Raw genomic sequence first — 57,671 nt, forward strand, 5'->3', positions numbered from 1 at the left:
CGATGATGCGCGAGGTCGGCCTGGCCACCATCACCTTCGCCGGCATCCTGATTGCCGTCCTGACCGCTTCACAAGTCATCACCAGCGAGATAGAAAACCTGACCGCCATCATGCTCCTGGCCAAGCCGGTCCGCAGGAGCGAATTCATCATCGGCAAATTCGCCGGCATCCTATTCACCATCCTGATTGCCTTCCTGTTTCTGGGCGCGGTCTTTATCCTGACCTACTGGTATACGGAATTCCTGCCGGTGCTCGAAGCCAATGTCAAGGCCGGCAAGTATCTGACCGGTTCGGCGTCAAAGCTCCAGGACACCTATACGTTCTTCCGGACCGATGTCTGGCTGCTGGCCAAAGGCATCTACGGCTGTTTCCTCCAGGTGTCTATCATGACCTCATTTGCCGTGATTCTGTCCACCTATTTCTCGCTGGTCATTTCCGGCATCGGCTGTTTTGCCGTGCTTATCCTGGGCAATATCTCTGATTACCTTTATCATTCGCTCAGCCAGGGTTCCTCCATAATCGTTACCGGCCTGGCCCGGATCTTCTCCGCGCTCCTGCCCCATTTCAGCCTGCTCAACACCAGTTCACTGGTTACCGCCCAGTCACCTGTTTCCCTCTACTATCTCTTATTGACCTCTTTTTATACGCTGATTTATGTTGCTTTTGTCTTATATATAACCATACTGATATTCTCGAAGAGGGAAATCAAATAATTCTTTATGTACACGGATTAAGCGGATACGACTGATTAAACGGAAATATAAACCGCCCTCAGGCGGGTCAGTTAAATCAGCAAAATCAGTTTAATCCGCTTACGAAATTTTCTATGCGTTATGTAGTATTCGGCGATATCCACGGCAATCTGGAGGCGCTCGAGGCCGTGACGGAAAAAATGGCCAATGAAAAGCCGGATAAATACATCTGCATCGGCGATTTGGTCGGCTACGGCGCCAATCCCAATGAATGCATTGACAAGGTCAAGTCATTAAATCCCATCCTGATCGCCGGCAACCACGACTACGCCGCGGCCGGACTGCTCAACGTGGATTTCTTCAATACCTACGCCTTCCGGGCCATCGAATGGACCAAGCACCAGTTGACCCCGGAGCACAAGGAATTCCTCCGGAATATGAAACTCATCCAGCGGATTAACAATCTCACCGTGGTCCACGCCACGCCCTACAGCCCGGAGATGTTCGAGTATATGGAGAACAATTACGACGTCCAACTGGCCCTGACCTCGCTCAATACCCCGGTCTGTTTCATCGGCCATTCCCATATCCCCATCTCGTTCACGATTAACCGGGGCAGTATCTCATTCTCCACCGAGCCCTATACCACCATAAAAGGCAATAACAAGGTCATTATCAATGTCGGCAGCGTCGGCCAGCCCCGGGATGAAAACCCGGAAGCGTCCTATGCGGTCTATGATACCGAGGAGGCCGTGGTCTGGATTAAACGGGTGGAATACGACATCAAAAAGACGGCGGACAAGATACTCAAGGCCAAACTGCCGGAAATCCTAGCTGAACGAATTAAATACGGACGGTAGAAGATGCAACCACAGCCCTTCCCGATGGATATCGGGATGGTCGGTAGCATTTAGCCAGTGGCTAAAGCGCACCGGGTACTTGCACAGATGTACAATTCCCCCTTAATAAAGGGGGTAAGGGGGTTGTTGAAATCCTCCACAAAAACCTCACCTATAAAATAATCGGGATAGCCAGTGGAATACACAGCAAATTAAACGATAGGATTAAAAGTCGGATTACTCATTAATTTTGGCACCAAAAGTCTGGATTGGAAACGAATAGTTTATTAGAATTATATTCCACTGATTATACTCTTCTTAATCTGCGAACTCCGCAGAGACCGCGAAGCGAAATCTGTGGCTAAGTATTTATGAAATTATCTACCAAAGTCGGCCCGTTCAGATTCAAGAACCCCATCCTGCTGGCCTCCGGCACCTATGGCTACGGTAAATCATCTAAGACCCTGAATGTTGATTCCCGGGTCAGCCAGTTAGGCGGATTCATCACCAAGACCATCACCATCAAGGAGCGATTAGGCAATAATCCGCCCCGCATCGTGGAAACCGCATCCGGCATCATCAACTCAGTCGGCCTGGAAAATCCGGGTATGGCCAGATTCTGCGCGGAATACCTGCCGGAGATGGGACGGCTCAAGACGGTTCGGATTATCAGTATCGGCGGCGCATCCACCGACGAGATTATCCAGGCCATTAAATTATTCCAGCAACACAAATACCGGACCTTTGACGGCATCGAACTCAACATCTCCTGCCCAAACGTAAAGATGAGTGGCAGGTTTATCCAGCCCCTGCGTGCGCAGTCGCAACGGAGTCCCGATTATTTCGGGGCAGGGGCTGGATGCATTGCTCAATCGCCTGTGGAAGTCCGCAAGACCGTGCAAAAGGTCTTGAAGGTAGCCCGTCTGCCCATCATTGTTAAACTCTCACCCAATGTCACGGATATAGTGGAGATTGCCAATTCCGCCCTGAAAGCCGGGGCAAAGGTCCTGTCGCTGATTAATACCGTCTCGGCTTTGGCAGTTGATTACCGTACCGGCAAACCCATGCTGGGCGGCGTGACCGGCGGACTATCCGGCCCGGCCATCAAACCCATTGCCCTGAAGATGGTTGCAGATGTGGCCAGCAAGACCAAGGCCGAGGTGATTGGCATCGGCGGGATAATGAATGCCAAGGATGTCCTGGAATTCCTGTCTGTCGGGGCTAAGGCAGTCCAGGTCGGCACGCTGAATTTAGTCGACCCCTTCGCGGTCTTTGACCTACCGGCTGCTCTGAAGAAATATATAACAAAATAAATTCCCCCTCTCCCCTTCGTGCGAAGGGGGTTAAGGGGGATTTTTACTCCCCTCTATTAAGAGGGGTCGGGGTGTGTCGGTTACACCACATATCCAAGAATATAGATTACCAACTCAGTAGAATTCGTTCCGCCGACATAGGCCTGCCAGAGCAATGTTCGGTCGGTTGCCACCGGCATCAGAACCGAGCCGCCATTACTAATCCCCGGGGCATTAACCGCCGGAGCCATGACCTGCAGGGCATATTCCGCGCCTAACTGCCGAAAGATGTATGCCATCATCCCGCCATCGGTATAGCTTTGGGTGATACAGGCGATTGAGACAATCACGCCCTTGGTGCCGACCGGGATGATTGTAGACAGGTCAACGCTGGCCGGCTGGGTTGTTGCGGTAATCCCGCCTTGGTCAAGGGCCGTGGCCGGAACAGGAAGCATAGTCAAAACATCGCCGCCGCCCACGCCCGGCGCTAATTTGGCCTGGGTCACTTGCCCATCGCCGATTTCCGCAGTAGCAATTGGCGGTGTCAGCGGTCTGGACGGAACACTAAAGGATAATTTTTCAGGCGTAATCTCGCCGTTGATAATCTTCTCGCGGTTGATGCTGTTGGATGCGATTTGCGTATAGCCGACCGTATAATCAGCTATTTTAGCGCCGGTTACGGACTTGTCTTTTATCTTGACCGTCTCTACTGCATTGGTGGCAAGTTTAGAAACCGTTACTGACGCATCGGTAATCTTCGGCCCAGTTACTGCCAAAGCCCCAATCTCATCTGTAGTCACTGCCGGAGTAATCGGCCTTGCTACCGAGGGCGGAGTAAATGACAACTTGGCTTGAGTGATTGCTCCGTTGACTATCTTCTCAGTAGTCACGGCGTTGGGGCTCAGTTTCTCTGCAGTGACTGCGCCAGGGCCGATTTTGGGCCCGGTGACTGCGCCGAAGATAATCTTTTCCGTGGTCACGCTATCTGTTGCCAACTTACTGCCGATTACTGCCCCGGGCGCAATCTTGTCCGTAGTCACTGACGCATTGGCAATCTTTTCCGTAATGACGCTATTCACTGCCAGCTTACTGCTCTCTACGGCCGCAGATGCAATCTTCGGCGTGGTAACAGCCGCATCTTTCAAGCGGGATGTGGTCACCTGTTGCTCGCCGATTTTGTAGGCGGTCACTGCGGCATTGGCGATTTTCTCGGTGGTCACAACCTTAGTCCCGAGTTTAACCGTGCTGACTGCGCCGTCTGCTATCTTGGGCGTGGTTACTGCGCCATTAGAAATATGTTCAGTTTTTACTTCGTTGGGTTGTAGCGCCATATAAAACTCACAATCTTTCACCACGGAGACACGAAGGACACACCCCGAAAGCATTCGGGGCGTGCCTCTGTGCCTCCTGTGGTTGCATTTTACGGACTGACCGTGCACTTGGCCGTTTCGCCGAAAGGACCAAAACGAATCCTCTTATCAAACCACTGAGCCCGGTATTCCACATTGGTCGGTTCGGTTATGCCCAGATTGTGCAGATAGGGACTGTTGGTATCGTCGGCCACATAGACCCACGGCCCGCTTTCTATGCGATAGAAAATTCTGGCTCCGGCAATGTCTTTGGGTTTGGCGTTACGTTTTTCATTGGATGGATTGACGCCGAAATGAATCGTAACCTGTCCGCGTTGCTTCCAATCCAGCAACAAAATGGGCGGCGTCAGATTCAGCACATAGTCCGGCGAAATCGGGGTCGGATTCGTGTCCCACACGGTAATCCGCAGTGTGGCCCGTTGTCCGTCGGTCAGTTCCGGGTGTTTCTGGGCCATCCCAGCCACTGGCCTGACCGTATCCTTGGCCGTATCACGTCCGGCATCCTTGTCCTCGGCCGCAGAACGGGCGGCATCCTGGGCGCTCTGGTGCGCTACATAGAGAACCTGCCAGGCCGGATAGGCGTTGACGGCCGCGGTAATCTGGGCCGCCGGCAGCCCGAGGGCCGTGCCAATCGGGCCGATATTAGCGCTGAAATTACGCAGCCACTCGTCAAACTCGGCATCCGTTTTCGGGATATAATCCATATTATACTCCTCTCTTTTTCATTAACCCATTAAAGTTAATAGGGTTATGATAATAATCAGCCCTTGGGTCTGAAACTTTCATCCCCTGGGCGGAAACTTTCATCCCTGGGGCGGAAACTTTCATCCCTCGGACTGAAACCTTCATCCCTCAGTCCAAACGTTCATCCTTGGGGATGAATCCTTCATCCCTAGGACTGAATCTTTCATCCCTGGGGCGGAAACTTTCATCCCTCGGCCTGAATCTTTCATCCCTGGGGCTGAAACCTTCATCCCTCAGTCCGAGCATTCATCCGTGGGGATGAACCTTTCATCCCTGGGACTGAATCTTTCATCCCGTAGTCCAAAACGTCTGTTGTCCCCTACAAAACACCTCCTTTCGTTAATATAAAATATTTACCATAGTCGCATTGGTGGAAATTGTCGTTGGAGTTCCGCCGCCTATTGCTACTGACTTTAGATTTCCGATGCCTAAAGAATCGGCTCCGTCTATATAAAATACTTTCGTGGAATCAGAACTGATTTCATAACAACTGTAAGAATACGCGCTAACTCCTGAAGCCAAAGTAATCGGGGTGCCGCCATTTATGGGCACGACTTTTAAAGTACCGATACCGGACGACCAAATCACATCACATAAATAAACCACTTTTGCGCCATCCGGAGTAATTTTCCGATACCGATTATCAGTAACATTATCAAGCGTAATAGGTGTGCCGCTGATTATCGGCGCCGATTTTAATACGCCGCTATAATCACTGCCTGTTATATTAGCGGTAGGGTTATCAATGTAAACGACGTAATTGGAAGGCGCGGGTGAGCCTGCTGAAGCACTGCTTCCACTATCGCCCTTAGAGCCCCCGCATGCCCCCATATAAAACGCGGCAATCGCCATGCCTAACACCAGTACTGTAAAAGCCCTCCCAATTACTTTTGTGCTATTCATAATAGCACCTCCTTTCTTACGGACCGTTAAAGTTTAGACGTTACAGTCCAATTAGGTTGTTATTCCATCAGAAAAGGAAAATCCCGAACTCGAAAATAAGTCAAATTTCCAATCGGGATATTGTCCTTTTCATAGCGACCGATAAATGCCCATGCATCAGGTCGCTCCATATAGACCACCCAAAGAATCAATCCAAGCATACGCCCGGCCAATTTATCATCTCCTCCGGCCGCTTTTTCATAAATTACCTGACGAGAAGTATCGTTGGGCGTTTTTTCTCGTCATTCATGCTGTCTTTAACCGCTTCAACCTCTTCTTTAGTAAGACGAGAGCACATTAAATTATATATCTCTGGATACGGTATGTAATCAATGACCTTACGATCAGTGGTAATCAGCATTTAAATTTAAATTTTCTTTTTGTTGTTTTTATTACGTCCAAAAAGATTAGCGCCATTTTGGTGCGCTTCCAATAATCCCATTTCGCGGTCGGAATCATCTCTTCCAATAGTTCTTTGGCAAACGGCTTTATGTCATCTATGGCTTGCTGGGGTATTTCAACCCTAAGTTCAAAGAGCGAGGCAATAGTCAATAAACAGACCATCCGGTCAGCATCATATAAATGCGCTTTCAATACCGGAATCGCCTCTTTGGCCCTGAGCAACCCCAGACCGGCTATGGCATCACGCCGAATTCTGACATTGGGATTGTCCAGCATCTTTATCAAGACCGGAACCTCCGTCTTTTTCGCACCCAGTTTTTTCAGGGCGACGACGCACTCCTCCCGGGGTGAACGCCAGTCAGGACTGGCCAGCAGTTTTATTATTCCGGGAACGGCCTCTTGGGCGTCTAGTTCAGCCAGGGCATTAACTGCATCAACCGCCACATATTCATCATCTAACAGTTTAATCATGGCCGGGATTGATTCTCTGGCGCCCAATTTAGCCAGGGCATCCAAGGCCGCGGTTTTGGTTATCCGGTCTTCATTAACAGCTAGAAATTTTATCAGCCGGGGGATTATTTCTTTGACGCCGAAGTCGGTCAGGGCCATTATGGCCACCCAGCGCACCCATTTGTCGCTGTCTTCCAGTGCCTTAATCAGGTTTGGGATATACAACCTGGCGCCGGTTTTCGTAATAGCCGTTATGGCATCGCAGCGCACCTCATCATCCTTATTACTTAAGAGTGGTTTTATCAGGGGCGTCACCTGCTTGACGCCGAATCTGCCCAAGGTTATTACGGCGTAAGCGCGGACAAATTCATCCGGGTCGTTCAATAATTTCATCAGACCGGGTCGGGCTTTTTTGTCGTCCAGTTTTTTGATGACCTTCACGGCGCTGAGGCGAATTAGGCTTTTCTCGTTATTCAGAAGTTTTAGCATGGCCGGAAGGACCATCCGGGATTTAAGGCGTACTCCCAGAAAATGAACGGCGAATTGCCGAGTTTCCTTGTCGTCACTGGCCAGCATTTTTATTAGTTCGGAGATTAGGGTTTTGGAGCTGATTTTGGACAGGGCGTCCGCGGCAAAATAATCTTTTTTGCTCAACAATCTGATTAATTCCGGGACAGATTTTTGTGCAGATGCCAGCATAACCACCCTCCTTCTGTAGTTTGTTTTAGTAACGGATATTTAGCCGTTTCTAACTACTATGAATGATACAGAAGGGAAGTGACAGGGTAGGACACGGGCGAAGAAATTTCTTATATATAATTCGAATAAAGATTGGGCATTACTTATGCCTTTTACAACGTTTGCGTCTATGATTCACTGCGTTGACCAGAATCCGGCTAACGCGTGATTCGGATATATTCAGCACCCTTCCTATTTCTTTCATAGTTAAATTACCGTAAAAATAAAGCCGTGGCGCGAGTTTATCTGGTTTGTTCAATGCCTTGTTCGGAGACACACGAAAATATGTCAGTTTTTGTATTGGCATTTTGTCTTTTTCATAACGCCCAAAGGACCATGTATCGCCACGTTCCATAAAGACCACCCAGACAATTAATCCGAACATTAACGAGACATCATCATTATTTCGCCGGGCGGCTTTTTTATAAATCACCCGGAATGGATTATGTAGCGGCCTCACCCCGGCTGTGAGTATTTCGTTATCGTCAATCATTTGATTTAATGCCTTTTTGACGGCATTAAACTCATCATCAGAAAGTCGTTTGCGCATTAAATTATATATTGCCCGGTGCGGAATTCTCCGAATTACTTTTCCGGTATTAATGGAAACCAGCATACTTACCTCCTTATATAATGTTTTAAAGGTATTAGGCCCAAGCCCTAATAAACAACTATATACTACACCAGAAGCAAGTGACAGGGTGGGACACGGGGAATGAAATTTATATGCAAAAACAAGATAATTACTAAACCGGGTGCAACCTGTAATCTTTCAGTTCATATATACCGGATCGATCTAAAACATATTTTTTAAAATTTCCTTTTGGGTACGGGATCCCAACCATAAGATAACGAAATTTATGTCTACTCGGGAAAGCGTTGGGACACATAGCACATTCTTTAACTACTTGTAACAACCAATCTTCCCCCCTGTTTCTGCTTTTGTTATTATACCAGACTACCATTAAACGATGATCAGCAATACCAACAGTCAATTTTTGAAAATCATATAAAATGTCATCTTTCTTTCCCCATTCTATTTCTGCAATCAGAGCAAGCCCCCTAAATTTCTTCCACCCCTCTTTTTTATTTCCCCCTTCTTTACTCCAACATAAATCATATAACCATTCACCCCAGTGGGCGTTTAGTTTTTTACAAGGAGCCGCACATATACATATTTTGTATTGGTTTTTGTGTTGCCTCATTAAATTAAGGCGCCGGCTTTTCCCTAATATCGTTAAGCATTTTTTGACTGTTTTTGTCCATTTCTTATCCTTATCTTTGGTTGGTCTCAAATTGGTTGTTGTATATTTCTCTATATGTTTAAAAATTTCGGATTCGACTTTAGATAGCTTCATATTAACCTCCTTTATACTGTTTCACTATACCCTGGCTTATTTTTACTATCTGGTCAGCTAATTGTTTCGGCTTAATCACCTTTACCTCATCGCCCATTTAAAACTACGGGCTGTCCCTCACGGGATGCGTTGCTACTGTCCCGCCTGTCCAAACTCATGGCAAAGGTTGCGGTCAATGTGGACCATAGCCAGGCAGTCATCTTCGTTATATTTAAGAACCTTGTTTATTTTATTTTTATCTCCGTCCTTGAGGTATTCCCAATACAAGACCATAGATTCAAATGCCCCTACTTCTTTCTGTCGCCAGTTAAACCCTAATGCCGGTGCCACATGCTTAATGGAATATGTCGGAGCAGGCATATAGACCTGCTTTTTAAGAACATCCATTAAATCAACGCATCGCTTCATTAGGTTATTTAAGTCCGTCGTGAGTTCCGGATGCCGTGTAATTACTTTTTTCATAGTACCTGTTTCAAAACTATACCAGTGGTAGAGGCAATCGTTTTCATAATTACCAAGGTAATCTATAAATTGCCTGAAAATCTTGGTTTCATCCCTTACCCCTTTGCCAAGGAAATAGACGAACTTATCTCTTGACTCGTCCCAGACGCCAATCAAATAAACATGAGGTGGTTCAGTGGGATGAACCGCATCAGAGGTCTCAAAATCAAAATAGAAATTCCGTTTCCCACGAGGAATAGATAGTTTTACTCCCGGCTCTATAATCGGTTTATTATGTTTATACGCCTGAGCGTTGTAATAAATTCTTGTTCCCTGATTCTGACCCAATTCCTTTACGAGTTTTTCTAATTTGAAGGAATACAGGTCTTTTATAGAGGAGATATTAATTTTTTTCTGTAATTTAGGTCTTGTTCCGGCGCCGACATTATATAATAAAGTCAGGTCCATAGAATCCTTGAGTATTTTATTGGCGTAAACACGCCAAGGTGATTCTGTAGAATCCATCTTCCCGGGTATGGGCTTGTTTTTGCCGTCCCTAATTTGCTTCCATAGGTTAACATAATGATTAAATTTATCTATAATTTTTTTATTATAAGCCACGTTTTCCCGGCCTTCCTTTAAAACAACCGTAACCTCTTTTGAAGCATAACCCTGTATTGCCTCAAGCATTTTATTGTAGCATACGGCTTGAAAGGAATGATAATCCTGCAGGTTCTTTGACCTTTTGATTTCTATGACACGGTAATGATATTTGCCCAAATCAGACGGGGCGTCGTCGCTACGCACCAGCAAATCCCCCTTGCCATACATCTCTTCGGACAGCAACCAGAGATTGGGCTGGTAGATAACCTGTGTGCCTTTAAGCATTAATTCCATGGTTTGCTTAAGCGCCTTAAGTCCCCATTTTTCCTCTATTTTAATTGCATCGGGATAATTCTTTTCAACCCATTGCTTTTCATATTCCGCGCCACGTTGCATCTTAATCTCTGAATACCTATCAACTTCTTCCACCATTTCAGATTCAGGGGCGTGGAAGCTGCACCAGACAAAGAAAGGGTCATTAATAAGTTGGTAGAGGATGGAGGGCGAGAAGGTTTGACCGCTGACCGGGCTTTTATTATTTGTCGCCCTTCGTAAAAGTGTTGCTAACGTTATATCCTGACTCATTTAAAATAAGAGAATTTCCTTTAACATTGTCACCGTTTTTCTTTAAGTTAGGTGCAATTCCGACGCCAAAATACCTAACTACTTCGTCCCCTTGTTCGTTCCCATCATTCCCCATCCTATTTTGTTTATCTGCGTTTCCATCCTTCAAGAGATGTTGACAGGATAAAACGATTTTTACCCATTTTAAACAACTTTGTCAGAACATACGATATTTTAATATTTCTATGCTTGTTTTGCAAATCGGTAAACCCCTGAAATACTCTTTGTGCAATCCTCGGCGCGATGATGATAAACTTAACTCCTCTAATGCTATTGTGTTTTCCAATAATTTTGTCCAAAAGCCATAAACCGTCTTGTTCGTGTTTAATCATCATTGATACGCCTGGCATAAACCGGTGCTTACTCTTATTGCTTTCTATACAACTTTTCTTGTACTTATCTATTTCCTTTCCATGTTCTCTCTTGCTTAGTTTTTTTATTTTTTCCCATTGCTTGCGTACTTGGTCCACTATCTTGACTGGAACAGATTTGACTTTCGCCTCGCAAATAACCAGGTGTCCTGTTTTATCAACCCCAAATAAATCAACGTTCTTAAACTCACGTCCGATCCATGTAACATCTTTTGTATTGGGGATTAGCCTCTCGATGTTTTCCCGAATGATTCTTTTTAAATATTCTTCATTGGCACTCTTGTCTTTTTCTTCTTTTACACTGTTGCCTTCTTTTAAAGAAAACAACCTGCTCTCAAGTAATTTTGCTTTTATTTTCGCCATAAATATCTCCTTTAAATAAAATTTCAGCAAGCCACGCCTTTTCGGAGATTGTCCCGAGTTTAGTTTAAATTAGGTTAGCCAATATTAAGCCCCAATATTCATCGGGACTCCGTTCACACTACGCAATCTTCTTTGCCCTGTCAATATTTTTAAGGTTGGTAACACCCGTTATCCTCTTATCCGAATTTCTTATACTGTTTCACTATACCCTGGCTTATTTTTACCATATTATCAACTAACTGTTTCGGCTTTAGCACCTTCACTCCATCGCCCATTGGCAGAAGCCAGCATATCAGGTCTCCTAATCCGGCTACGGTCAGGGTCATTTCTATTTCACCCTTGGGTAGTTTCTTTATTTTCTGAGACGGGTGCCATTGGCGCTCGGTTATCCATTGCGCATATTCCTTGCTAAACCTCAACACCACATCCTGCAACTTGCCTTCGTGCGAGATGCCGAAGCTTTCATCTAGGAATCTAGTCACCTCAAATTCCTCGCCATCTTTGTCTTTGAGTAGGGTAAATTTGTCGTCCGACACCTCAACTAATTTGATGCGTTGGATTGCAAAATTTCGCAGCGCCCGGCGCAGTTCGCTATATCCCACGCAGTATAATCCGCCTTCATAAAAAGACAGGGCATAGGGATGGAATAAGTGCTTGTCGGTTTTATCCCGGCCGTATGCCAAATAGGTGATATGGCATTTCCTCTTTTCCCGCGATGCCCGGTTCAATTTCTCTATGATAGAGTTAAAATTCCGGTAATCAGTCAAAGCCCCCAGTTTAGGAACGACAGTTTCCTGCGAATAGAGGATGAAATCTATGGCATTAACCGGCAGGGTCTTATGGATTTTATCCAGGGCGGAATCTATGCCCTCTTTGAAAGGCGTGCCTTGAAGCGCGCTTAATAGACCCTTGCTGAAATAAAGGGACATCAGTTCGGTCAGGGTGAACGGGACACTGGGCGTGCGGGCTCCCTTTGTCAGAAGCCATTTTATTTTCTCGCCTATCTTCTCCTTTTCCAAGGGGAAGCCGGCGTTCTGCAAGACATTCAGGTCGCGATAAATAGTCCTTTTGCTGTAGCCGATTTCGTGCGCCAGTTCTTCAGCCGTGATGCCATAATGAAGCATATCCAGCCGCTTTAATATCTTCCACTGCCGGACGAATTGCCTGCCTCGTTCTTCTGTTTTCATATTTTATTGATATAGTGACCCACTACTCTCACCCTACCATTTACGCCTTTGCCAAACAAGGTTTATAACCTATGACCTACTTCCCCGTTTTCAATCTCTCCAACAGTTCTTTGATAGCCGGCTTGACGGCCTCATCCGCCAGGGGCAATGCCTTGGCCAGCATCTCGATGGCCGGTGCCCGTTTGCCCTTGCCGGCATAGTAACGTCCCAGATTATAATAGGCCCGGTAGTCCTGCGGATAATTCTTTAGCACCATTGAGTTGGTCCGTTCAAACATCACCTCCTGATTCTGCTCCCGCAGGTCCGGCATGACCTGGGCCTGTATCTTGACCGCCTGGTAATAATTCTTGATGGCGTTATCCCTGTCCACACCGGTGCCGCTGGGTTTGGTGGATTTCTCCAGCCAGGCATCTCCGATGTGCGAATAGGTCTCTGATAATTCCGGCGCGATGACCAGCGACCTTTCGTATTGCTTAATCGCCTCGTCATACCGGCCCATCTCGTGATAGACCTCGCCGACCTCGTTCCGCAATGCCGGATGCTGGGGCGAGAGTTCGCAGGCCTGCTCGTAATATTTGATGGCCAGATTGAATTGCTCAGCCCGCCGGGCCGGGTCTTTGGATTCCCGGCCCTGAACCCGGTAGAACCGGCCCATATTGGCCTGGCGGGTTGGGTCTATCGGATTATATTTAACCGACTTGTCCAGATAATCCAGGCACCGGTCATACCAGGCCTTTTTCTTCGCCGGGTCCGGCTCGGCATAGTATTTTTCCAGGCACATCCGGGCTGATTCCCCGAAATAGGTATTCTTTTTCGGCGAGAGCGCCAGCGCCTCTTCGTAAAGTTTCAGCGCGCCGGACCAGTTCTTGGCCCCCTCCTGGCCCGAGCCGACCTTGTAAATCAGGTCGCCCTTAATCAGATTGAGGTTGGTATACGTGATAATGAACAGGGTGATGACCGCTATCAGGATAGACGAGAATACCCGGAGCGGGGAGACGGCCAAAAGAGATTTTGGATTTCTGATTTCGGATTTCGGACTTGTGGCAATACCAGGTTTATTCCCGGCCTCTTGGCGGGTCAGCGCCCAGGCCAGGGCCAGGATATTGATAAACAGCCCGCTATAGAAAATCGTGATGGCCGCGGTCGGGCTATAAAACGGCGGCAGGAAGGAAACCAGGATAATATAATAGATGACGGTGATGACGGCGGAAATCAGGGATGAGAGGATGAACCCAGCCCCTGCGGGCGCAGTCGCAACTGAGCCACGATTATTTTTGGGCTGGGGCTGGGTAAACTTCCGGTTTAATAAATAGAACAAGACGGTTGAGGACAGCCAGGCGGCAATTATCAGCACCGCGATGCGCATGGCCTTTTCGGCGTTATCGTGCGGAGACGGGGCGGAGACGAAATTAAAGACCAGGGTAGTCAGGATGAGGGTGACTATCAGCATAGAGCTCAGAGCATAGGGCATAGAGGTTGCGGGGATAGGGTCAGAGCCCTTTTTCTTGGGTTCCTCCGGCTGCTCATTGGTCAATCCCTTAAACATAATCACGATAAGTATGGCCAGATAGATATAGAAATAGGTGCGCGAGGCGGTCAGGTCGATCCCGAACTGGGTCTCGATAAAGTGGCCGATGAGCGCGGAGAAGAGGGTGATGAGAAGAAGCGTAGGGCGTAGAGCGTAGAGCGTAGAGCATGAAGCGTCGAGTGCTTTAAGTTCGGCTATTGTGCGATAGAACAAATAAACGACCGCGCCGGCGACTATGCCTAATGGCACGCCGACGGCTATAAATATGGTCTTATCCAGTAATATCGGAACAACCAGTCCGGCCAGGCCGAAGAGCAATAAGAGGCAAATAAAGACGACAAGTTCAATCGAGGTTTTGTGTGTTCTGTTTTTACCAAGCGCCTTTTCTTTTACTATGTCATTCCCGCGCAGGCGGGAATCCATATGTTCCGGTGTATTCTGGATTCCTGCTTTCGCAGGAATGACAGCACCGGGGTCCTTATTACCAATCAATCCTAATGACTTAAATGCGTAGAAGATAATGGCGCCGAATAATAACAGATATATCAATGCGCCGATTAGGCCGTTGGTGATGACCGTATCAAAGAATTCGTTGTGCGAGCGGTCCGGCAGGGTAATCCTGTTCTTTTCGCTGGTGACCAGCTCGGCCGGGCAGTATTTATAGTAAGGCACGAACATGGTCTCGGGCCCGTAGCCGACCACGGCCCGGTAGGAATCCGATTGGACCATCTTAACCACGCCCTGCCAGATGAGTAGCCGGACTGTCGCCGCGCCTTCCCGGGCTTCGAGCAGCTGTCCCAGGCGCCCCATCTTGGATTTCAGGGCTTGAAAGGGTGTATTGGGCAGTGCCAGCGCCAGGAAGAATCCCAGCACCAGGGCCGCCGCGATGTAACTGCCTAATGACAAATAGCGCCGGCGGAATACCAGGCCGGATAATACAATAAAGAAAAACCCCGCGGTAATCAGGCCCAGGAGCGGGCCCCGGCTCTCGGTCAGAAATAGACAAACCACCTGGGCCAGTAATATGATGATATAGAATACGGATTTAGCCGGAGCGGATTCCTTTAGCGCGCGTATCAGCAGATAAACCGTGAGCGGGATGACCATGAGCAGATACGAGCCCAGGAATATGGGATTGCCCAGGGTGGAGGCAATCCGAATGGAGAAATCAGCGCCCCAGTCCAGGGCCTCCAGCTTGCCTTTCTGGGCAAAGCCGTAGAGCATCACCGGAATCGATGTCAGGATGATGGCCACGAAGATGCGTTCCAGTTGCTTCCAATTATTCAAGGTCAGGGTGGTAATGGCGAAGATGATAAAATAACCCATCAGGGTATAGGCGCCCTGGCCCCGGACATCGTTGCCCCACCAGCTGCCGGACGGCAGGACCGACAGGAAGGTGGAGGCGAGATAACTCAGGCCCAGCAGGAGCGTCAGGATAACCAGGGGCTGTCTGAGCAGGGATTTTAGTTCTGGGAGTGAAACCCGCTTAATGATGAATGCGGCCAGCATGACCAGGGCAATGGAGCGCACCGCCGTGCTCTTATTCAGCTCAAAGGGAACCGTGGAATTGAGGTTAATGAACAGCGGCGCAATTACCAGCCCGGCCAGCCAGCACGCCTCGATGACCCTATCGCAGAATGAAGTGAGTTTGTTCATACAATCATGCAGTAGTCAGTAGACAGTGGTCAGTAGTCAGTTTCACGGAAATTTACTGTCTACTGTTTACTGCCTACTGTATACTTCTTTCTATATAATAAATCTCTTTAAACAATTTGACAACTAATAAAGGGTTTGTTATGAATAAGCCCGATGTTACAGGTAACGTTGCAAAACCGGAAGGAGATTATCTTCGAAGGCATGGCCGAATCGGTGTTTCTGCCGGGCGAATACGGGGAGTTTGAGGTCCTGCCGTTCCACGCCCCGATTATCAGCACGCTCCGGAAGGGAAAGTTAAGAATTGATGACCTTTTCCTTGAGATAAACGGCGGAATTGCTAAAATGGACCAGACCAACAAGCTGTTATTGTTGGTGGAGTAAGGAATACCCCGCAATTCTGCGGGGTCTAAGTGCCAGTAAGTCGCTTTGCTTCAACTGGCACTAAGAAAGGGAATTAAAATGTCAGTAGTAATCAGAATGGTCCGCCAGGGCCGGAAGAATGAACCACACTTCCGCATCGTAGTGTCCGACAAGCGGCAGAAGATAGACGGCGCCTATATCGAAAATCTGGGTAATTACGAGCCCAAGGCGGAAAAGGATAAGAAAATCAACATCAAGGACGAACGCCTGAAATACTGGGTCAGCCAGGGCGCGCAGGTGAGCGATGCCTTATCGGCTATCCTAAAGAACCTCGGCAAACTGCCCAAGTCCGAGAAGCCCAAGAAGGCGGTCAAGGCAAAGGCCAAGGCCGCGAAATAGACTCGGGGTTATTATAGCTTAGCCTACGAATTACACACCCCTACCCCTCTCAAGAGGGGATTTGCCCGCATTATTCATGAGGTGAATGAATAATTCTAATCTGTTAAATCCTGCGGAGTCGCAACGGAGTCCCGATAATTTCGGGGTTGTCTGATTTGCTCTAATTACCATTTCAGAACTGTGACGCCCCAGGTCAGCCCGCCGCCAAAGGCCACCAGGACCACATAATCGCCTTTTTTCAGCCGGCCGGAGCGAGCCGCCTCGTCAAAGGCAATCGCCGCCGAGGCGGCGGCGGTGTTGCCGTACTTGTGGATGTTGACGAAGATTTTGTCCATGGAAATGTTGAGCCGCTCAGCCGCGGCCTCCAGGATGCGCTGATTGACCTGATGCGGGACAATCAGGGCGATATCGGCCACCGTAATATTGCACTGCTTGGCCGCGTCCGCCACCAGGTCGGCCATTTTCATCACGGCAAATTTATATATCTCCCGGCCGCGTAATCTCATATAATGCAGCCGCTCATCAACGGTCTTGTGCGAGGCCGGATTCCGGCTTCCGCCGGCCGGCTGAACCATGACATCGGCCCCGGTTCCGTCCGCGCCCATATAGGTGTAAATCACTTCATGGCCCTGATTATTAGGCTGGAGAACAACCGCGCCGGCCCCGTCTCCGAACAGCACGCAACTGGCCCGGTCCGTATAATCGGTAATCTTGGTCAGGATATCGGCGCCGATAATCAGAACGTTTTTATAACTGCCGGTCGAGACCATCCTATAGCCGACGGTTAAGCTGTACATAAACCCGCTGCAGGCCGCCGAGATATCAAAGGCCGGTGCGTTTATCGCGCCGATATTCTTCTGGACATAACAGGCCGTAGATGGAAAAGGATGGTCCGGGGTCACGGTTCCGACAATTATCAAATCCAATTCTTCCGCCTGAATCTTGGCAGATTCCAGCGCCTTAAGCGCGGATTTGGTCGCCAAATCAGACGTGACCACATCGGGCTCAACTGCCCGGCGCTCCTTGATGCCGGTCCGGGTGGTAATCCATTCATCCGAGGTGTCGACTATCTTCTCGAAATACGCATTGTCCAGCACCTTGTCCGGCACGCAGGAACCGTTGCCCACGATTGATACCTTATTCAATTCTGGCATTATTTATTCTCCTTTAGATGCGTATAATAAATTCGCGTCAACCCCGCACATAACGGCTCTTGAATGCACACCGGTATTAACGCTGATTTGACCTTTTTTATATCAAGGTTGGGATTATTAACATTTTTATGTGCGGGGTCAACATTATTTTTACTTTATTTTATCTTTACCCCGTTAGAGGTGTTTGGTATAAAACATTACCATTCATAAGTCCCCTCTATCAAGAGGGGATTTAGGGGTGTGTCGTCTATAGAATTACACACCCCCGGCCCCTCTTATTAGAGGGGATACACTAACTATGACAGATTTTTTATTAGAACTCGGTACCGAGGAAATCCCGGCCGGGTATATCCAGCCGGCCTTAGCACAAGGTGTGGCCTTCCTCAAGGAATACCTGGCCGAACATCGCCTGGCTTACCAGGATATCAAGACCTGTTCCACGCCCAGGCGGATGGTGTTCTCAATTACCGGACTGCCGGATAAGCAGGCGGATATAGACAAGGAACTGTCCGGTCCGCCCTGTTCCGTGGCCTTTGATAAAGATAACAAACCGACCCCAGCGTATTTTGGGTTTATCAAGAAATATAATCTCAAGGAATCCGATGTTAAAACCAAGGATACGCCCAAAGGCAGGGCCTGTTTCGCCTCAGTGCTGGTAAAAGGCGAGAAGTCCGAGAAAATACTGGCTGAATCCGTGCTCGGGCTGGTCAATTCGCTGCCATTCCCCAAGTCCATGTGGTGGCTTGATAAGGCCCTGACCTTTGCCCGGCCGCTGAGATATATCCTGGCTGTCTTCGGCGCTAAGCCTCTCAAGATTACCCTGGCCGGCGTAACCTGCGGGAATAAAACCTATGGACATCCGTTCCTGTCAGCCAAGGCCATCGTCATCAAATCAGCTGATTTTGCCAGATACCAATCCGCCCTGCGCCAGGCAAAGGTTATTGTTGACTCGGCCGAACGCCGGGCTTTTATAGCCAAAGAGATACAGCAAATCCTGGATAAATATAATGCGGTTTGCCAGGAACCGGAATTGCTGGACGAGGTGACCAACCTGGTAGAATTCCCGGTGACTGTAGAATGTGAGTTTGACGAATCATACTTAAAATTACCGTCAGCGGTGATAGAATCGGCCATGAAGTCGCACCAGCGCTATTTCCCGCTCAAAGACAAAGACGGTAATTTACTCAACCGCTTTATCACCATCTCGAATATCACGGCTAATAAGGAAATCAAGGAAGGCAACGAACGGGTCATCAAGGCCCGCCTCTCGGACGCCCTGTTCTTCTGGGAACAGGGTAAGAAAATACCGCTGGAAAAATATGCCCTATGCCTTGATTCCATCGCCTTCCTGGGGAAATTAGGCACTATGAAGGAGAAGTCAACCCGACTTAATGATTTGGCTTTATCCATAACTGAAATCTCTGATTATAACAGGACCACTATTAATCGGGCGGCAGAATTATGCAAGGCGGACCTGTTGACCGGCATGGTCGGCGAATTCCCGGACCTGCAGGGCATCATGGGCTATGAATATCTCAAGGATAAAGAACCGGAAGTGGCCTTAGCCATTAAAGAACACTACTTACCAAGATTCGCCGGTGATAAATTACCTCAAAGCCAAGCCGGGATTTGCCTGGCCCTGGCTGAGAAGTTTGACAATCTGGTTTCGGCTTTCTCGCTGGCTCAAAAACCCACCGGCTCTTCCGACCCCTATGGGTTAAGGCGGCAAGCGCTGGGTATTATCAAGATAATCATAGAACAGAAACTTAATATTTCCCTTAATGCCGTGTGGAGCCACACCTTTGAAATGCTTGCGCCGTCTGTTCAACCATACGCATTAGAAATCTCTAAAACGCACCAACGTTTTCCGGGGGTTAAAGAACTATACGAAAAGATAGCCCAAACCGGGAAAATACCGGACGACCATAGGAAATCTCTCAAAGGAGAATTAGATAGATTTATTGATGCCCGCCTTCATCAAATGCTTGTAGAAGAAACTGGCATTAATTCCAATATTTACAATGCCGTAATATGGCCCACTGGAACTCAAGAACCCCAGATTGATAAATTATATGGTTCTTATGCCCGAGTAATTACTCTTCAAAAACTATCCAAGGAATCATTCTGGAGCGAATTAGTTGAGGTGGTGGAACGAACCTACAACATTAGTAAAGCAATACATACCATTATACCTGAAGTTGACAATGCCCTTCTTAAAGAAGAATCGGAAATAGAGTTACACCGCCTTTACGAGACTAATAAGGACGCCATCCAGAAACTGATAGCTACCGCGCAATACGAGGATGCCTCACGATTATATCACAAGGTCTTTGCCAGGCCGGCGCACACCTTCTTCGAAAATGTTTTTGTCAATGTAAAAGAAGAGGACGTTAAAACTAACCGCCTAACACTACTCAAGAAGATAAACCAGCTCTATTCATCCGGCATTGCCGACCTGTCCCGTATCCCGCGGAAATAACAAAGGGCAATGAATAAGTCGGCACCTCCTATTATGACTTTATCATTATCAACAACATCTTGAATTTCTTAACCGCCTTTAAGGCGTGCGGTTTATCAGCCGGCATAATGATGGTTTCACCGGCCTTGAGATTGAACGGCTTGCCCGAGATGCGGATATCCGCCTCGCCGTCTATGACATTTACCATGGCGTCAAAGGGCGCCACGTGCTCGCTTAAACCCTGGCCCTGGTCAAAGGCAAAGAGCGTCACCGTGCCGGTTTTCTTGTTAATCAGGGTCTTGCTTACAATGGAACCATTTTGATAGTCCACTAAACCATTTAGGTCTAATATCTCCGGTCCGGTCTTTTCTGTCATAATTACTCCTTTTTACCTAATTCTTAATCTCTCCCTGGATGCTGACGTTAACTTCTTTGAGCGGAATATCAGCGCCTGAATTAGCCAATGCCTGTTTGACCAGATGGACCAGGCCAAAACAGCAAGGCACCTCCATGTGCAACAGGGTGATTGACTTGATATCCGCTGTCTTGAACATCTGGGTCAGCTTATCAAGGTAAATCTCGGTGTCATCCAGCTTGGGGCAGGCGATCAGCAACGACTTGCCTTTTAGGAAATCCTGATGAAAATTGGCATAGGCGTAGGAAACACAGTCCGCCGCGATGACCAGGTCGCTGTTTTTAAGGAACGGCGCGCCGGGCGGCACCAGCATCAGTTGCACCGGCCACTGGGTCAGCTGCGATTCGGCCCGGGCCGATGGCGCTGATTTTGGCACGGCCTCTTTCCTGGGCGCGAATGAACGGACTGATGAACCCGGACACCCGCAGGGTAATGGGGCTGCCTTGTGGCCGGCTTGTTCTAACGGAACATTGATATGTTTCTCATTGAGGAAATCTATTGCCTGCTGCAGGTATTCATCCTGCCTGTGGTCTTCCAGATGCCTCAGGTGGGCCTTAATCGTATTGGCGCCCTGCTTGACAATATTGGCCATGACCTTTCTTTCATCATACGGCTCGGCCACGCGCTCCTCGGTGGCAATCGCGCCTTCCGGGCAATGGCCGATGCAGGCGCCCAGTCCGTCGCAGAACAGGTCGCTGATCAGCCGGGCCTTGTTGTCGATTATCTGCAAGGCGCCTTCCGGGCAATTGGGGATGCACTCGCCGCAGCCGGTGCATTTATCCGCATCTATCCTGATTATCTGCCTCTTGGCCTTTTTTCCTGTCAGTGTTTTCATCTTCATCTCCTATCTAATTGTACGGGGTTCATCCCGCACATAATTTATGCGTTTGTTATGTGCGGGGTAAAACAGCAATACCCTATTTCATCGCACTTCTTCTTTACCTCTACCCAATCCTCGGGCTTAAAGGTCTTAAGAGCCGCCTGATAAAGGATGTTGTCTTCCTTGAAGATGTGTTTGGCAAGCTCACGCACGATGTATTCACCTGCATCCTCAAGACCCCGAAGAAGCTTCTCATAATTATCAGGCGGATTCTGGGTTAATTCGTGTAATGACTTCTTACGCTTCCTGAGTTCCACGTGCTCCAAGCGCATAATCTCCGGCGGCTCGGTAATTCCATATTTCTCCAGCATCGGAAAAATCACCTCTTCCTCGCGCTGGTGGTGCTTTTCCGCCTCTACCAGATGATGGGCGATGTACTCCAAATCTGAGATTCTCCTCCTCACCCCTTCGATGGTCCCGTTGTTTCTGACCATTGCGATTAGATTCTTCAACTTATCCAGGTATTCCATAATCACCTTGTGCTCTTCCATCATCGTATGAATCGGATGGCCCGGCTCTGGTGTAATCTGGTCGGCCTTTAGGTTTTCGGCCATCACCTCGAGATGCACATCGCACAGGCCCATAATTTCATCGCGGGTAATGCCTTCCTTAATAAGTTCCTGCTCTAGCACGGCCAGTTCGGTCGGCCCGACCGAGCGCAGTAACTGCTTAGCCTGTTCCTTTATGACAGCTGAACCGCCGGCAGTCTGCAGTTTCTTGAGAATCTCTTTTATTTCCCCCTTTGGGTTACTGGCGGCTAAATCCTTCGTCTTCTTAATCTGGACAATCCAGTCCCTGGGCCCCTGTTGCCTGTATTCCCACTCAAAGATATTTGGATACTCGGCCTGAAACTGGTACCTAAGTGGCTTGGGGTCGTGGTCATTGGTAATCTCCAGGGTTTGGCCGGCCTTGAGGCCATTCCAAACCTCAAATATCTTTTCGTGCCGTTCAAAAGGATGCATCGGCCTTAAATCCAGTTTTTCTACGGTTGTTTCTATCATTCTTTTACCCTCTGGCGCCGAAGCGCCATGGCGCCCTTATGGCGCCACTTTATTCCCCGATACAATATCGGGGTAGACCCGCCCCCCGATGTCCATCGGGACAGGTTTGACGGTGTTATTCTTACTGTTTCTTCTCTTTCTCATTTTGTTCTTTAGTAATCCCTCTGTTCATGGTTTGTTTTGTAGTATCACCGGTTTCCGTGGCGCAGGGCGCGGTCTTTTCTATTTCCTTTAGGTCCCGGCCGATGCAGTATTTGGCATACTGGCACCATTCGGCGCAACCCAGGTCGAGCTTGGGATTCCGGAACCGGTGCCCGCACTTCTTACAACGCCGGTAGACATCGTCCTTCCAGAATTCCACCTTGGCCTGGCATTTGGGGCAATCTACATCGTAGATATCCTCCGGCTTCCAAAACTGCATATCCTGTCCGGGACATCTGGCCATATATCACTTTCCTTTCTCCGCTTATATTATAACATAGATCGAGAATTTAACCTTGACCTAAGTCAAGAACGGTTAAAATTTTTATCAGCCTCCGTTTAATAAGAATCTCACTAAAATATGAGAATGGGATTGACATTTTTATGTCAGCATGCTATCATACCGGCAGGGAAAAAGGTTATGTCTAATTCTAATATTATCATTAATAAAGCCCAGCAAGATCCCGTTTCGTCTCAACATGATTTGGAACACATTACTTTAGATAACCTATTAGAGAAATCTCTTATCGGAGCATATCTCTTCCAGGATGGAATTATCAGATATATCAATCCTCAGATGGCGCAGATGCTCGGCTATACGATTGATGAATTAATCGGAAAGGAAGCCAAAAGCCTCATTCTACCTGAAGATTTACCAGTAGTACAGGAAAATATTCGGGCACGCTTGTCCGAAAGTGTTTCGGGTATTCGTTATTCCTTCAGGGCGGTAAAAAAGAACAAGGAGATTATCTGTTTTGAGGTCCATGGCTACCGGACCACATATGAAGGCCGTCCGGCTATTATCGGGACCGCCCAGGATGTCACCGCCCATAAACTGGCAGACGATAAACTCAGGGAAAGCGAAGAGTATTACCGCACAATGGTTGACCACTCTAACGATATGATATGGACACTGGATACCGCCGGCAACTTTACCTATTTCAATAAGCGCTCCGAAGAAATAAGCGGTTATAAATTGGAGGACTGGCGTGGTAAATCATTTGCCCCCTTAATCGTCAAAGACGACCTGCCCGCCATTTCCGATGCCTTTCAGAAAACACTGCAAGGAACACCCCAACATTATGAGGCGCGGGTATTTAATAAAGAAGGCAATATTTTTGTCCTTTCGGTGAATTCGGCGCCTATCATTAAAAATGGTAAAGTAACCGGCACGGTCAGTTTTGGGCATGACATCACCGAGCGCAAGAAGATACAGGAAATGCTTATCGAATCAGAGGAAAAATATCGGATTATGGTGGAGAATTCCAACGATTTAATCTGGACGCTTGATATTGAGGGACGCCTGACTTTCGTTAATAATCGTGCGCTGGAAATCGGCGGCTATTCAAGGTCGGAGTTGGATAAAAAACATTTCAGTTTGGGAGTTCATCCGGATGACCTGAACAAGGTTAAAATACACGTTGCCAAAACGTTTCAAGGGGAATCTCAAACCTACGAGGTGCGGGTGGCCGACCGCCACGGAAAAACACTGGTTCTGCTGGTTAACGCTGCGCCTCTTTACCGGAATAAACAGGTTATCGGAGTGGTCAGTTTCGGGCACGATATCACCCAACTCAAACAACAGGCCGAAGACCTGAAACTGCTTTATGAAGCCGGTAAAATATTCTGCTCATTCCTGGACGAAAAAGAAGCGCTGGAAGAAATCAGCCGGCGCTGCGCGGAGGTTATGAATGTTGATCTAGCGCTGGTGCGATTAATCAAAGATAATCATCTCGTGGTAAAGGGCGGCTTCTACCGCCACCTCCAGGATAAGGAAGAAGTGGAGCGCCTACTCAAAGACAACCCGATTAAGATTGGCCAGGGTATTGCCGGCCGGGTGGCCCAAACCGGCGAACCGCTTGTTTCCGATGTTGCTCCCGCAGAATCTTTAACTCTGCCCGGTTATGCCAATTACCTGCGCGACCGTAAATGGCTGGTTATCCCCATGAAGATAAAAGAACGGGTCATCGGCGTCCTGACTTTTATCACGGCTGACTTATCCCGTGTATTCTCCGAACATGATATATCCCTGGCCCAGGGCATTGCCAACCAGGCCGCGATTGCCGCTGAAAATGCCCGGCTCTTTGAAGATATAGAACGCTCCGAGCGACGTTATCGCACTATCCTTGATAACTCCGCAGATGCTATTATCAACATAGATTCCGGCTTTAAAGTTGTCACCTGGAGTAATGGAGCCGAACGGATCTTCGGCTATTGCCGCGAAGAAATTATCGGGCAATCATTAAATATAATCGTACCCGAAAGCGAGTGGCCGGTAACGCTTGATAAACTAAATGAAGCCAAGAAAACCGGTTTTATCAGTAACTGGGAAACGATGCGCAAAACCAAAAGCGGGCGATTAGTGGACGTGGAAATTACGCTTACCTACCTGGGGCCGGAATTGGGATTTATCGGCATACTGCGGGATATTACCGAACGGAAGCGGGCCGAGACGGAAATCCAGCAAAGTTATAACAAGCTGCATGAATTATTAAAAAGCATCGTTTATGCCATGGCGAAGATGGTGGAAAAGAAAGATCCTTATACCGCGGGCCATCACGAACAGACCTCAAACCTCGCCTGCGCCATTGCCGAAGAAATACAACTTAACCCGGAGAGTATCGAAGGACTCCGGGTGGCCGGAATACTTCATGATATCAGCAAGATATATATCCCAACCAAGATTCTCAATAAACCCAAACGGCTGACCGGGTCTGAATTCAAAGTAATCGAAACCCATCCGCAACTTGCCTATGACATATTAAAACTCATAGAATTCCCCTGGTCGGTTGCCCAGATTGTCTTTCAGCACCACGAACGAATGAATGGTTCCGGATACCCGATGAAATTATCAGGCAACAATATCCTTTTGGAAGCCCGAATCCTGGCTGTGGCTGATGTGGTTGACGCTATGATTTCAGACCGGCCCTACCGCAAATCACTCGGCATCAGAAAGGCATTAAAAGAAATCTCCGATTATAAAGGAATCCTTTATGACCCGAAGGTGGTTGAGGCCTGCGTAAATCTCTTTGTCCAGAAAGGATTCAAACTAAGAAGCAAGGGTACCCGCAAACACCCTTCGGCTAAATAACTGTATCACCCATGGTATCGTTAGGGCTTCAGCCCGGCCGCGATTTCCTCCAGGCGCGCCTTGTTGAGAATGGCGATTCGGTTGCCCGATACCTTGATGACCCTTTTGGACTTGAATTTATTCAGGGTGCGCGAGAACGTCTCGCTGATGGTGCCCAGCCGGGAGGCCAGTTCCTTTTTGGTAATGACCAGTTTTATTTCTGTTACCTGTCCGGGCGCCGAATCCAGCAGGTATTTGGCCAGCCGGGCCGGGACGTCCTTAAGCGCCAGCTCTTCTATCACCGTTACCATATGACGCAGGTACTGGGACATTGAGGCCAGCATATTGAGCGAAATTTGGGGATTGTCCCGGATGAGTTTAACCAGGTCGTTCTTGAACAGGAAAAACACCTCGCTGTCAATAGTCGCCGAGGCATTGGCCGGTGAAAACCCCTTGGTAAATGCGGCCGCCTCGGCAAAGGTCCCGCCCGGACCGACCAGATGAATAATCTGCTGTTTACCGTCCGGGGAAAGCTTATAGACCTTAACCTGGCCGGAGATGACGATGTAAAAGCCCTCCAGCTCCTGGCCTTCTGAGATAATCAATTGCCCCTTGCGGAACTTACGCCTGACAACCAAACGGCTGACCCGCTCCAAATCCAGAGGGCTCAAGCCGGAAAACAGCGGCACCTGCTTAAGGATACGCTCATATTCCCCGGAACAGTTGGCGCAATAATCAGGATTCTTCATATAAATAAATCACTCACACGGATACCTCATTCGCGCCTATCTGCGTTCGCTATCGCGGTCTCTGCTGAGTTCATCTGTGGTTGCAGTTTTTCCCGTTGATTTTACTATACAAAATATTTTAGGTATGTTAAGAAATAAATGAATTGTTCGTGTTGTTGTTCACAAGGAGATGTTGATATGAACCCGATGAAGGATTGCTTCCTGTTCCTGTCCAAACGAACCCTGTTACAAAAACTGCTTTCCACCTCCGGCCCCTGCAAGATAATCTCCCGGAGATTCGTCTCCGGCGAGACCCTGGATGAATCAATCCATGCCGCCAAAGACCTGAACAAACACGGTATCCTGGTCACCATGGACCATCTGGGCGAAAGCGTCTGCGACGAGTCATCGGCCCTGGAGGCCGCGGATGAATATCTCAATATCCTGGAGAAAATCAAGCCGGAATCCGGCAATAATATCACCGTCTCGCTCAAACTCACCCAGATGGGCCTGGATATCGGTGATAATTTCTGCCTGGACAATATGCGCCGCATTATGAATAAGGTCAGGGACTACCGCAAGCTGCTTACTATTGATATGGAAGACACACCCTATACCGACCGAACCCTGAATATTTACACTACTTTACTCAAGGAAGGATTTGCCGGCACCGGAATCGTCATCCAGGCGTACTTAAGGCGGAGCGAGGCGGATATCAGGAATCTCTTGGCGCTCGGGCCGCGTATCCGGCTCTGCAAGGGCGCCTACAAGGAACCGGCAAAAGTCGCCTTCCCGGATAAAAAGGATGTGGACAGCAATTATACCAACCTGCTGGCTATTATGTTCAGTAAAGACGCCCTGGCCAAGGGCACCTATCCGGAAGTAGCATCGCACGACGAGAATATCATCAACTGGACCATTAACCACGTCAGGCAGAATCATATTCCGGCCGACAAGTTTGAATTCCAGATGCTCTACGGCATCAGGCGCGACCTGCAGGAAAAACTGGTCAGCCAGGGCTATCGGATGCGGGTCTATCTGCCTTACGGCACGCACTGGTATCCGTATTTTATGCGGCGCCTGGCCGAACGACCGGCTAATGTCTGGTTTATGGTCAAGAATATGTGCTACCGGTAATCCGTGCGGCGTATCTGTGTCTATTTGCGTGTATCTGCGGAGTCGCAACGGAGTCCCGATTATTTCGGGGTGGTTGCAACTGTTTTGGCATAATGCCTCTTCAACCAGAAGAACAGAATTGCGCTGACCACAAAAAGCCCGATGCTGACCCATTGCGAATAGGATATGCTGGTGATAAAGCTCTTGTTATCGCCCCTCATTAATTCCACGCTGAATCGTCCGATGGCGTATAGCATCCCGGCATAGGCAATGATAAATCCGTGCCTCGGCTCAACCTGATTGCCCTTGCCATCAAACCGCTTCTTCCGGGTCCATATCATAGAAAGGATAACAAAAAACGCTATGCCTAAAAGAGACTCGTAGATCTGGGCCGGATGCACCGGCAAGCTTGACAGAGCGCTATCGGAAATCAGGCCCTGATGAACATGGTCAATAAAGGCCGGGCTGCCAATAATCTCGCCCTTGGCGTTGCTTATCATCGGGAAAGAGACCGACCAGGGCAGGTACTGGACTATTTTGCCGTAACAACAGCCGTTCAGGAAACAGCCGATTCGGCCGAAGGCCAGTCCTAATAATATACCGGGCATCAAGAGGTCGCCGATCTTCAGGACCGATATTTGATTCTTCTTGAGATAGTAAATAATGGAAAACACGGCCAGAATCACCCCTCCGTAAAAGACCAGCCCGCCGTGCCAGACATAGAACACACCCCAATCATACTCGCCCCGGTGCAGGAGCAGATAAACCAGCCGGGCCAGGACAATCGCCGTGACAAATGACAGAATGAGGAGTTTAAAGAATGTGCCGAATACGAAAGGCGAGACCGATTTTTCCCGCTTCCGGTTTGCCCGGTAGTGCAGGGCAAAGGGAATAAAGAACCCGACCATCCCGGCCCAGATATTCATTCCGCCGTCTGACAGGTCAAACAGCTTGAAATCAAAGTTCTCGGTGAAGTAAATGATGTGCAGAATCCGGGCGCCGACAATGCCGCTGATCATCGCTATTAATCCGATATCAAAAATCAGTTCGCCGGAGACGTTGTCCCGGTCGGCCCGGCGCGCCGTGATGTATATGGCCGTCAGGAATCCCAGCATGACCATAAACCCGTAGGAGTATATGGGCAGATGCAGGAACGGCAACTCAATTAATTTCGGATGCATTTTGCAGATAAAACAATCTCTACGAATAAATGTCAAGAAAAATGTCTCACCACAAAGAGCACCAAGGTCACGAAGGAAATCTTATGTTCTATTCTTTGTGGTCTTTGTGGTTGCCTCTTAAGTATTTTCTTGAGTATCTGTCTTTCTTTTAGTATATCCTTACTTTATGAGTATTAACTTTCTTGGTGTTAAGCAGACGCCGTTGAACCAGGCGCGGTTCGTGGTTTTACCCCTGCCTTATGACGTCACCACCAGTTACATCAAAGGCACGGCCCGCGGACCAAAGGCCATCATTGACGCCTCCACCCAATTGGAATTCTTTGACGAGGAGTTACATCAGGAATCCTGTATCCGGAATCCAATTCACACCCTGCCGGTCCCGCCCCTGGATTTCCAATCCAAGGCGGACAAACTCATCCCGGCGCTGGGTGGTTATATGAAGACCTTGGTCGGGAAACTATCTCGCGGACAGACGCTTATCTCTCTGGGCGGCGAGCATTCGCTCTCCTATCCCATCGTCAACGCCTATCAGTCAATCTATAAGGATTTGTCGGTCTTGCACCTGGATGCCCATTCAGACCTGCGCGACTCGTATGGCGGAACCAAATACAGCCATGCCTGCGTGATGAAACGCATTTATGACAGCAATGTCAAGAGTATAGTCCAGGTCGGTATCCGCAACCTCACTGCGGACTGTATGAAATTAATTAACGCTCAGAGTTTATCCCGCCAAAGGCGGGACTCCACGCCCGGAGTTTACACTGAGCGTAGCGAATGTGCTCTACGCCCTAAGCTTTCCACCCACTTCGCCCATACCCAACCTGATTACAAAAAATTAGGTAAGTCGATTCTTTCTGGTTTGTCCGACCACGTTTATGTAACCATTGACCTGGATGTCTTCGACCCATCCGTGATGCCGGCCGTGGGCACACCCGAACCGGGCGGCCTGAACTGGTATCAGGTCCTGGACGTCCTGCGTCCGGTATTCAGGAGCAAAAAGGTCGTGGCCTTTGACGTGGTGGAACTCTGCCCGATAAAGGGTTCTATCCATGCCGACTTTACCGCAGCCAAACTGATTTATAGATTAATAGGGTATCTGGTAAAATAATCACACAGTGATGCAAGAAGGACTCCTGAAATAAGATTTGCTAATCCTGCCAGGATTTGATAATATTACATCGTAACAAGGAGTTATTTATATGATTGATTACCGACCCGCAGAAAACAACCAGTCGCTTCTGGACAAGGGCATTGCCCTGTATAACCAGCAGGCATTTGACCAGGCCCTGGCTGTGTTCCAGAAAGTAGTGGCGATTAAACCGAATTACGCCATTGCCCATTACAACATCGGTAATGTCTATTCCGACCTGGGCAACCTGGATGAGGCGGTCGCTTCCTACCAAAAGGCCATTCAGGCCGGCGGCCTGGATCGGGACGAGGCGCTGGTTTATTACAACCTCGGCAACGTCTATCACAAGCAAAATAATATCAAGGAAGCCATCTCCTGCTACGAAAAGGCCATTGCCCTGGACCCGGCGCTGAATATGGCCTATATCAACCTGGGCGTTCTTCTGTCGCACACCGGCGACAAATCCGATTTCCAGCGTTCTATTTCGCTTTATCGGAACGCCCTGCGCCTTGATTCCGACGACGTTGATGCCAATAATAACCTGGGCATTGCCATCGCTAAGTCCGGCAATATGGACAAGGCCATTCCGCTATTCCAAAAGGCGCTCAAAATCCAGCCCGATTACTATCAGGCCTTAATCAATTTAGGTAACGCCTATTCCCACAAGGGCGAGCACACCAAGGCCATATTAATCTACAGAAAAGCCGCGGCCCGGGCGCCGGATGATGCCGGCGTCTACTACGACCTGGGTCTGTGTTATTCCCGAAAAGGCGATTATACCAAAGCTATTGCCGCATACCGCAGGTCATTGCAGATAAAACCGGATAACTTTGACTGTCTCTATAACTTGGCCGGAGACTATCTCAAACTGAAAAAATATGAGCCGGCCATAGAATTCTACCAAAAGGCCATCAAATCCAATCCGGCCCATCCGGCCGGATATTATAACCTGGGTTGCGTTTATATGGAACAGCGCGACCTTGAGAACGCCATTACCTACTACCGAAAAGCCATAGAAATCAAGCCGGACCATGCCGACGCCTATTACAACCTCGGCAACACCTACCGGCAACAAGGTCGGCTGGATGAGGCCATAAAACCGCTGGAGACGGCGTTATTGATTTACCAGAAGCAGAAAAACCATCTCAAGTCGGCTCATTCTTATTTCCACTTAGGCGGTATTTATGCAGGGATGACCGACCGCAAAAGAGCCGTGCAGATGCACCAGCGCGCCTTGAAAACAGCCAAGAAACTCAAAAACCGGGGTCTGACCGCGGCCAATTACTCCATGCTCGTCGGCCTCTACGGCCAACTCAATGACACCAAGAAATCCCGGCAGATGGCAAAGGAGTTTCTGAAGATAGTTAAGTAGAACAACCCCGAAATTATCGGGACTCCGTTGCGACTACGCAGGATTGAACGGATTACCGGATGGTAGAACTTGGAGGCCGTTATGAAAAATATACTTATAGAAGCATCTATAGAAAACCTTAAGAAAACGATACGGCTTAAACCGGCCCATACCGAGGCACACAATAGCCTTGGTATTCTGTATGCGCAAATAGGCGACCATCAGAAAGCGATGGAATGCTTCAAAGAGGCAATCAGGATTAAACCTGACTATGCCGATGCGCACAATAATCTTGGTCGCATGTATTGGGAAGCCGGCGAATACCAGAAGGCGATGGAATGCTGTAAGCAGGCCAGGCGGATTAAACCTGACCATGCCGATACCCACTATGGGCTTGGCCTCATATATAAGAAAACAGGCGATTATCAGGCAGCCATAGAATGCTTCAAAGAAGCGATTCGGCTTAAACCTGATTATGCCAAAGCGCACTATAATCTGGGCGTGGCGTATTGGGAAACAGGCGACTATCAGGCAGAGATGGCCTGCTATAAGGAGGCGATTCGGATTCAACCTGACTATGCCTTGGCGCACTGCAGTCTTGGTATGGCTTATGGGAAAGCCGGCGAGCCGCAGAAGGCGCTGGCCTGCCTCAAAGAGGCGGCTCGGCTTGAACCAGACGATGCCGAGGCGCACCTTGCTTTTGGCGTTATGTATGGTGAGTCGGGCGAATACCAGAAGGCAATAGAGTGCTTTGAAAAGACCATCCGGCTTAAACCGGCCCATGCCATAGCGCACAACAATCTTGGTTTTATGCGCTGGAAAACGGGCGACAACAAGAAGGCGATGGAATGTTATGAAGAGGCGATTTACATTGACCCGGAACTGGCCATAGCCCACTATAATCTGGGCGTGGTCTGCGGGGAAACTGGCGACAAGCAGAAGGCGCTGGCCTGTTACAAAGAGGCGCTCCGGATTCAACCCGACTATCCCGAAGCCAGCGCTAAACTCGGTAAACTTGAAGGAATAAAACAACAGGATTAAACGGATTAAGCGGAGAATTTAGCGGGACTGGACCGCGAAGGAATAAAGATTAACCACAAAGGGCACAAAGAAAAATTATGAAAGAAAAAGCAGGTAAGGAAGAATTCCCTATTTGGCTTTTAGGTGATTCTAATCCTGAACGCTGGGAAGACAAGTTAGACGAGCCGTTAGACTCTCGTCATCCTGCAAGGCATAATATATGGACGCCAATTATTGATATTATCCAAGATAGGGTTTTTAGGAAGGCACGTAAGAGAATAAATATTTCTAATAATACCGTTTATATCCGTAATGCAATTAAACACGTTAAGGACAAGCCAAAACGCGATGAATTAGAATGGGGAAAATACGTTAATGATTCAATCAAAGTGGTTAACGATAGTATATTAAAACATCACCCGAAAATCATTTTATCTTTTGGCGCATTTGCGTTTGAATTCGGGCGACGAGCGATAGATGAACGTCCGGAAAGATATAAGCACTGGGGTGCAGAAAGCATGGGAGAGAAATTTCGTGAACGAATAAAGGGATTTAATATAAAAGAACCAAATATCTTTCCGCTACTTCATGTAAGTATTGCTCGTGGAAAATTCCTAGAAAGCCACAAGTATTTCTGCAATGGGCATGGGGATAACTATTTTGAACACGTTGGAAATGAGTTGTCCAAAATAATTTTAAACCATGAGCATGATTTAAACGATATATGGATAAAATAACAATGCAATAAAGGAGGTAATTTATGAGAATACACCAAACATATGTAGTTGGGTTAACAATGTGCTTAACAACTTTATTATTCACTATCACCGGTTGTGGCTCTAAACCTTCTGAAATAGATGGCGTTAAAGAATTAAAGGAGGCGTATAATAATCTGGTGCGGGTGGTTAATTTTAAGAAAACCGATGGGAAACCAACAGAATTTAAAGGTGTAAAGGGATATGAGATGGAGTACGAAGCAGAGATTGAGTTCTTGACAGATGTTTTTGATAGTGCAGTGGAAAGCGGTGAAGATGAATATAAGGGGATTCTAAAAGAAAAGGGGGAGCGTGACCAAATAAAAGGTGTCATCGTATTTGAGAAAACCGAGAGAGGATGGCGACGCACGGAATTATTAACAACACTTGGTGCAAATAAGAAAATGATAAATATGCAATTAAAATCTTTTTCGCTATCGGATAAAACTAAAAGCATCCTTAAAGAAATTGAACGTCCAATAACAATTGAAGTTATTTTCGTTCACCCTCAAAGCTCTGTCACAGACGAAGATAAACGTAAGACGTTTTCTCTGTTTGATGAATATAAGATTTATTCACGGGGCAAAATAACTGTTAAACCTATTATAACCGGTGAGCTTAAGCTTGATTTAAAGCTGGGGGAAACGCCCAAAAGTATATTATCATTAAAAAGTAATCCGGAAAATATTTCGTTCACTATTGTTGTGACGCTTGAAAACAATAACAACACTTACAATACGTTCAAGGGTGAAAAGACGCTTACACCAGCAATCATGCAAGCGATAGGAACTGTATATTTCAACAAAAATGATTACAACAAGAGCATTAAGTGTTACCTTGAGGCAAGTTCGTTAGATGACAAGTTGGCAGAGGTGTATGTCCTGATTGGGAAGTCATATAAACAATTAAATAACATCAATAAGGCTACAGAAAGTTACGAAAAGGGCTTTGCTTTGGGTAATATTGAATGTGGCGTAATATTAGGAGAACGGTACTTTAATCAAAATAAGTTTAATGAAGCACTCAATATAAATTTAACACTCATCAAATCAGACCCTGATAATTATCAACATTATCATAATATCGCTGTAATTTTTGACCAATTAGGCCGGCTTGACGAGGCAATAGAATACTCCAAAAAGGCACTTGACCTTGTCCCGCCTACACAAAAAGTAAGCGTTACAAAATTCCTGAAAAAACTTGAAGAAAAGAAGGCTGGGAATTCCAGCGATACCATACCTAACCTTAAATAGGAAATAAAGTCTTTGTGCTCTTTGTGATGAAAGAATTATGAACCAAGACCGAGAATTACACGAAATCAAACAGCAATTAGCCCACCTGACCGGGATGTTTGAGCAGTTCCTGTCCGGCCTGAAGGGCCTGGCACCGGCTTTATCAGGCATCAAAGCCCCCAAATTCCCCTTGCACCAGGGCGCGACATTCACTGATATTATCGCCCGGATGGTTGATTACTACGTCCTTATCTCTGTCAAGGGCAAGGGCGGTAAGCCCCAGAGAATCAATTTCGTGGAACTGGATTGCAACGACAAGCGCAAGAAAGGACGCCTGATACCGGACAGCCATTGGCGTCTCCTGCAACGGCTGGCCGAACACGACGGCATCCTGACCTGGCAGAAGTCCGGGTTTAAGGGCGTTTCCAAAAGCGACGCCTATAACACCTTTGAGGACGGATTCCAACTTGAACATACTGATTGCTATACCGGCAAGGACATGACCCGGATAAAAAATCTGGTTTACGGCCTACGCAAGAAATTGCAGGCATTCTTTGGGTTGTCTGACGATCCGTTTTATCGGTATGACGAGGTCCATTGCTACAAAACCAAGTTTGATATCAGTAAGTATGACCCACGCTATTTCGGCCCGAAATCAGAAAGAGATGAAGAAGACAAGGATAATGAGTAAGCGGATTAAGCCGATTACCTATTATTTTTTACCGAAAGGTTTTTGTTTATCAAGCTTTTTGTTTATTATAAAAACCTTCCACGTTTCTATACATTTATGAGCCAAGTCAAAAAGGTCATATGTTTTAACGCTTTCTGTTGGTTTATTTTTATTATCAGATGCTATACGATACCGATCAGATGATTCATTTGGTAATGCAAAATGGTCATATTCTCTATAAATATTAAAGTTTGCATCCCGCCTAGGTCTTGATAACTCGCAATGCTTAGTACCATTACAAATATCTTGGCATAGTTGCAATTCATCATTTGTGCTAAATAAATCTTCTATACTTTTTCGTAACTTGGGGCGGGAAGCGATCAACCAATCTTTCAGATGGTAACAATTTTGAAAGAAAGCATAGATAAAATCAAAATCCGCCAAACCTATATCTGTTTTTATATGTCGCTCCTGAATTTCTTGTACCCGTTTATACCACCGCTTGACACATATCCACTGCATCCACCATAAGTCTTTCTGTTTTATTCCATAAGGTTTATGTAAGCTTTCGCCAATCCACTTTGGCATTATTATACCCTCCATCAATAGCTTCGATATTTTGCTTATAATTTACCACCTTTATTATTCTTGTCAATTATAAGGTTAACCCCCCACCTCCCCACTCGTCCCCACTACCTCCCTAAGGGTATGGGACACCCCCCTTATCATAAGAGGACACCCCCGGTATCTATACAGGACACCCACTATATCTATAAGCGACATCCAGTATATCCTTAGATGATACCCGGTATATCTATATGGGACGCCCAGCGCATCTATTAAGGACACCCGGTATGCCTGTAGAAGACACCCAGTATGCCTATTGAGGACAGCCGGTATGAGTATTGATGACACCCCCTATAAGCATTGAGGACGCCCGGTATATCACATAAGGACACCCGGCATATCGTATAGCCGCACCCCCGGTATCTATTAATGACACCCCCGGTATCATTAGAGGACATCCCCTGTATGGCTTAATCACACCCCCGGTAAGCTATCAGGCGCAATAGGCATACGGTCATAAATGACCAAGGCAAATCAAGAGCATCTAAAGAATTATTGAAAGATTTTTTTGTCCCATCCGCCCGATTCCCAAGCGGTTATTCCAATTCCCATAAAATCCTCAAAATAATCACATCCGGCCCGGTCAAAAGTGACCTTTAAACCTTCGTAGGGACAGCAACAGTAAGATGTCCCTGACAGGAGACCTGGTGACCGCAGTCCGGCCCAACCTTGCCGGAATGGGGAACCGGCTCCAAGATAGGTGGTCACTATGTTAGAAGAAGTCATTAGGGCGGGAGTAGTACTCCCTGCGCCGGAGTTGGAAAGAGAGCCGAATATGCCGCCGGCGGTGCCACAGACCAATAAGGATTTGTGGAATTATATGGGTTCGCCCTTACTGCTTGACGCAGTGGAAGGCGAGGTTGTCAGCCAACAGGAAGCCGAGGTGGTAATGGAAATCGGCGCCTATAGGCGCTCGGTCAATTATACCGCCCTGGCTGTGGGAATCAGCCCTGAGCGGGTACTGGAACTCTACGCGAGCGGGATTCTCAAACTCAGGCGCTGGTTGTCAAAGTAGATTGTTACAAGAGGTTGCAATAGGTTACAAGCGGTTACACGAGGTTGCCGTAACATCCTGTAACTTCATGTAACGTTTTGTAACTTTAATATCTGTCGGCTTGGTAGGTAATCGGATGTGTCTGTTGCAGTGCGCAATGCAAGAGAACGGTTACCGGTTGATAGATGTAACCTTTTTGATTGGGGGTGAGAAAAAATGTCAACAATCATAAGCAAAGTCAGGTTGTTCGTGCCGCTGGATTTAACCACAATCCCGGAACATATGAGCAACGACTGGCGTGACTCCCTGAAGAGCAAGGCTGAGGGTATTGATAAGAAACGGAAACTTATCATACCGGATGAGATGGCTTATAAAACCAAACTGGCCGGGCCGGCCAGCGAGGGTTATTCGCCCTTCCCGTCTGCCACCTTCAGGTCCAAAAGCGGTAAATCGCGCCAGGCCATTGTCAATGCCCACGCCGAGAACGTGCTGAACACCTTCAATAACTACGAGACCAAATTGCTTCGGGCATTTGAGGAAATTGAAGGCGAAATCGGCAAGCGTTTCAAGGAAAGCGTTGATAATGCGGTTGACCTGTATGTGACCAGGGTGGCCAAACGGACACTGCCTTTTACCGGTGAGAAAACCATCGGCAAATCAGTGACCGGCATTGCCCCGCTCTGGCTGACGGACGATGCATCAACGGAGCGGCATATCCGCGGCGCTGACCAGGTGCTCCAAGGCGGTCCGACCAATATCGCGCTGATAAGCGGCGGTATTGATAACCGAACCGGTCTCAAGGCGGCCCTGGCCCAGCAACTGACCAAAAGCGGCGTGATTATCGTAACCGGCAGGTTTGAAACCGCTCAGATGAGCGCGGAGAACGATGCCATCAACGCGATACTCAAGGGCCTGCAGGATTCCACGACTTATGTGCCGTTTGCCACGGGTGGCGCAAGCCATTGCGATTACATCGTGGTCGATAGCAAGATGTTCCTGGAAATCCAGGTGTCAATACCGTAAAGACGGTAACCACAGATAAACACAGATGGACACGGAGCGCGTACGACTCTGTGTTCTCTGTGACTCTGTGGCAAAGAAATTAATTAACCACAAGGCAAATAAGGCGCTCAACTTTGTGTCCTTTGTGCCTTTGTGGTGAAAGGATTTGAATTATGTCATTAAAACCAAACGAAGTAAAAACCCCGAATATCGCCAGTTATGCGGTAACCGAAAGCAAACTGGCTGATAATTCGGTGACGACCAACAAAATCAAGGACGGGGCGGTCAAGACCGATAAAATCGGCGATAAGGCCGTGACCTTAGACAAGATGGCCGACCGGTCAATATCAACAGCCAAGATTATTGACGGAGCAATAACGGGCGTTAAGATTGCGGACGGGACCATCACCAAGGATAAAATCAGCGATGGCGTGCTGGGCAGACCGCTGACCCCGCCCGTTGCCACGGTGGAAATCGCGGACGCATCGGTAAGCGAAGCCAAGTTGCAGAATAATTCTGTGACCCGTGACAAAATCAAGGACGGCGAGATAACCAACGCCAAGATTGCCACCAATACTATTACGGCCAGCCGGATTGCAGCCAACGCCATCGGCGTAAGTGAATTGCAGGCCAATGCCGTGACAACGGATAAGATAGCGGCTGGCGCGGTGACAACGCCAAAGATTGCATCTTCGGCAGTAGGCAGTAGCCAGTTGGCAGTAGACAGCGTAATCACGGAAAAAATACAGAACGGGGCAGTCACAGCGGCCAAGTTAGCACCGGGCGTGGGCGGCGGGGATACGCTGACTATGTTTCCAACGCCTCAGACAGCGCTGGACCAGGGCGGGATTACCTCAACGACCGTGCCGGCCAGCGTGGACCTGTCTACAATTATTCCGGTGGGCACTAAAGGAGTTATCGTTTCAATCGCCTGTATCACCCAGAGTTATACCGATGGCGGGATGATGGCATACATCTTTCGTCAGTTGGGCGCGGAATATGCCCTGCAAGTCGGGGCTCCGCCGGTGAATGCGCCGGGAATCTCTAACGGCGCATCTGTGCTGATGCCGGTGGCGGCTGATAGGACGTTGCTTTGGCAGGCATATGTAGCTGGGGTGAATTCCACGGAGTTAGTAATTTATATCCTCGGGTATGTGATGTAAGCACACCCCCGATTACCCTGAAAGCATTCGTGATAACGGGACAAGCAGCTTACACTGATTAAAATCCCCCTCGTTCCCCTCCGTACGGAGGGGACGGGGGGTTTTGCATTATTGTGCCGAGTTATTTCTTTCCTAAGACAGCCGAAGAAATAATCACCTTCTGGATATTGGACGTTCCTTCGACTATCTGGAACGACTTGGCGTCCCGGAACATCCGTTCCACCGGGTACTCGGATGAAAATCCGTAAGAGCCGAAGATTTTGACGGCCAGTCCCGTGGCATGGACCGCGGTCTCGGCCGCAAAGTATTTGGCGGTTGACACTTCCAACGAATTGCGCACACCCTTGTCTTTCAGATACGCGGCCTTGTGCACCAGCAGACGGGCGGCCTGAATTTCAATAAACATCTCGGCAATCTGGTCCTGGACCATCTCAAACTCGGCGATTTTCTTGCCGAACTGCTCGCGTTCATTGGCATATTTAACCGAGGCGTCTAGCGCCCCCTGGGCCACGCCGACCGCCCGGCAGGAACAACTCAGACGGGTGTTGTCCAGCATACCCATACAAATCTTGAATCCGTCCCCTGGTTTGCCTAACAGCGCGCTCTTGGGAATCCTGGCATCCTCAAAGATAATCTCACCGGTCGGGGCTGAGTGCAGGCCCAACTTGGTATCAATCGGCTTGGTGGTGATACCCTTAATGTTCTTTATTTCCACGGCAAAGGCGGACATTCCTTTGTGTTTGGCGGCCGGGTCGGTGTAGGCATAGACGATACCGATGTCAGCCACCTGGGCATTGGAAATCCAGGTCTTGGTGCCGTTAAGTAAATAGTGGTCGCCCTTGTCCACGGCCAGTGATTTCATTGAGGCCACGTCCGAACCGGAATTAGGTTCGGTAATGGCGAAACAGCCCATCCATTCGCCGGACACGAGTTTGGGCAGGTATTTTTTCTTATGCTCCTCGGTGCCCCATTTGAGGATGACCGTGCCCGGCCCGATGGTCTGCATGTTAAAGGGCAGTCCGTAGGAGGCGCTGACCCGGGCGATTTCCTCGCAGATGACCAGCGTATCCAGCATACCGGTCGGGCTGGCCGTGCCGCCGTATTCCTCGGGGATGATGCCGGCAAAGAAGCCCAGCTCGCCCATCTTGCGGACGATTTCCGGCCGGAAACGGTGCTCTTTTTCGTCCTGGTCCATGATGGGCAGGATTTCCTTCTGGGCGAAGTCGCGCCCCATCTTCTGCATGGCCAATTGTTCTTCGGTCAATTCAAAGTCCATATAACACTCCTTTTAGATTCCCCGCCAACGGCGGGAAGTTTTATCCCGCCTGTCCCGAATTTATTTCGGGAGCAGTTTTTGTCGGGATTCGCCACAAATTTATAGTATCTACAGAAATTATACCACCTGTTTAACAGGAAACCAAGAAAATAGGAACTTTTTACTATTAAACCGCCAAAACTATTGACTTTTTCGGCGCTTTTTCATATAATTAATTATCTATATTGCTGTCTATAACCTGCCTGCCGGCAGGCAGGTTCACGGGTTTTACATCTGAAGTTATGAATCTATTAGATTTTGAACAACAGAGTATTCCTCTCGGCATAAAGGACCCGTCCAACGGCGGGAAATACTGCACGGTCCTGAAACTGAGGGGCACGATTGACATCACCACGCACCAGCAATTCGAGGACGCCCTGAGCGAGCTCCTGGAGCAGAACGCCAAGCGGCTGATTATCAACCTGGCCGAGCTGAAATACATCTCGTCTTCAGGCACCGGATTATTAATCAAGTATTACAAGAAATACCGGGACAGCGGCGGCGACATCAAACTCTCCCATATCCCGCCCAATATCTGGAAAACCCTGGACCTGATCGGGATAAACAGCGTGCTGGAGGTTTTCAATACCGACAAGGACGCCCTGGGCAGTTTCAAGGACAACGAGCGTTTCAAGGAAACCACCAAACAAATTTTCCCGGCCAAGTTCCAGTGCCCGTCCTGCAAGGCGGTCCTGGAAATCGCCCGGCCGGCCAAATACCGCTGCCAGTATTGCAACACCTATTTCGCGGCCGATAAAGAAGGCAAGGTCAAGGCCTTCCTGTCCCGCCGGCCCAGGGTGATAGAAGTTAAATTATCCGATTCGGCCGATAATATACTCTGGCTGGAATCACTGGTCAAATCGCAATCGCAGTGGCTGGGATTCCCGGACAAGGAAACCAGGGACCTGACCGAAGCAATCAACGAGGTCTGGAAGGCCTGTTCCGAGAAAAAGAAACACCCCTGGCATGCATTCCGGGTAACCCTGATAATGGAAGGAAACTCTCCAGATTCGCCCGGCTCGGACAAAAATAACCCGACCAAGATGACCGTTGGCATTACCTCGTTCGAGAATCTCAATATCTCCAAAACAATTATGACCAATTCCTCCATCCGCCAGAAGGTGACTTCCATCGAAGTCCTGCCGCTTCTTCCGGCCGGGGAATTGATTAAGATAATTAAGACTCGCCCCGTACATAACTCAAAGGAAAAATCCGGCTGAGAAAAATCTAAGCTAAAACTTTAAAATAACTCCGTATTTAAAGCGTTGGATTATGTGCGGGGTAAAAAAATTATATGCTCTTCAACTGGTTCAAGAAAAAGGACAAGCTCATACCGTTAGAGCCGCTGGAGCCGGTTCAGGGCAAACCCGGGCATAAACTGCCGGCCCGGCCGGTCGCGCCGCCCAATAAGGCCCCGCTGGCTGGAGCCAGAAAACCAGCTCCGCTAACTAAAGACACAGCCAAGATCAACACCTCCGAGAGCACGGTTATCCGCATCGGCAAATTGGGCGAGGTGCTGCTCCAGTATAATATGATTTCCCGGGAAAACCTGGAAAAAGCCCTGGCGCTCCAGCAGAAATCCTTCGTTTCTTCCGGTCCCCAGGACAAGGCCGTCCAGAAACGGAAACTGCTGGGCGAGATTCTGATAGAAAATAATTTCGTCACCGAAGAGCAGCTCCTGTCCGCCTTTGCCCGCCATTGCCGTATCCCTTACATCAAACTCAACAAATACGGCCTGCCCAAGACGGCCATCCAATCCGTGCCCGTTGATTTGGTCATCAAACACCGGGTCATACCGGTTGACAAAATAGGTTCAATGCTGATGCTGGCCGTCACCGACCCTTACGACACCAATGCCGTGGAAGAAATCAAGGCCCAGACCGGGCTGAAGGTAAAAACCATTCTGTGCAAGCAGAGCGAATTTTCGGAAATGGTCAAGTTTTATTATCCCCATGCTCAGGACGGCGCCCGGGAAACTCCGGCTGACACTGCCACCGAGACAGCGCCCGCCAGTCCCGAGCCGACCGGCCAGGAAAACGCCGCGCCTGATACTTCCGCAAAACCGGCCCCGGCCCAGGGTCCGCGTGTCGGCGAAGAAACATCGGTATTTAAGATTGAGGAATTACAGTTCCCCGAGCCGCCGGCTTCTCAGGCCGCGCCGGCTCCAACAGCCGCGGTTGCAGAAAAACCTCCGGAAACGCCGGCGCCCCAAGCAACTGAAGCGACTCCTGAACCCGAAGATAAAAAAGAATTTTTTCTGGGCGGGACTATTGAAGAACACCGCAGTGACCGCGATAGCGAACACGCGACTGTAAAACCGGCCGCGAAAGCAGAATCTGCCCCGGAGGCTCAGCCGCAACCACTTCCGGCGCAGGAATCAGTCCAGCCGGCCCAGCAAAAGCCAGAACTCGCCGAGATTAACGGATATGATACCTGCCTGATAGACATCCGGGATTTGCTGGCCTCGCAGGAAACATCCCCGGATGAAAATATAGAAATCCTGCCTGAGGAGCCCCAACCCGTGGATGTGGCTCCCTATTTATATCCGGATTCTAACGCCCCTGCGGGACTTCCTTCGGTCGAAGTTCCCATTAATGAGAGTTCCGTAGAAAAGGCAAAACAACCCCAAGAGGTTACGCCTTCTAAAACTGTCGTTGCCGCCCGGGCTGTTCCGGAAGAAAAACCAATTGTCAGGGGCGAAGAAATCGTCCGGCCTGAAATTCCGCAACCGGCCCCAACAGTTCCGGAGCCACAAATCAACCCGGCACTGCCAACGCCGGATGCCACACCCGACGAGAAGAAACCGACAACAGAGAAAGTATTCAAAGAAGCCCTGGTCCTGGTCAGCGAGGATGAATTCATGATGGCCCGGCAATTATTCACCATCCAGCTGGCCCATTCCTGGGAAAAACTTTATCACCGCAGCAAACCTTCCCACGCTGAAAAGGTGGACGAAGTTGAATTTGCGTTCCATACTGAAAGCGCGATACACCAATAATATATGGCATTAGCAGACAAGAAAATCGGGCAGGTCCTGGTCAAGGAAAAATTCCTGACCGAGGAACAGCTGTTAGCCGCCTACGACCACCAGGCCGACAAGAAAACATCGCTCAAGGAGGCCCTGATAGGCCTGAAGATGATGACCGAGGATGACATGCGGGCGGCCATGGTCAGTTGCTTCGGATTCCCGATGATCCGGCTCCAGGATTACCAGATCGACCAGGACGCCATCGTCAAAATACCGGAAAAGAAATGCCGCCAGTATCTCCTTATCCCGGTTTCGCTGATAAACAACCTGCTCACCGTGGCCATCGCCGACCCGTTCAACCTGATGGCGCTGGACGATATCGCCCTGGTCTCCAAGTGCGAGGTTATTCCGGTCATGTCCGATGAAAAAGACATCCTCACCGCCATCAACCAATATTACAGCAAGGAAAAGACCATCCAGGAGATGCTGCCGGAACAGAATATCCCGTCCGAGAACCTGGCGCACCTGCCCGGGGCGGGCAGTTCCGGAGACGAGATTGTCATCTCCACCGAACCGGTAGCCCAGGGCAAAGGCGCGCCGGAGATAGACGAAACCCCGATTATCAAACTGGCCAACCACATCGTGGCCACGGCCATCCGGAAAAGGGCCAGCGACATCCATATCGAGCCGCGCGCCAAGATGATCGGCATCCGCTACCGGGTGGACGGCATCATGGCCGAGCAGGAAGGCCTGCCCCGCTCCATCCAGTCGGCCCTGATTTCCAGATTTAAAATCATGTCCAAGATGGACATTGCCGAACGCAGACTGCCCCAGGACGGCCGGATTAAAATCGTCTTCGAGGGCCGCGAGGTGGACCTGCGCGTCTCGTCTCTGCCCACCCGGCACGGCGAAAAGATTGTCATCCGCATCCTCGATAAGGGCAATCTAAATGTCAAACTGGAAAATCTCAACTTCACCGAGCAGAACCTGAACCACATAAAAAAGGCGCTGGACCTGCCCTACGGGATGATTCTGGTTACCGGCCCAACCGGCTCGGGCAAGACCACCACGCTTTATTCCGCGCTGGCCTATATCAATTCCCCGGACTTGAATATCATCACGGTCGAAGACCCGGTGGAATACGAGATGAACCTGATTAACCAGGTCCAGGTCCACCAGGAAGCCGGACTGACCTTTGCCTCGGCCCTGAAATTCATCCTCCGGCAGGACCCGGACGTGATTATGCTCGGTGAAATCAGGGACACCGAGACGCTTAATATGTCCATGAAGGCCGCCCTGACCGGCCATATGGTCCTGAGCACGCTCCATACCAACGACGCGGTCAGCGCCGTCACCCGGCTGATTGACATGGGCGGCGAGCCGTTCCTGATTGCCTCGTCCGTCCAGCTGGTCGTGGCCCAGCGGCTGATGCGCCGGCTGTGCGAGCACTGCAAGGAAACCCAGCCCACCTCGCCGGAGGTGGCCGGATTATTCAAGGAAGCCGGCATCACCAATATTCCCAAGACCGTACCCAAGGCCCGCGGCTGCAATAAATGCATGCACAGCGGCTATATGGGACGGATTGCCACCATTGAAACCCTGGTGGTCACCGACGAAATCAGGGAGATGATTGTCAAATCGGCCAATGCCAACGTCATCAAGCAGAAGGCCCTGGCCGCCGGGATGACGCCGATGCGTTATGACGCCCTGGGCAAGGTCGCCGCCGGAGTTTCACCGATAGAAGAAGCCCTGAGGGAAACGATTTAATACCGTGACCAATCCGCTCAAAAAATTATACAACTGGGTTTTATCCTGGGCCAATTCGCCCTGGGGCGCCTGGGCTCTGTTCGTCCTGGCCGTTGCCGAATCATCATTCTTCCCGATTCCGCCTGACATCCTCTTAATCGCCCTGGGGCTGTCCATCCCAACCAAATCGTTCCGCTACGCCCTGATATGCTCGGTCGGCTCGGTCCTGGGCGGAGTCATCGGATATTATATCGGCTACGGGCTCTATGAAACCGTGGGCAGTTACGTCGTCAACCTCTACAACCTACAGGAGGCGTTCGACAAAATCAGCTGTATGTATCAGGACAACGCCTTTATGGCCGTGGCCATTGCCGGATTCACGCCGATACCGTATAAGGTCTTCACCATCGCGGCCGGGGTCTGCAGAATTAATCTATGGATTTTCATTCTGGCATCAATATTAAGCCGTTCAGCCCGGTTCTTTATCGTGGCCACCATCATCCGGTTCGGCGGCGCGCCGGCCAAGCGCTTCATCGACCGCTATTTTAACCTGCTTACTATTATATTCGTCGTCCTGCTGGTTGGCGGATTTCTGCTGATAAAACTCTGGATGAAATAAATCCTTGTTGTCAGGCCGATGCCACTATAAATTTGAGATAAGTTTCCCGCCGGCGCGGGCCGTCAAATTCGCAGAAGAAAACACCCTGCCATCGGCCCAGAACCAATCTGCCCTCTTCCACGCTGACCATAACCGACGAGCCGATAAGAGATGTCTTGATGTGCGCGTCTGAATTACCCTCGCTATGCCGGTACGAACTACGGACCGGGATGAGCTTGTTGAGCGCTTCAATGATGTCTTCCCGGACCGCCGGGTCGGCATGTTCGTTGATGGTCACGCCGGCCGTGGTATGCGGAACATGGATATAAAGAACCCCGTCAACCCATTTGTTCTTCCTGACCGCCTCTTTGACCAGGCCGGTGATGTCAATGAGTTCCGTTCGGTTTGATGTCGAAACAGGGATAATCACCATGTAAATACAATATCTACCACAGATTCCACAGATAATACAGATTTTAATCGGTGTAAGTACCCGGTACGCATTTAGCCACTGGCTAAAGACTACCGACCATTGCTTTGCAAAGGGCTGCGAAATCTGTGGTTACCGTCTCTTAAATCAGCGGTTTATACCGTTTTATTTATTCGCCGGTTCGACAACGGGCGTTTCCAGCAATGCCTTTACCTCAAGCGGAATAACAATCGGAGCGACCTTGTTGTAGTCGGAATTATTGACCTCTATCTCGTATTTTATCTTGGTCATCTTTGGCGCTTCGGGCTTTAGCTCCTCCGGCTTGGTCGTCGGCGGCTTGGAGTCAGCGGCCTCCTCGTCTTCAATGTCAAGTTTCCCGCCCTCTATTCCGCCGGGCATGCCCGGGATATCGCCGGTCATGGTCGCTTCCATAATAAGAATGGACTTGCAGATCAAACCGGTGTCGTTTTCCACCCATATCTTTAATGACGCGCTGTTGAATTTGACGTCCAGTCCGGCCATCATCGGGTTATTCTGCCCGGCCAGCAGGTTATTGAAGGCTTCGGGATTGACCGACGCCCCGATAATCCGGCAGGCCTTGTCCTGTATCTTATCCTGGCCGGCAAAGGCGGCGTCCTTGAGGTGCTCCCCGTATATCTTGCGCTGGACCTGTTCCAGTGACGTCATCATATCCTTCTGTTCCGGCGGCACGCGGGCCCATCGCTTGGTCATCGGTTCCATCATGGCCATGTTCTTGCCGTCCGAATAGGCCTCGAAGCGCATGCCCATGAATTCGCCGCTGGTGTAGGTGAGATTGTCGCATTTTTCAATGTCAAAAGTCAGGTTCATTTTCATGCCCATCATTTCGATATCCATCAGTATTTCCGAAGAGACGCTCTTGGCGGAGAGTGAGTTTTCCGCGGCGTATTTGAGAAGCCCCTGGGCGTCAGCCGGCATCGGCGCCTTGGGCGCCTCTTTGACAACCGGTACAGGGGTGGGAGGCGCCGGCGGCTGGGCGGCCCCGGCTTTGCATCCGGCAAATAATAGCGCAGACGCCACCATGGCGCCTGCCAGCAGACCGTACGTTTTGTTCAGTTTCATAAATACTCCTTTGTTAGAGACAGTTAGCCATTTAGAAGTTGACCTGCGCGCACTTCGTGTGCTCGGAGTCACGCTTCGCTTAGTCCCTGTCTCTTACATCCCGATGAATATCGGGATATTCATTATACTATTTTAACTTATCTTCCCCTCCCTGGGAGAAGAAGCTTCAGCTATAAAGTATTTCCTGGGTATGCGCCCGGCCAGATAAGATAACCGGCCGGCCTCGCAGGCCAGTTTCATGGCCCGGGCCATCATCACCGGGTCTTTGGCCAGGGCAATGCCGGTATTAAGCAGGACGCCGTCCGCGCCGGATTCCATGGCCACGGCCACATCCGATGCCGTGCCGACGCCGGCATCGACAATCACCGGCACCTTCATCCGGCTGACGATTATCCGGATATTCATCGGGTTGGTCAGCCCCAGTCCGGAGCCGATGGGCGCGCCCAGGGGCATGACGCAGGCCGCGCCGGCATCCTGCAGCCTCAGAGCCGTGACCAAATCATCCGATGTGTAAGGCAGGACCGTAAATCCCTCTTTGACCAGTATTTTAGTGGCCTCGATTAGGCCGCTTAAATCAGGATAAAGCGTCTTCTCGTCGCCGATGACCTCAAGCTTAATCATATCGGACAGTCCCACCTCGCGGGCCAGCCGGGCCGTCCGGACCGCCTCGTCCACCGTATAACAGCCGGCCGTATTGGGCAGTATTTTATAGCGCTTGGGATCAACGTAATCCAACAGGGATTCCTTTGATTTGTCGGTCAGGTTGACGCGCCGGACCGCCACCGTGACGCAGTCGGCGCCGGACGCCTCCAGGGCTTCCTTCATCAGCTGGAAGGTCGGGTATTTGCCGGTCCCGACGCACAGCCGAGATTTGAATTCGTATTTGCCGATTTTCAATGTCTTATCCATATTGACTCCGCGGCTTATCCACCGCCCACAAATGATATTATTTCAATCTTATCGCCTTCTTTCAGGCGCCTGGTATCATACTCATTTTTAGGAACAATGGCAAGATTTAATTCCACGGCCACGGTTTCCGGTTTAAGTGTTATGGACTCCAGCAGCGCCGTAACCGTAATGTCGCGGTCTGTCTCTTTGCTATTGCCGTTTAACGTAATTTTCATTTTGCCGCCGCCGTTTTGAGATTCTTATTTATAATATCAGAAAACCGGTTTAAGGCCTCGGCTAATTTATCCGGCCGCTTGCCGCCGGCCTGGGCCATGTCTTTCCGGCCGCCGCCGTTGCCTTCAATAATCACGGCAATCTCCTTTATCAGCGTGATAGCATTAAAATCGTCCCGGCATAATTTTGGCGTCATCATCAGAATCAGGTTGACCTTACCGTCCGTGGCGGCGCCCAACAGCGTAATCACCGTTTCGCCGCTGTTTTTCAGGTAGTCGGTAATGGCGCGCAGGTCTTCGACCGATTTATTCTCCAGCACCTCGGCAACGATTTTGATTCCGGCGCCCGGGCTCGTAATATGTGTGGCCCGATCCAGGAGGGTTCTGGCAATCTCCTTGTTTTCCTGCTTGTGGTGTTTCTCCAGCTGGGCCTGGGCCTGTTCCAGTTTTTCCGCCAGTTGCTTGATTTTATGGGGCACCTGATGCGCGGTGGTCTGCAACAACTGGGCGCCGTGCGCCAGCGTCTTTTCCAGTTCGTGGGTATATTTGAGGGCTTCCGGGCCGGTGACGGCCTCAATCCGGCGCAGGCCCGAGCCGATGGAGGAATCCGAGACAATCCTGAAATAGCCGATTTCGCCGGACTGTTTTATATGCGAGCCGCCGCAGAGTTCCCGGCTGTAGTCGCCGATAACCAGGACCCGGACGGTATCGCCGTATTTCTCGCTGAACAGGGCCATGGCCCCGAGTTTCCGGGCTTCGGCCTGGGACATTATTTTGACCGACACGTTGGCATTGCCCCGGATGCGCTGGTTAACCAATGATTCGATGGCCTGGAGTTCGCTGTCCGAAGGCGCCTTGGGCAAAGAATAATCAAACCTGAGCCGCTCCGGCAGCACCAGCGAGCCGGACTGCTCCACGGTTGAGCCGATAACGTTCCGCAGGGCGTAGTGCAGCAGATGGGTGGCCGTATGATTGCAGGCAATCGCCTGCCGGCGCTCGGCGTTGACCTCGGCCTTTATTTTCATCCCGGCCTTTATCGACCCGTTTTTCAGCCGGCCGATGTGCAGAATGTACTTCTCCATTTTCTGGGCGTCGGTAACCTCTATTTCAACTCCGTCCGCTTTTAACCAGCCGGTATCGCCCACCTGGCCGCCTGATTCGCCGTAGAACGGGGTTTGGTCCGTGATAATAACGATATCCTGGTTGGGAATATCCCACTGGATTTTCTCTTGGGATTTTTCTTTTTGGGAATCGGACATATCCGGCGCCGGATAGGCCTGCATCAGTTTTCCGTCCATCAAAATGGCTTCGATAGTCACGTCTGATGAAAGCGTCTGGTCGCCCAGATAAACTGTTTCCTTGAGGATATTCCGGATCTCATCAATCTCGGTCCGGGCGAATATCTCCGAGGCAATCTTGGAGCCGGACCGGGAAAGCTCCTTCTGCTCGGCCAACGCTTTCTCGTATCCGGTAATATCCAGCTTTATCCCCTTTTCGTGCAGGATGGATTCGGTCAGGTCGACCGGAAATCCGTAGGTGTCGTATAATTTGAAGGCCTCAGCGCCCGGAAAGGTCTTGCTGCCGGCGGATTTCAGCTTGGCCGTAATTTCATCCAGCAGTTTGATGCCCGATTCCACGGTCTCCAGGAATTTTTCCTCTTCGGCCTTAATGACCCGGGCGATGTGGGCGTGTTTGTCTTTCAATTCCGGATAGGCTTTGCCCATCATCTCCGCCACCGGGGAAACAAGTTTATAAAGGAATGGTTTTTTCACGCCTAAATTTATGCCGTCCCGGACCGCCCGCCTCAGGATACGGCGTTCCACGTAGCCCCGCCCCTCGTTGGAAGGCGAAACCCCGTCCGCCGCCAGGAACACCAAGGCCCGGATATGGTCGGCAATCCGTTTTATCCGCGTGCCGGATTCGCCGGACGAAGAATATTCCACATTGATGACATCAACGATGTGCTTGATGAGATGCTTGAAAATGTCGGTGTCGAAATTGGAGACCACGCCCTGCATCACGGCCGTGATGCGCTCCAGGCCCATGCCGGTATCAATGTTCTTCTTCTTTAAGGGAACCAGCTTGCCGCCCTCCTGACGGTCGAATTCCATAAAAACCAGGTTCCAGATTTCCACGAAGCGGTTGCAGTCGCAGGCAATCGAGCAGGTCGGCAGGCCGCATCCGTATTTCTCGCCGAAGTCGTAGAAAATCTCGGAGCACGAGCCGCAGGGCCCGTTCGGCCCGTCGCTGGGCGCGTTGGCCGGCCAGAAATTATTGTCCTCGCCGAACCGGAATATCCGGGCGGCCGGCAGCTTGATCTCCTTGTTCCAGATATCATAGGCCTGCTGGTCCTCCTCGTAAACGCTGACGCTGAGCCGTTCCGGCGGTATCTGCAGTTTCCCGGTCAGGAATTCCCAGGCAAAATGGATGGCCTCCTTCTTGAAATAATCGCCGAAGGAGAAATTGCCCAGCATTTCAAAGAAAGTATGGTGGGCCGAGGTCCGTCCGACCCGCTCGATATCCACAGTACGCAGGCATTTCTGGGATGAGCAGGCCCGGGGCGCCGGCGGCACGGTGGCGCCCAGGAAATAATTCTTAAACTGGTTCATCCCGGCGCCGGTAAACAGCAGCGATGGGTCGCCGGAACTGGGAATAAGCGAATCGCTCGGTATTATCGTGTGCCCTTTCTCCTTGAAAAACTCCAGGAACAAACTTCTGATTTCGTCTAATTTCATCGTGTTTCTATATGTGTCATTCCTGCCCTGCTTGTCATTCCCGCAAAAGCGGGAATCCAGGCACCGTTCCTGTGAAAGCAGAAAACTAAAACACTGGATTCCGTGTCAAGCACGGAATGACAGGATAGAGTTAAGCATCTACCCTTATTATTATATCAAGCCGTAATGCTTCTTAATCTCGGTTTCCAGTTCGGCATAGACCTTGGGATTCTCTTTCAGGAAATCCTTGGCCTTTTCCCGGCCCTGGCCCAGGCGCTCCTTTTTATATTCCAGCCAGGCGCCGCTCTTATCCACCACGCCGACAGTAATTCCCAAATCAATCAAATCGCCCTCGCGCGAAATGCCGCTGGCGTGCATCAGGTCAAACTCGGTCTTCTTGAAAGGCGGAGCCACTTTATTCTTGACCACGCTCACTTTCACATGCGTGCCGATGACTTCTTCGGCGGTATTCTTGAGCGTGCCAATCTTGCGGACATCCAACCGGACCGAGGAATAAAATTTCAATGCCCGTCCGCCCGGCGTGGTTTCCGGATTGCCCCAGGAAACACCTATCTTTTCCCGCAGCTGGTTGGTAAAAATCACGCAGGTCTGGCTCTTACTGATGGCGCTGGTGAGTTTTCGCAGCGCCTGGGACATCAATCTGGCCTGCACTCCGACCACCGGGTCGCCCATACCGCCTTCCAATTCCGCTTTAGTCACCAGTGCCGCGACCGAATCCAGCACTATCACGTCCATGGCATTGCTCCGGACCAGCGTTTCCACGGTTTCCAGGGCCTGCTCGCCGCTGTCCGGCTGAGAAATCAGCATGGTATCCAAATTGACCCCGATATTCTGGGCGTAGGTCGGGTCCATGGCATGTTCCACGTCAATAAATGCCGCGGTACCGCCCGACTTCTGGGCGCTGGCCACGATATGCAGACATAAGGTGGTCTTGCCGGATGCTTCTGGCCCGAAGACCTCTACGATTCTGCCGCGGGGTACGCCTCGTCCGCCCAGGGCAATATCCAGGCTCAAAGCTCCGGTGGAAATGCTCGGAACATCGGACTTGAATCCGGTGCCCAGACGCATTATCGCGCCCTTGCCGTACGATTTTTCCAACTGCGAAATTGCCTGTTGTAATGCTTCAAGCTTCTTGTTGTCCTCTTTGGGTTCATGCTTTTTGGTGGTTGTCTCTGCCATAATTTAATCCTCTCTTATGGCGCCATCGGCGCCATTAGATCCCGGCAGTTTTTGCCGGGACTTACTTTAATCTATTTAGGATATATTGTATATTACTTTAAATTAAAATCACGAATATTCGTATAAATTGGCCCGGCTGGCGTCAGGTTGCTCCGAAGCAGCGACACCTTGGTTACCGGCTGCCGGCCGAAATCCTCGACGGCGTATTCATTCATCAGGTTCCTGAATTCATTATTGTATTTCGGTGATTTATTGCGCCCCAGGGTAATATGGGCCGAAAACTTATGGTCATCGGGCTGGAAATCGATATTCAACAGCTCCTGCTCCAGCGCGGTGTACATCTGGTCCAGAGTATTGCCGGCGTCCACGCCCCGGACCCAGACCACCTTGGGATGCCGCTCGACCGGAAATGCGCCGATGCCATTCAAACCCAGTTCAAAGACCGGATAATTCTCGACTATAGAAATAGCTTTAGTCAGTTCAGGCAACTGCTCCTCGGCCACCTCGCCTAAGAACCTCAGGGTCAGATGGATATTATCCGGCTCCACCAATTTTATGTCCGGCTGCGCCTTCTGCAGTTCGGACTGGACCGCCGCGAGTTTTTTCCGCATCGCCTTCTCAAGGGTAATGGCAATAAATAATCGCATCTCAGGCGGCTCTATATTTCTTCCAGGATTATTTTATGGTCCATCAGGCTTATCTCCTTAATCCGGGCATTAACGGACTTCTCTTCGCCCAGGATGCTGGTCAGAAGCAGTTTATTCCCTTGCGGCCTGACCGTGCTGACGGATTCCAGAACCAGTTCCTCCCGGCCGTTCTTGATGAGATAAACATTGGATTCGCACATATCTAAGTCAGTTAAATAAATATCCCTGCCGGGGTCAAGGAAAACATTTGACAAACCTATGGAATGTTGTTAGTATTGTATAATTATGAATATCGGCACGACTGAACTGATGGTCATCCTGGCCCTGGCCCTGTTTTTATACGGCGCGAAATTGCCTGAAATCACCCGGGCCCTGGGCAAGGGCTACCGGGAATTTAAGAATAGTTTTGACGGCATTAAAAACGACCTGACCAGACAGGTGACAGATATCGCCCAGGACACCGGGATTAAAGATATTGATAAAATCTACACCACCCCTGCCGAAACTAAAGAATCAAACGACAAGAAACCGCCTGTCATAGGAAATGATAATCTGGCCGGATAATAAATTACAAACTCTCATCCATACTGGGCTAACTCTTACTCCGACTACTCACCAAAACCGAGGAACCAACATTATACCCCTGATATTAAAGCGATTGAAAAGTACCATTTGTGACAAGAATCTGATAATTTTGTGCAAATTCTTTAAATAGCCATACTTTACCCGGTCGACGCATGCTAAATCGGTGAAAATGTCGTAAAATCCTACATTGGCCGGTCCAAAAACGCTCAGACCCTACTACCCCCCACCCAGGGGGTACTACCCCCTCCCCCCTTGCCATACTGGCGATGAGGGTGTTTTGGCGTCTTAATGGGTGGCTTTTGGCGTCTGAATGGCTGGCTCTTGGCGTCTCAGGGGGTGGCTAAACTACTGGCACTGGGTAGTGAAAAGGCTATGAGCGAGTGGCTAATTATCTATTAATGAGTGGTGAAAGATATATTAAGGGGTGGCTATTGACGTCTTAATGGGTAGCCATTGGCGCCTGAACGGGTGGTTCTTGGCGTCTCAGAGGGTAGGTCAAAGTGCCGAAGCGGGTAGCCGCCACCCGAATAATGGGGTCGGTTTTATTTTAGGGCAATATGATCTATTATCTAATTCCAGGGACATTTCGCCTACTATTCGGCATGTTATTTCCGTAATTATTCCTACATCTTCTCCAGCGGCGTGATGCCCAGCAAAACCAGCCCTTTGTTAAAAACCTCTTTCAGCCGTTGCACCAGGACAATCCGCGCCTGGGTGAGTTCCTTGTTATCGGAAATGACCCGGTGCATTTGATAGAACTTGTTAAACAGCGACGCCAGGGTCAGCAGGTAGTTGCTCAGGATGGACGGCTCGGATTCTTCGGCCGACTGGCGGATAATATCCGGATAATCCTTGAGCGCCTTGACCAGCACGGCCTCCTCAGGGGTGTTTAATAATTCATATTTCGCATTCCGCATTCCGTATTCCGCATTTGTCAGGGCGTATTTCCCCAATATGCTGCTCAATCGGGTGTGGGTATATTGGAGATACGGGCCGGTCTCGCCTTCAAAGGTCAGGACCTGGTCCCAGTCAAAATCCACATCCTTGATGCGCTTATTCTTGAGGTCGTTGAATATGATGGCGCCGATGCCGACCGCCTTAGCCACGCCTTTGGTTTCTTCAGGCGCCACCTTGTCCGCCAGTTCAGCGCTCCGCGCCTGCATCAGCGCCTCCGAGCGCTCTATGGCCTGGCTGAGCACGTCTTCCAATAATATGGCCGTGCCCTTGCGGGTGGACATCTTCTCGCCCTTGAATCGGACCAGGCCGAAATCCACGTGCAGGCAATCCTTGGCCCAGTCATAGCCCATCAGCTCCAGGACCTTGAACACCTGCCGGAAATGGAGCTTCTGGTCCGCGCCGACCACGTAAATCAGCTTATCGAACTTGTAGGTATTATAGCGGTGGATAGCCGCGGCAATGTCCCGGGCCGCGTAGAGCGTAGCACCGTCGCTCTTGCGCAACAAGCAGGGCGGCATCTTATATTTGTCCAGTTTCACCACCAGTGCGCCCTCGCTGATTTCGGTTAAGCCCTTTTTCTCTATCTCGGTAATAGTCTGGGCCAGGTATTTATTGGTATCTGCCTCGCCTGAATACTCATCGAAGGCCACGCCCAGCAGTTCGTAGATGCGTTGAAACTCTTTTATACTTCCTTCTTTAGCGGAAACCCAAAATTTCCTAATAACCGGGTCGTTGCTTTCTAGTCTCTGAAAAATCTTCCGAGCATTTTCTCTTCTGATAGAATCAGGTGATACAGCAGAAATGGAATATTGATTGCTAAAATCAACAGTACTAATTTTTCCCGAGATAATTCTATCAGTAATATTATTGATTTCCTGGTCTGTTACTGGGCCGCCCCCTAACCCATCTAGAACATGCCCGAATTGAGTGCCCCAATCACCCAAATAGTTTATGCCCACACATTTATATCCCAGGGCCGAATAAATCTTATAGATGGCGTTGCCGATAACTGTGGAGCGGAGGTGCCCGATACCAAACGGCTTGGCAATATTGGGCGAGGAATAATCAATCACCACGGTCTGGCCCTGTCCGGATTGCGGAATCTGCAATTCCTCCTTCAGGACCAGCTCAATAACCTTGGCGTTATTGAGGAAGATATTAACATAACCGTAGACCACCGTAACCTTTTCTATTAATCCGCCCGGCTTGATAGCCGCGGCGATTTTCTGGGCCATCTGCTCAGGTGGGGTCTTCTGGTCCTTGGCCAGATGGAAACAGGCCAACGAATAATCGCCCAGTTCCGGCCGGGCGGATTTGCCCAACGAGGCGGCCAGGTATTTGGGCGACAACCCGGCCTGGCTGATTATCCGATTGACTAATTCCTGCTTGATACTACTCATAAAGAAATAGCTTACCACAAAGAACACCAAGGACACAAAGAATTTAACACTAATAAAAATCTGTGTTCGCTTGACGCAGTCGCTCCGCGTTCATCTGTGTTTATCTGTGGTTGCAGTTTTCCTTGACTTTCCCCCTTGCATTTGCTATAAAGCCAATATGTCAAAGATGATTAAATGGAAATGTTCGCAGTGCCAATACCTGCTTGAGGCGGCCAAGCCGCCCGAGACCTGCCCGTCCTGCCAGGCCAAGTGCGCGTTTACCAACGTCACCTGTTACACCCCGGAATGCGGTGGCGAGGACAATATCGACCCGAAACTGTTTGAAAAGGATAAAGAGAATTTATCTTGATTAAGGAGCGCCTAAATGGATTACTTTTTCAATGCCGAGGAGATATTCCACATCGCCGTGATGATAGAAGACAATGGCGAGAAGTTCTATAACCACGTCAGCGCCACCACCCCGGACGCCAAGACCAAAAGCATCTGCGCCAAGCTGGCCGGACAGGAGCATAACCACCGGCTGCTCTTTGAGAAACTGCTGGCCGACGTGGTCAACAAAAAAGGCCCGATGTATAACCTGGCTGATATTCCCCAGGACGACCTGTCCTATCTCAAGGCCGTGTCCGACTCCAACGTCTTTACCAAGACGCTCAACATAAAGGATGTATCCGGCAAAATAAAGAACGCCAAGGACGCCGTAATAATCGCCCTGGATTTCGAGAAGGACTCCATCCTGTTCTTCATCCAGATGAAGAAATTCACCCGGCCGGAATGGGGCCAGGCGGAAATCAACAAACTCATCGAGCAGGAACAGGAACACATCGTCACCTTGACTGCCTTATTAAAAGAATTATCTTAAGACCATTTAATATTAAATGGAAAACAAGAAGTTTGAAGACGGACTGTTGAGAGATAGCGGACTCAAACTCATTGGCAAAGCCCCCTGGGGCACCCATTTCTGCCAGTTCTACCAGACCAAACAAGACCTGATAAACATCCTGGTCCCCTATTTCAAGGCCGGGCTAAAGAACAACGAGTTCTGTATGTGGATAACCTCGGAGCCGCTCGGGGCTGCTGAGGCCAAAAGCGCCCTGGCCAAAGAGGTCAAGGACCTGGATGACTACATCAAAAAAGGCCATATAGAAATCCTGGATTACCGGCAGTGGTACACCAAATCCGGCAGGTTTAATGAAGACGCAGTTTTGGCCGGTTGGGCTGCCAAAGAGGAAAAGGCGTTAAAAAAGGGATTTGCCGGCCTGCGCCTGAGCGGCAACACCTTCTGGCTGGAGAAAAAAGACTGGAAGGCGTTCACCGATTACGAAGAAGCCGTCAACAACGTCATCGGACAGCACCGGATGATGGCCATCTGCACCTATTCGCTGGACAGATGCAACGCCCTGGAAATCATTGACGTCATCTCCAATCATCAGTTCGCCCTGATTAACCGGTCCGGCAAATGGGAGGTCATTGAAAGTTCGGATTACCGTCAGGCCAAGGAGGCGCTTAAGGAAAGCGAGGCCAAATACCGCTCAATCATAGAAACCGCCAATGAGGGCATCTGGATTGCCGACGCGCAGACGAGGACAATTTATATCAACAGAAAAATGTCCAATATGCTGGGCTACAGCCCAGAGGAAATGATAGGGAAATCATATTTCAATTTCATGGCCAAAGAAGGCAAGGCAATGGCCAGGGGCAAGATGAAACAGCGCCGCCGGGGCGTCAGAGAAATCTATGAAAACAAGTATCTTCACAAGGACGGCTCGCCCCGATGGATGCTGATAAGCGTTTCCCCGGTTACCGACGACAAGGGCAATTTTGCCGGCTCTATGGCCATGTTCACGGACATCACCGAACGCAAGAAAACCGAGAAAGAGCTGGCCTACCTCTCCAAATTTCCGTCCGAAAATCCCAATCCGATAATGAGGATTGCGCCAAACGGCATTCTTTTATATTGCAACAAGGCCGGCGCTTCTTTGACCAAACATTGGAAATGGGAAATGAATAAAGCCATATCAGCCGAGTGGCGCAAGTTAGTTGCCGATGCATTCAAGTCCGGCGCACGCAAAGATATTGAAATGGAAGCCGACAGACGCTTCTTTGTTTTTACCTTGGCGCCCATTGCGGCCGAGGACTATGTCAACGTCTATGGCCGCGATATCACCGAACGCAAGCAGGCCGAGGAAACGCTCAGGGAACGGGAAAAATGGCTCAGCAAGACCCAGGAAATCGCCCATCTAGGCACCTGGGAGCTTGACCTGGTAAATAACCGCCTCTATTGGTCCGACGAGGTATATCGCATCTTCGGCCTGAAACCCCAGGAATTTACGGCCACCTACGAGGCATTCCTGGAACGGGTGCATCCGGACGACCGGGCCGCGGT

55 protein-coding genes (2 of these 55 only partly in view) are annotated in these 57,671 nt (G+C 49.6%); 25 read left to right on the forward strand and 30 right to left on the reverse strand.

The window, feature by feature from the left end; genetic code table 11:
* From HZA49_02755 to HZA49_02765, 3 genes are all read left to right on the forward strand, one after another.
* Positions 1-713 carry the 3' portion of an ABC transporter permease gene (locus HZA49_02755; protein ID MBI5778357.1) on the forward strand. 142 nt of this gene lie to the left of the window's left edge, so the window shows 713 of its 855 coding nt (coding positions 143-855); its start codon lies off the left edge, out of view; the stop codon is at positions 711-713.
* Positions 714-826: 113 nt separating this feature from the next.
* On the forward strand, positions 827-1,552 hold the full coding sequence (locus tag HZA49_02760; GenBank protein ID MBI5778358.1) for a metallophosphoesterase family protein: 726 nt from the start codon (positions 827-829) through the stop codon (positions 1,550-1,552).
* Positions 1,553-1,902: 350 nt separating this feature from the next.
* On the forward strand, positions 1,903-2,844 hold the full coding sequence (locus HZA49_02765; protein ID MBI5778359.1) for a dihydroorotate dehydrogenase: 942 nt from the start codon (positions 1,903-1,905) through the stop codon (positions 2,842-2,844).
* A gap of 80 nt (positions 2,845-2,924) precedes the next feature.
* Here HZA49_02765 and HZA49_02770 read toward each other — a convergent pair whose 3' ends face one another.
* From HZA49_02770 to HZA49_02825, 12 genes are all read right to left on the reverse strand, one after another.
* Complete coding sequence (locus HZA49_02770; protein MBI5778360.1) at positions 2,925-4,154, reverse strand: hypothetical protein; 1,230 nt, start codon at positions 4,152-4,154, stop codon at positions 2,925-2,927.
* Between the two features lie 89 nt (positions 4,155-4,243).
* Complete coding sequence (locus HZA49_02775) at positions 4,244-4,897, reverse strand: hypothetical protein (GenBank protein ID MBI5778361.1); 654 nt, start codon at positions 4,895-4,897, stop codon at positions 4,244-4,246.
* A gap of 148 nt (positions 4,898-5,045) precedes the next feature.
* Positions 5,046-5,183, reverse strand: a complete 138-nt coding sequence (locus HZA49_02780) for a hypothetical protein (protein MBI5778362.1) — start codon at positions 5,181-5,183, stop codon at positions 5,046-5,048.
* A 93-nt stretch (positions 5,184-5,276) separates the two neighbouring features.
* The gene (locus HZA49_02785) at positions 5,277-5,840 is read right to left on the reverse strand and encodes a hypothetical protein (protein ID MBI5778363.1); all 564 of its coding nucleotides are present in this window, start codon (positions 5,838-5,840) and stop codon (positions 5,277-5,279) included.
* Between the two features lie 59 nt (positions 5,841-5,899).
* Positions 5,900-6,040 (reverse strand): hypothetical protein, encoded by a 141-nt coding sequence (locus HZA49_02790; protein ID MBI5778364.1) that lies wholly within the window; start codon positions 6,038-6,040, stop codon positions 5,900-5,902.
* Positions 6,041-6,233: 193 nt separating this feature from the next.
* Positions 6,234-7,430, reverse strand: a complete 1,197-nt coding sequence (locus HZA49_02795; GenBank protein MBI5778365.1) for a HEAT repeat domain-containing protein — start codon at positions 7,428-7,430, stop codon at positions 6,234-6,236.
* 139 nt (positions 7,431-7,569) lie between these two features.
* Positions 7,570-8,085 (reverse strand): hypothetical protein, encoded by a 516-nt coding sequence (locus HZA49_02800; protein MBI5778366.1) that lies wholly within the window; start codon positions 8,083-8,085, stop codon positions 7,570-7,572.
* Positions 8,086-8,215: 130 nt separating this feature from the next.
* Positions 8,216-8,827, reverse strand: a complete 612-nt coding sequence (locus tag HZA49_02805; GenBank protein ID MBI5778367.1) for a hypothetical protein — start codon at positions 8,825-8,827, stop codon at positions 8,216-8,218.
* Between the two features lie 132 nt (positions 8,828-8,959).
* Positions 8,960-10,303: a TM0106 family RecB-like putative nuclease gene (locus HZA49_02810; protein ID MBI5778368.1), complete on the reverse strand. Its 1,344-nt coding sequence runs from the start codon at positions 10,301-10,303 to the stop codon at positions 8,960-8,962.
* A 278-nt stretch (positions 10,304-10,581) separates the two neighbouring features.
* Complete coding sequence (locus HZA49_02815; GenBank protein ID MBI5778369.1) at positions 10,582-11,229, reverse strand: hypothetical protein; 648 nt, start codon at positions 11,227-11,229, stop codon at positions 10,582-10,584.
* 176 nt (positions 11,230-11,405) lie between these two features.
* Entirely contained in the window at positions 11,406-12,416 is a 1,011-nt protein-coding gene (locus HZA49_02820) for a transcriptional regulator (GenBank protein MBI5778370.1), read from the reverse strand.
* A gap of 76 nt (positions 12,417-12,492) precedes the next feature.
* Positions 12,493-15,600, reverse strand: coding sequence for an O-antigen ligase family protein (locus HZA49_02825; GenBank protein MBI5778371.1), 3,108 nt, complete (start codon positions 15,598-15,600; stop codon positions 12,493-12,495).
* A gap of 153 nt (positions 15,601-15,753) precedes the next feature.
* Between HZA49_02825 and HZA49_02830 the strand changes: the two genes are divergently transcribed.
* On the forward strand, positions 15,754-15,981 hold the full coding sequence (locus tag HZA49_02830) for a hypothetical protein (protein ID MBI5778372.1): 228 nt from the start codon (positions 15,754-15,756) through the stop codon (positions 15,979-15,981).
* Positions 15,982-16,059: 78 nt separating this feature from the next.
* Positions 16,060-16,359, forward strand: coding sequence for a 30S ribosomal protein S16 (rpsP, locus tag HZA49_02835; protein ID MBI5778373.1), 300 nt, complete (start codon positions 16,060-16,062; stop codon positions 16,357-16,359).
* Between the two features lie 164 nt (positions 16,360-16,523).
* Here rpsP and HZA49_02840 read toward each other — a convergent pair whose 3' ends face one another.
* Positions 16,524-17,513 carry a ketoacyl-ACP synthase III gene (locus tag HZA49_02840; protein MBI5778374.1) on the reverse strand — a complete coding sequence of 330 codons (990 nt, stop codon included), beginning with the start codon at positions 17,511-17,513 and terminating at the stop codon, positions 16,524-16,526.
* Positions 17,514-17,811: 298 nt separating this feature from the next.
* On the opposite strand from HZA49_02840, the gene HZA49_02845 reads away from it, so the two are divergent.
* The gene (locus HZA49_02845; protein MBI5778375.1) at positions 17,812-19,992 is read left to right on the forward strand and encodes a glycine--tRNA ligase subunit beta; all 2,181 of its coding nucleotides are present in this window, start codon (positions 17,812-17,814) and stop codon (positions 19,990-19,992) included.
* A 31-nt stretch (positions 19,993-20,023) separates the two neighbouring features.
* On the opposite strand, the gene HZA49_02850 is transcribed toward HZA49_02845, so the two are convergent.
* The 4 genes from HZA49_02850 to HZA49_02865 form a co-directional block, all read right to left on the reverse strand.
* Entirely contained in the window at positions 20,024-20,347 is a 324-nt protein-coding gene (locus tag HZA49_02850; GenBank protein MBI5778376.1) for a cupin domain-containing protein, read from the reverse strand.
* A gap of 16 nt (positions 20,348-20,363) precedes the next feature.
* A complete protein-coding gene (locus tag HZA49_02855; protein MBI5778377.1) occupies positions 20,364-21,221 on the reverse strand; it encodes a 4Fe-4S binding protein in 858 nt (285 codons plus the stop codon).
* A 44-nt stretch (positions 21,222-21,265) separates the two neighbouring features.
* Positions 21,266-22,267 (reverse strand): DUF438 domain-containing protein, encoded by a 1,002-nt coding sequence (locus tag HZA49_02860; GenBank protein ID MBI5778378.1) that lies wholly within the window; start codon positions 22,265-22,267, stop codon positions 21,266-21,268.
* 121 nt (positions 22,268-22,388) lie between these two features.
* Entirely contained in the window at positions 22,389-22,712 is a 324-nt protein-coding gene (locus tag HZA49_02865; protein ID MBI5778379.1) for a hypothetical protein, read from the reverse strand.
* Between the two features lie 177 nt (positions 22,713-22,889).
* Here HZA49_02865 and HZA49_02870 point away from each other — a divergent pair, with 177 nt between their 5' ends.
* Entirely contained in the window at positions 22,890-25,559 is a 2,670-nt protein-coding gene (locus tag HZA49_02870; protein MBI5778380.1) for a PAS domain S-box protein, read from the forward strand.
* Between the two features lie 20 nt (positions 25,560-25,579).
* On the opposite strand, the gene HZA49_02875 is transcribed toward HZA49_02870, so the two are convergent.
* On the reverse strand, positions 25,580-26,287 hold the full coding sequence (locus tag HZA49_02875; GenBank protein MBI5778381.1) for a Crp/Fnr family transcriptional regulator: 708 nt from the start codon (positions 26,285-26,287) through the stop codon (positions 25,580-25,582).
* Between the two features lie 177 nt (positions 26,288-26,464).
* On the opposite strand from HZA49_02875, the gene HZA49_02880 reads away from it, so the two are divergent.
* Positions 26,465-27,403 (forward strand): proline dehydrogenase family protein, encoded by a 939-nt coding sequence (locus tag HZA49_02880; protein ID MBI5778382.1) that lies wholly within the window; start codon positions 26,465-26,467, stop codon positions 27,401-27,403.
* Positions 27,404-27,462: 59 nt separating this feature from the next.
* On the opposite strand, the gene lgt is transcribed toward HZA49_02880, so the two are convergent.
* Entirely contained in the window at positions 27,463-28,563 is a 1,101-nt protein-coding gene (lgt, locus tag HZA49_02885; protein ID MBI5778383.1) for a prolipoprotein diacylglyceryl transferase, read from the reverse strand.
* A 166-nt stretch (positions 28,564-28,729) separates the two neighbouring features.
* On the opposite strand from lgt, the gene HZA49_02890 reads away from it, so the two are divergent.
* The 6 genes from HZA49_02890 (at position 28,730) to HZA49_02915 (ending at position 34,741) form a co-directional block, all read left to right on the forward strand.
* On the forward strand, positions 28,730-29,671 hold the full coding sequence (locus HZA49_02890; GenBank protein MBI5778384.1) for an agmatinase family protein: 942 nt from the start codon (positions 28,730-28,732) through the stop codon (positions 29,669-29,671).
* Positions 29,672-29,762: 91 nt separating this feature from the next.
* The gene (locus HZA49_02895) at positions 29,763-31,064 is read left to right on the forward strand and encodes a tetratricopeptide repeat protein (GenBank protein ID MBI5778385.1); all 1,302 of its coding nucleotides are present in this window, start codon (positions 29,763-29,765) and stop codon (positions 31,062-31,064) included.
* Between the two features lie 81 nt (positions 31,065-31,145).
* Positions 31,146-32,084, forward strand: coding sequence for a tetratricopeptide repeat protein (locus HZA49_02900; GenBank protein ID MBI5778386.1), 939 nt, complete (start codon positions 31,146-31,148; stop codon positions 32,082-32,084).
* Between the two features lie 77 nt (positions 32,085-32,161).
* Positions 32,162-32,800 (forward strand): hypothetical protein, encoded by a 639-nt coding sequence (locus HZA49_02905; GenBank protein MBI5778387.1) that lies wholly within the window; start codon positions 32,162-32,164, stop codon positions 32,798-32,800.
* A gap of 23 nt (positions 32,801-32,823) precedes the next feature.
* Positions 32,824-34,071, forward strand: a complete 1,248-nt coding sequence (locus HZA49_02910) for a tetratricopeptide repeat protein (protein MBI5778388.1) — start codon at positions 32,824-32,826, stop codon at positions 34,069-34,071.
* 37 nt (positions 34,072-34,108) lie between these two features.
* Entirely contained in the window at positions 34,109-34,741 is a 633-nt protein-coding gene (locus HZA49_02915; GenBank protein ID MBI5778389.1) for a hypothetical protein, read from the forward strand.
* A gap of 21 nt (positions 34,742-34,762) precedes the next feature.
* Here HZA49_02915 and HZA49_02920 read toward each other — a convergent pair whose 3' ends face one another.
* On the reverse strand, positions 34,763-35,308 hold the full coding sequence (locus tag HZA49_02920) for a hypothetical protein (protein ID MBI5778390.1): 546 nt from the start codon (positions 35,306-35,308) through the stop codon (positions 34,763-34,765).
* Positions 35,309-36,056: 748 nt separating this feature from the next.
* On the opposite strand from HZA49_02920, the gene HZA49_02925 reads away from it, so the two are divergent.
* The 3 genes from HZA49_02925 (at position 36,057) to HZA49_02935 (ending at position 38,506) form a co-directional block, all read left to right on the forward strand.
* A complete protein-coding gene (locus HZA49_02925) occupies positions 36,057-36,362 on the forward strand; it encodes a hypothetical protein (GenBank protein MBI5778391.1) in 306 nt (101 codons plus the stop codon).
* Positions 36,363-36,557: 195 nt separating this feature from the next.
* A complete protein-coding gene (locus HZA49_02930) occupies positions 36,558-37,364 on the forward strand; it encodes a hypothetical protein (GenBank protein ID MBI5778392.1) in 807 nt (268 codons plus the stop codon).
* A 152-nt stretch (positions 37,365-37,516) separates the two neighbouring features.
* On the forward strand, positions 37,517-38,506 hold the full coding sequence (locus tag HZA49_02935; protein ID MBI5778393.1) for a hypothetical protein: 990 nt from the start codon (positions 37,517-37,519) through the stop codon (positions 38,504-38,506).
* Positions 38,507-38,627: 121 nt separating this feature from the next.
* Here HZA49_02935 and HZA49_02940 read toward each other — a convergent pair whose 3' ends face one another.
* Positions 38,628-39,782 carry an acyl-CoA dehydrogenase family protein gene (locus HZA49_02940; protein MBI5778394.1) on the reverse strand — a complete coding sequence of 385 codons (1,155 nt, stop codon included), beginning with the start codon at positions 39,780-39,782 and terminating at the stop codon, positions 38,628-38,630.
* A 281-nt stretch (positions 39,783-40,063) separates the two neighbouring features.
* Here HZA49_02940 and HZA49_02945 point away from each other — a divergent pair, with 281 nt between their 5' ends.
* From HZA49_02945 to HZA49_02960, 4 genes are all read left to right on the forward strand, one after another.
* Positions 40,064-41,041, forward strand: coding sequence for an STAS domain-containing protein (locus tag HZA49_02945; protein MBI5778395.1), 978 nt, complete (start codon positions 40,064-40,066; stop codon positions 41,039-41,041).
* A 74-nt stretch (positions 41,042-41,115) separates the two neighbouring features.
* Positions 41,116-42,819 (forward strand): hypothetical protein, encoded by a 1,704-nt coding sequence (locus tag HZA49_02950; GenBank protein ID MBI5778396.1) that lies wholly within the window; start codon positions 41,116-41,118, stop codon positions 42,817-42,819.
* A gap of 3 nt (positions 42,820-42,822) precedes the next feature.
* On the forward strand, positions 42,823-44,556 hold the full coding sequence (gene tadA / locus HZA49_02955; protein MBI5778397.1) for a Flp pilus assembly complex ATPase component TadA: 1,734 nt from the start codon (positions 42,823-42,825) through the stop codon (positions 44,554-44,556).
* Between the two features lie 4 nt (positions 44,557-44,560).
* Positions 44,561-45,154: a DedA family protein gene (locus HZA49_02960; GenBank protein ID MBI5778398.1), complete on the forward strand. Its 594-nt coding sequence runs from the start codon at positions 44,561-44,563 to the stop codon at positions 45,152-45,154.
* Positions 45,155-45,164: 10 nt separating this feature from the next.
* Here the strand turns inward: HZA49_02960 and HZA49_02965 are convergent, their stop codons facing one another.
* The 8 genes from HZA49_02965 to HZA49_03000 form a co-directional block, all read right to left on the reverse strand.
* Positions 45,165-45,566 (reverse strand): YjbQ family protein, encoded by a 402-nt coding sequence (locus tag HZA49_02965; protein MBI5778399.1) that lies wholly within the window; start codon positions 45,564-45,566, stop codon positions 45,165-45,167.
* Positions 45,567-45,728: 162 nt separating this feature from the next.
* Entirely contained in the window at positions 45,729-46,664 is a 936-nt protein-coding gene (locus HZA49_02970; protein ID MBI5778400.1) for a hypothetical protein, read from the reverse strand.
* Positions 46,665-46,796: 132 nt separating this feature from the next.
* A complete protein-coding gene (locus HZA49_02975) occupies positions 46,797-47,573 on the reverse strand; it encodes a thiazole synthase (protein MBI5778401.1) in 777 nt (258 codons plus the stop codon).
* 14 nt (positions 47,574-47,587) lie between these two features.
* Positions 47,588-47,788 (reverse strand): sulfur carrier protein ThiS, encoded by a 201-nt coding sequence (gene thiS / locus HZA49_02980; protein ID MBI5778402.1) that lies wholly within the window; start codon positions 47,786-47,788, stop codon positions 47,588-47,590.
* Positions 47,785-50,520, reverse strand: coding sequence for an alanine--tRNA ligase (gene alaS, locus HZA49_02985; protein MBI5778403.1), 2,736 nt, complete (start codon positions 50,518-50,520; stop codon positions 47,785-47,787). The genes thiS and alaS overlap by 4 nt, the downstream gene beginning before the upstream one ends.
* A gap of 150 nt (positions 50,521-50,670) precedes the next feature.
* Positions 50,671-51,699: a recombinase RecA gene (gene recA / locus HZA49_02990; protein ID MBI5778404.1), complete on the reverse strand. Its 1,029-nt coding sequence runs from the start codon at positions 51,697-51,699 to the stop codon at positions 50,671-50,673.
* Positions 51,700-51,791: 92 nt separating this feature from the next.
* The gene (gene thpR / locus HZA49_02995) at positions 51,792-52,346 is read right to left on the reverse strand and encodes an RNA 2',3'-cyclic phosphodiesterase (GenBank protein ID MBI5778405.1); all 555 of its coding nucleotides are present in this window, start codon (positions 52,344-52,346) and stop codon (positions 51,792-51,794) included.
* Between the two features lie 11 nt (positions 52,347-52,357).
* Positions 52,358-52,546, reverse strand: coding sequence for a CooT family nickel-binding protein (locus HZA49_03000; GenBank protein ID MBI5778406.1), 189 nt, complete (start codon positions 52,544-52,546; stop codon positions 52,358-52,360).
* An 82-nt stretch (positions 52,547-52,628) separates the two neighbouring features.
* Between HZA49_03000 and HZA49_03005 the strand changes: the two genes are divergently transcribed.
* Positions 52,629-52,910, forward strand: a complete 282-nt coding sequence (locus tag HZA49_03005; protein MBI5778407.1) for a twin-arginine translocase TatA/TatE family subunit — start codon at positions 52,629-52,631, stop codon at positions 52,908-52,910.
* Positions 52,911-53,554: 644 nt separating this feature from the next.
* On the opposite strand, the gene argS is transcribed toward HZA49_03005, so the two are convergent.
* Complete coding sequence (argS, locus tag HZA49_03010) at positions 53,555-55,288, reverse strand: arginine--tRNA ligase (GenBank protein ID MBI5778408.1); 1,734 nt, start codon at positions 55,286-55,288, stop codon at positions 53,555-53,557.
* Positions 55,289-55,454: 166 nt separating this feature from the next.
* Here argS and HZA49_03015 point away from each other — a divergent pair, with 166 nt between their 5' ends.
* The 3 genes in view from HZA49_03015 to HZA49_03025 are tightly spaced (at most 16 nt apart) and all read left to right on the forward strand, a layout consistent with a single transcriptional unit that may run on beyond the window.
* The gene (locus HZA49_03015) at positions 55,455-55,637 is read left to right on the forward strand and encodes a hypothetical protein (GenBank protein MBI5778409.1); all 183 of its coding nucleotides are present in this window, start codon (positions 55,455-55,457) and stop codon (positions 55,635-55,637) included.
* A 15-nt stretch (positions 55,638-55,652) separates the two neighbouring features.
* Positions 55,653-56,147: a ferritin family protein gene (locus HZA49_03020; GenBank protein MBI5778410.1), complete on the forward strand. Its 495-nt coding sequence runs from the start codon at positions 55,653-55,655 to the stop codon at positions 56,145-56,147.
* A 16-nt stretch (positions 56,148-56,163) separates the two neighbouring features.
* Positions 56,164-57,671, forward strand: partial view of a sigma 54-interacting transcriptional regulator gene (locus HZA49_03025; protein MBI5778411.1) — the start only. 1,552 nt of this gene lie beyond the right edge of the window; only the first 1,508 of its 3,060 coding nucleotides appear in the window; the start codon lies at positions 56,164-56,166; its stop codon lies beyond the right edge, outside the window.

It is taken from the genome of Planctomycetota bacterium (assembly GCA_016235865.1).
Taxonomy (GTDB): domain Bacteria; phylum Planctomycetota; class MHYJ01; order JACQXL01; family JACQXL01; genus JACRIK01.

What these genes read in the sequence shown, in the direction of transcription:
- HZA49_02845 (MBI5778375.1), top strand. Translation starts at nt 17,812, where the DNA reads ATGACAGATTTTTTATTAGAACTCGGTACCGAGGAAATCCCGGCCGGG.
- HZA49_02920 (MBI5778390.1), bottom strand. Translation starts at nt 35,308, where the DNA reads ATGCCAAAGTGGATTGGCGAAAGCTTACATAAACCTTATGGAATAAAA.
- HZA49_02930 (MBI5778392.1), top strand. Translation starts at nt 36,558, where the DNA reads ATGTCAACAATCATAAGCAAAGTCAGGTTGTTCGTGCCGCTGGATTTA.
- HZA49_02780 (MBI5778362.1), bottom strand. Translation starts at nt 5,183, where the DNA reads ATGCTCGGACTGAGGGATGAAGGTTTCAGCCCCAGGGATGAAAGATTC.
- HZA49_02895 (MBI5778385.1), top strand. Translation starts at nt 29,763, where the DNA reads ATGATTGATTACCGACCCGCAGAAAACAACCAGTCGCTTCTGGACAAG.
- HZA49_02785 (MBI5778363.1), bottom strand. Translation starts at nt 5,840, where the DNA reads ATGAATAGCACAAAAGTAATTGGGAGGGCTTTTACAGTACTGGTGTTA.
- HZA49_02855 (MBI5778377.1), bottom strand. Translation starts at nt 21,221, where the DNA reads ATGAAAACACTGACAGGAAAAAAGGCCAAGAGGCAGATAATCAGGATA.
- HZA49_02765 (MBI5778359.1), top strand. Translation starts at nt 1,903, where the DNA reads ATGAAATTATCTACCAAAGTCGGCCCGTTCAGATTCAAGAACCCCATC.
- HZA49_02795 (MBI5778365.1), bottom strand. Translation starts at nt 7,430, where the DNA reads ATGCTGGCATCTGCACAAAAATCTGTCCCGGAATTAATCAGATTGTTG.
- HZA49_02830 (MBI5778372.1), top strand. Translation starts at nt 15,754, where the DNA reads ATGTTACAGGTAACGTTGCAAAACCGGAAGGAGATTATCTTCGAAGGC.
- HZA49_02905 (MBI5778387.1), top strand. Translation starts at nt 32,162, where the DNA reads ATGAAAGAAAAAGCAGGTAAGGAAGAATTCCCTATTTGGCTTTTAGGT.
- HZA49_02840 (MBI5778374.1), bottom strand. Translation starts at nt 17,513, where the DNA reads ATGCCAGAATTGAATAAGGTATCAATCGTGGGCAACGGTTCCTGCGTG.
- HZA49_03015 (MBI5778409.1), top strand. Translation starts at nt 55,455, where the DNA reads ATGATTAAATGGAAATGTTCGCAGTGCCAATACCTGCTTGAGGCGGCC.
- HZA49_02820 (MBI5778370.1), bottom strand. Translation starts at nt 12,416, where the DNA reads ATGAAAACAGAAGAACGAGGCAGGCAATTCGTCCGGCAGTGGAAGATA.
- HZA49_02760 (MBI5778358.1), top strand. Translation starts at nt 827, where the DNA reads ATGCGTTATGTAGTATTCGGCGATATCCACGGCAATCTGGAGGCGCTC.
- thiS (MBI5778402.1), bottom strand. Translation starts at nt 47,788, where the DNA reads ATGAAAATTACGTTAAACGGCAATAGCAAAGAGACAGACCGCGACATT.
- HZA49_02860 (MBI5778378.1), bottom strand. Translation starts at nt 22,267, where the DNA reads ATGATAGAAACAACCGTAGAAAAACTGGATTTAAGGCCGATGCATCCT.
- HZA49_02975 (MBI5778401.1), bottom strand. Translation starts at nt 47,573, where the DNA reads ATGGATAAGACATTGAAAATCGGCAAATACGAATTCAAATCTCGGCTG.
- HZA49_02810 (MBI5778368.1), bottom strand. Translation starts at nt 10,303, where the DNA reads ATGGTGGAAGAAGTTGATAGGTATTCAGAGATTAAGATGCAACGTGGC.
- HZA49_02970 (MBI5778400.1), bottom strand. Translation starts at nt 46,664, where the DNA reads ATGAAACTGAACAAAACGTACGGTCTGCTGGCAGGCGCCATGGTGGCG.
- recA (MBI5778404.1), bottom strand. Translation starts at nt 51,699, where the DNA reads ATGGCAGAGACAACCACCAAAAAGCATGAACCCAAAGAGGACAACAAG.
- HZA49_02890 (MBI5778384.1), top strand. Translation starts at nt 28,730, where the DNA reads ATGAGTATTAACTTTCTTGGTGTTAAGCAGACGCCGTTGAACCAGGCG.
- thpR (MBI5778405.1), bottom strand. Translation starts at nt 52,346, where the DNA reads ATGCGATTATTTATTGCCATTACCCTTGAGAAGGCGATGCGGAAAAAA.
- HZA49_02775 (MBI5778361.1), bottom strand. Translation starts at nt 4,897, where the DNA reads ATGGATTATATCCCGAAAACGGATGCCGAGTTTGACGAGTGGCTGCGT.
- HZA49_02935 (MBI5778393.1), top strand. Translation starts at nt 37,517, where the DNA reads ATGTCATTAAAACCAAACGAAGTAAAAACCCCGAATATCGCCAGTTAT.
- HZA49_02915 (MBI5778389.1), top strand. Translation starts at nt 34,109, where the DNA reads ATGAACCAAGACCGAGAATTACACGAAATCAAACAGCAATTAGCCCAC.
- alaS (MBI5778403.1), bottom strand. Translation starts at nt 50,520, where the DNA reads ATGAAATTAGACGAAATCAGAAGTTTGTTCCTGGAGTTTTTCAAGGAG.
- rpsP (MBI5778373.1), top strand. Translation starts at nt 16,060, where the DNA reads ATGTCAGTAGTAATCAGAATGGTCCGCCAGGGCCGGAAGAATGAACCA.
- HZA49_02870 (MBI5778380.1), top strand. Translation starts at nt 22,890, where the DNA reads ATGTCTAATTCTAATATTATCATTAATAAAGCCCAGCAAGATCCCGTT.
- HZA49_02850 (MBI5778376.1), bottom strand. Translation starts at nt 20,347, where the DNA reads ATGACAGAAAAGACCGGACCGGAGATATTAGACCTAAATGGTTTAGTG.
- HZA49_02875 (MBI5778381.1), bottom strand. Translation starts at nt 26,287, where the DNA reads ATGAAGAATCCTGATTATTGCGCCAACTGTTCCGGGGAATATGAGCGT.
- HZA49_02805 (MBI5778367.1), bottom strand. Translation starts at nt 8,827, where the DNA reads ATGAAGCTATCTAAAGTCGAATCCGAAATTTTTAAACATATAGAGAAA.
- HZA49_02965 (MBI5778399.1), bottom strand. Translation starts at nt 45,566, where the DNA reads ATGGTGATTATCCCTGTTTCGACATCAAACCGAACGGAACTCATTGAC.
- HZA49_02815 (MBI5778369.1), bottom strand. Translation starts at nt 11,229, where the DNA reads ATGGCGAAAATAAAAGCAAAATTACTTGAGAGCAGGTTGTTTTCTTTA.
- HZA49_02800 (MBI5778366.1), bottom strand. Translation starts at nt 8,085, where the DNA reads ATGCTGGTTTCCATTAATACCGGAAAAGTAATTCGGAGAATTCCGCAC.
- HZA49_02880 (MBI5778382.1), top strand. Translation starts at nt 26,465, where the DNA reads ATGAACCCGATGAAGGATTGCTTCCTGTTCCTGTCCAAACGAACCCTG.
- lgt (MBI5778383.1), bottom strand. Translation starts at nt 28,563, where the DNA reads ATGCATCCGAAATTAATTGAGTTGCCGTTCCTGCATCTGCCCATATAC.
- HZA49_03020 (MBI5778410.1), top strand. Translation starts at nt 55,653, where the DNA reads ATGGATTACTTTTTCAATGCCGAGGAGATATTCCACATCGCCGTGATG.
- HZA49_02770 (MBI5778360.1), bottom strand. Translation starts at nt 4,154, where the DNA reads ATGGCGCTACAACCCAACGAAGTAAAAACTGAACATATTTCTAATGGC.
- HZA49_02945 (MBI5778395.1), top strand. Translation starts at nt 40,064, where the DNA reads ATGAATCTATTAGATTTTGAACAACAGAGTATTCCTCTCGGCATAAAG.
- HZA49_02940 (MBI5778394.1), bottom strand. Translation starts at nt 39,782, where the DNA reads ATGGACTTTGAATTGACCGAAGAACAATTGGCCATGCAGAAGATGGGG.
- HZA49_02950 (MBI5778396.1), top strand. Translation starts at nt 41,116, where the DNA reads ATGCTCTTCAACTGGTTCAAGAAAAAGGACAAGCTCATACCGTTAGAG.
- tadA (MBI5778397.1), top strand. Translation starts at nt 42,823, where the DNA reads ATGGCATTAGCAGACAAGAAAATCGGGCAGGTCCTGGTCAAGGAAAAA.
- HZA49_02900 (MBI5778386.1), top strand. Translation starts at nt 31,146, where the DNA reads ATGAAAAATATACTTATAGAAGCATCTATAGAAAACCTTAAGAAAACG.
- HZA49_02865 (MBI5778379.1), bottom strand. Translation starts at nt 22,712, where the DNA reads ATGGCCAGATGTCCCGGACAGGATATGCAGTTTTGGAAGCCGGAGGAT.
- HZA49_02910 (MBI5778388.1), top strand. Translation starts at nt 32,824, where the DNA reads ATGAGAATACACCAAACATATGTAGTTGGGTTAACAATGTGCTTAACA.
- HZA49_02825 (MBI5778371.1), bottom strand. Translation starts at nt 15,600, where the DNA reads ATGAACAAACTCACTTCATTCTGCGATAGGGTCATCGAGGCGTGCTGG.
- HZA49_02790 (MBI5778364.1), bottom strand. Translation starts at nt 6,040, where the DNA reads ATGCTTGGATTGATTCTTTGGGTGGTCTATATGGAGCGACCTGATGCA.
- HZA49_02925 (MBI5778391.1), top strand. Translation starts at nt 36,057, where the DNA reads ATGTTAGAAGAAGTCATTAGGGCGGGAGTAGTACTCCCTGCGCCGGAG.
- argS (MBI5778408.1), bottom strand. Translation starts at nt 55,288, where the DNA reads ATGAGTAGTATCAAGCAGGAATTAGTCAATCGGATAATCAGCCAGGCC.
- HZA49_03000 (MBI5778406.1), bottom strand. Translation starts at nt 52,546, where the DNA reads ATGTGCGAATCCAATGTTTATCTCATCAAGAACGGCCGGGAGGAACTG.